This is a genomic window from Pseudomonas sp. BF-B-30 (assembly GCF_019956305.1).
Classification (GTDB): Bacteria; Pseudomonadota; Gammaproteobacteria; order Pseudomonadales; family Pseudomonadaceae; genus Aquipseudomonas; species Aquipseudomonas jessenii.
In genome coordinates this window covers 115,343-173,013 of sequence record NZ_JAHBDG010000002.1, presented here as the reverse complement: position 1 = coordinate 173,013, position 57,671 = coordinate 115,343, and the positions used below count along the sequence as shown (strand labels likewise).

46 protein-coding genes and 1 tRNA gene (2 of these 47 running past the window's edge) are annotated in these 57,671 nt (G+C 61.2%); 28 read left to right on the top strand and 19 right to left on the bottom strand.

Features of this window, described 5'->3' with window-relative positions; translation table 11 throughout:
- Together KGB29_RS01535 and KGB29_RS01530 are read right to left on the bottom strand one after the other, a co-directional pair.
- Positions 1-213: the 5' portion of an AzlD family protein gene (locus KGB29_RS01535; protein WP_150814558.1), read on the bottom strand. 84 nt of this gene lie to the left of the window's left edge; 213 of the gene's 297 nt are visible here — the first part of the coding sequence; it begins with the start codon at positions 211-213; its stop codon lies beyond the left edge, outside the window.
- Entirely contained in the window at positions 210-920 is a 711-nt protein-coding gene (locus KGB29_RS01530; RefSeq protein ID WP_150814557.1) for an AzlC family ABC transporter permease, read from the bottom strand. The genes KGB29_RS01535 and KGB29_RS01530 overlap by 4 nt, the downstream gene beginning before the upstream one ends.
- Positions 921-1,041: 121 nt before the next feature.
- Between KGB29_RS01530 and KGB29_RS01525 the strand changes: the two genes are divergently transcribed.
- Together KGB29_RS01525 and KGB29_RS01520 are read left to right on the top strand one after the other, a co-directional pair.
- On the top strand, positions 1,042-1,953 hold the full coding sequence (locus KGB29_RS01525; RefSeq protein ID WP_150814556.1) for a LysR family transcriptional regulator: 912 nt from the start codon (positions 1,042-1,044) through the stop codon (positions 1,951-1,953).
- Complete coding sequence (locus KGB29_RS01520; protein ID WP_150814555.1) at positions 1,943-2,653, top strand: alpha/beta fold hydrolase; 711 nt, start codon at positions 1,943-1,945, stop codon at positions 2,651-2,653. Before KGB29_RS01525 ends, KGB29_RS01520 begins: the two co-directional genes overlap by 11 nt.
- A 202-nt stretch (positions 2,654-2,855) precedes the next feature.
- On the opposite strand, the gene KGB29_RS01515 is transcribed toward KGB29_RS01520, so the two are convergent.
- Positions 2,856-11,819 (bottom strand): VCBS domain-containing protein, encoded by an 8,964-nt coding sequence (locus KGB29_RS01515; protein WP_223616191.1) that lies wholly within the window; start codon positions 11,817-11,819, stop codon positions 2,856-2,858.
- Positions 11,820-11,908: 89 nt separating this feature from the next.
- Positions 11,909-12,196 carry a PilZ domain-containing protein gene (locus KGB29_RS01510; protein ID WP_150814991.1) on the bottom strand — a complete coding sequence of 96 codons (288 nt, stop codon included), beginning with the start codon at positions 12,194-12,196 and terminating at the stop codon, positions 11,909-11,911.
- A gap of 204 nt (positions 12,197-12,400) precedes the next feature.
- Between KGB29_RS01510 and KGB29_RS01505 the strand changes: the two genes are divergently transcribed.
- From KGB29_RS01505 to KGB29_RS01495, 3 genes are all read left to right on the top strand, one after another.
- Positions 12,401-13,066 (top strand): LuxR C-terminal-related transcriptional regulator, encoded by a 666-nt coding sequence (locus KGB29_RS01505; RefSeq protein ID WP_150814990.1) that lies wholly within the window; start codon positions 12,401-12,403, stop codon positions 13,064-13,066.
- 170 nt (positions 13,067-13,236) lie between these two features.
- Entirely contained in the window at positions 13,237-15,045 is a 1,809-nt protein-coding gene (locus tag KGB29_RS01500) for a monovalent cation:proton antiporter-2 (CPA2) family protein (RefSeq protein ID WP_150814989.1), read from the top strand.
- A 161-nt stretch (positions 15,046-15,206) separates the two neighbouring features.
- Positions 15,207-16,304: a DNA alkylation repair protein gene (locus KGB29_RS01495; protein ID WP_150814988.1), complete on the top strand. Its 1,098-nt coding sequence runs from the start codon at positions 15,207-15,209 to the stop codon at positions 16,302-16,304.
- A 105-nt stretch (positions 16,305-16,409) separates the two neighbouring features.
- Here the strand turns inward: KGB29_RS01495 and KGB29_RS01490 are convergent, their stop codons facing one another.
- The gene (locus tag KGB29_RS01490) at positions 16,410-17,300 is read right to left on the bottom strand and encodes a LysR family transcriptional regulator (protein WP_095944100.1); all 891 of its coding nucleotides are present in this window, start codon (positions 17,298-17,300) and stop codon (positions 16,410-16,412) included.
- 132 nt (positions 17,301-17,432) lie between these two features.
- On the opposite strand from KGB29_RS01490, the gene KGB29_RS01485 reads away from it, so the two are divergent.
- Both KGB29_RS01485 and KGB29_RS01480 read left to right on the top strand, forming a co-directional pair.
- Entirely contained in the window at positions 17,433-19,079 is a 1,647-nt protein-coding gene (locus tag KGB29_RS01485) for a GMC family oxidoreductase (RefSeq protein ID WP_150814987.1), read from the top strand.
- 211 nt (positions 19,080-19,290) lie between these two features.
- The gene (locus KGB29_RS01480) at positions 19,291-20,913 is read left to right on the top strand and encodes an MFS transporter (RefSeq protein ID WP_057715232.1); all 1,623 of its coding nucleotides are present in this window, start codon (positions 19,291-19,293) and stop codon (positions 20,911-20,913) included.
- A 54-nt stretch (positions 20,914-20,967) separates the two neighbouring features.
- Here the strand turns inward: KGB29_RS01480 and KGB29_RS01475 are convergent, their stop codons facing one another.
- Positions 20,968-21,336 carry a DUF427 domain-containing protein gene (locus tag KGB29_RS01475; RefSeq protein WP_090454941.1) on the bottom strand — a complete coding sequence of 123 codons (369 nt, stop codon included), beginning with the start codon at positions 21,334-21,336 and terminating at the stop codon, positions 20,968-20,970.
- A gap of 255 nt (positions 21,337-21,591) precedes the next feature.
- Between KGB29_RS01475 and KGB29_RS01470 the strand changes: the two genes are divergently transcribed.
- From KGB29_RS01470 to KGB29_RS01460, 3 genes are all read left to right on the top strand, one after another.
- Positions 21,592-23,538, top strand: coding sequence for a DNA topoisomerase III (locus tag KGB29_RS01470; protein ID WP_150814986.1), 1,947 nt, complete (start codon positions 21,592-21,594; stop codon positions 23,536-23,538).
- Between the two features lie 72 nt (positions 23,539-23,610).
- Positions 23,611-24,114, top strand: coding sequence for a GNAT family N-acetyltransferase (locus tag KGB29_RS01465; protein ID WP_150814985.1), 504 nt, complete (start codon positions 23,611-23,613; stop codon positions 24,112-24,114).
- A gap of 523 nt (positions 24,115-24,637) precedes the next feature.
- Positions 24,638-24,967, top strand: coding sequence for a hypothetical protein (locus KGB29_RS01460; RefSeq protein ID WP_032829393.1), 330 nt, complete (start codon positions 24,638-24,640; stop codon positions 24,965-24,967).
- 125 nt (positions 24,968-25,092) lie between these two features.
- Here the strand turns inward: KGB29_RS01460 and KGB29_RS01455 are convergent, their stop codons facing one another.
- Positions 25,093-26,595, bottom strand: coding sequence for an aldehyde dehydrogenase family protein (locus tag KGB29_RS01455; RefSeq protein WP_150814984.1), 1,503 nt, complete (start codon positions 26,593-26,595; stop codon positions 25,093-25,095).
- A 389-nt stretch (positions 26,596-26,984) separates the two neighbouring features.
- Here KGB29_RS01455 and KGB29_RS01450 point away from each other — a divergent pair, with 389 nt between their 5' ends.
- Positions 26,985-27,491 (top strand): DoxX family protein, encoded by a 507-nt coding sequence (locus KGB29_RS01450; protein ID WP_150814983.1) that lies wholly within the window; start codon positions 26,985-26,987, stop codon positions 27,489-27,491.
- 69 nt (positions 27,492-27,560) lie between these two features.
- Here the strand turns inward: KGB29_RS01450 and KGB29_RS01445 are convergent, their stop codons facing one another.
- Complete coding sequence (locus tag KGB29_RS01445; RefSeq protein ID WP_150814982.1) at positions 27,561-28,535, bottom strand: nitrilase-related carbon-nitrogen hydrolase; 975 nt, start codon at positions 28,533-28,535, stop codon at positions 27,561-27,563.
- 101 nt (positions 28,536-28,636) lie between these two features.
- Positions 28,637-29,569 carry a GlxA family transcriptional regulator gene (locus KGB29_RS01440; RefSeq protein ID WP_150814981.1) on the bottom strand — a complete coding sequence of 311 codons (933 nt, stop codon included), beginning with the start codon at positions 29,567-29,569 and terminating at the stop codon, positions 28,637-28,639.
- Positions 29,570-29,727: 158 nt separating this feature from the next.
- On the opposite strand from KGB29_RS01440, the gene KGB29_RS01435 reads away from it, so the two are divergent.
- Entirely contained in the window at positions 29,728-30,390 is a 663-nt protein-coding gene (locus tag KGB29_RS01435) for a glutathione S-transferase family protein (protein ID WP_150814980.1), read from the top strand.
- A gap of 99 nt (positions 30,391-30,489) precedes the next feature.
- Here KGB29_RS01435 and KGB29_RS01430 read toward each other — a convergent pair.
- Positions 30,490-30,564: transfer RNA gene (locus KGB29_RS01430), tRNA-Gln, on the bottom strand.
- 321 nt (positions 30,565-30,885) lie between these two features.
- Here KGB29_RS01430 and KGB29_RS01425 point away from each other — a divergent pair.
- Positions 30,886-31,314, top strand: a complete 429-nt coding sequence (locus KGB29_RS01425; protein ID WP_057715243.1) for a hypothetical protein — start codon at positions 30,886-30,888, stop codon at positions 31,312-31,314.
- A gap of 104 nt (positions 31,315-31,418) precedes the next feature.
- On the opposite strand, the gene KGB29_RS01420 is transcribed toward KGB29_RS01425, so the two are convergent.
- From KGB29_RS01420 to KGB29_RS01410, 3 genes are all read right to left on the bottom strand, one after another.
- Positions 31,419-33,407 carry a peptidase U32 family protein gene (locus KGB29_RS01420; RefSeq protein ID WP_090454936.1) on the bottom strand — a complete coding sequence of 663 codons (1,989 nt, stop codon included), beginning with the start codon at positions 33,405-33,407 and terminating at the stop codon, positions 31,419-31,421.
- A gap of 228 nt (positions 33,408-33,635) precedes the next feature.
- Positions 33,636-34,016 carry a RidA family protein gene (locus KGB29_RS01415; protein WP_150814978.1) on the bottom strand — a complete coding sequence of 127 codons (381 nt, stop codon included), beginning with the start codon at positions 34,014-34,016 and terminating at the stop codon, positions 33,636-33,638.
- Positions 34,017-34,092: 76 nt separating this feature from the next.
- Positions 34,093-34,887: an AraC family transcriptional regulator gene (locus tag KGB29_RS01410; RefSeq protein ID WP_150814977.1), complete on the bottom strand. Its 795-nt coding sequence runs from the start codon at positions 34,885-34,887 to the stop codon at positions 34,093-34,095.
- A 187-nt stretch (positions 34,888-35,074) separates the two neighbouring features.
- On the opposite strand from KGB29_RS01410, the gene KGB29_RS01405 reads away from it, so the two are divergent.
- The 6 genes from KGB29_RS01405 (at position 35,075) to KGB29_RS28615 (ending at position 42,046) form a co-directional block, all read left to right on the top strand.
- Complete coding sequence (locus tag KGB29_RS01405) at positions 35,075-36,721, top strand: APC family permease (protein WP_150814976.1); 1,647 nt, start codon at positions 35,075-35,077, stop codon at positions 36,719-36,721.
- A gap of 45 nt (positions 36,722-36,766) precedes the next feature.
- The gene (locus KGB29_RS01400) at positions 36,767-37,693 is read left to right on the top strand and encodes a 4-hydroxyproline epimerase (protein WP_150814975.1); all 927 of its coding nucleotides are present in this window, start codon (positions 36,767-36,769) and stop codon (positions 37,691-37,693) included.
- 57 nt (positions 37,694-37,750) lie between these two features.
- On the top strand, positions 37,751-38,698 hold the full coding sequence (locus KGB29_RS01395; RefSeq protein ID WP_057715248.1) for a dihydrodipicolinate synthase family protein: 948 nt from the start codon (positions 37,751-37,753) through the stop codon (positions 38,696-38,698).
- 105 nt (positions 38,699-38,803) lie between these two features.
- Entirely contained in the window at positions 38,804-40,381 is a 1,578-nt protein-coding gene (locus KGB29_RS01390) for an aldehyde dehydrogenase (NADP(+)) (protein ID WP_218544088.1), read from the top strand.
- 3 nt (positions 40,382-40,384) lie between these two features.
- Positions 40,385-41,671 (top strand): FAD-dependent oxidoreductase, encoded by a 1,287-nt coding sequence (locus KGB29_RS01385; protein ID WP_150814492.1) that lies wholly within the window; start codon positions 40,385-40,387, stop codon positions 41,669-41,671.
- 249 nt (positions 41,672-41,920) lie between these two features.
- Positions 41,921-42,046, top strand: a complete 126-nt coding sequence (locus KGB29_RS28615; RefSeq protein ID WP_256356011.1) for a hypothetical protein — start codon at positions 41,921-41,923, stop codon at positions 42,044-42,046.
- A gap of 427 nt (positions 42,047-42,473) precedes the next feature.
- On the opposite strand, the gene KGB29_RS01380 is transcribed toward KGB29_RS28615, so the two are convergent.
- The 3 genes from KGB29_RS01380 to KGB29_RS01370 form a co-directional block, all read right to left on the bottom strand.
- The gene (locus tag KGB29_RS01380; RefSeq protein ID WP_150814493.1) at positions 42,474-43,127 is read right to left on the bottom strand and encodes a hypothetical protein; all 654 of its coding nucleotides are present in this window, start codon (positions 43,125-43,127) and stop codon (positions 42,474-42,476) included.
- Between the two features lie 220 nt (positions 43,128-43,347).
- The gene (locus KGB29_RS01375) at positions 43,348-44,088 is read right to left on the bottom strand and encodes a TorF family putative porin (protein WP_150814494.1); all 741 of its coding nucleotides are present in this window, start codon (positions 44,086-44,088) and stop codon (positions 43,348-43,350) included.
- Between the two features lie 85 nt (positions 44,089-44,173).
- A complete protein-coding gene (locus KGB29_RS01370; protein WP_150814495.1) occupies positions 44,174-45,913 on the bottom strand; it encodes an amidohydrolase in 1,740 nt (579 codons plus the stop codon).
- A gap of 106 nt (positions 45,914-46,019) precedes the next feature.
- Between KGB29_RS01370 and KGB29_RS01365 the strand changes: the two genes are divergently transcribed.
- Complete coding sequence (locus tag KGB29_RS01365) at positions 46,020-46,934, top strand: LysR family transcriptional regulator (protein ID WP_150814496.1); 915 nt, start codon at positions 46,020-46,022, stop codon at positions 46,932-46,934.
- 33 nt (positions 46,935-46,967) lie between these two features.
- Here KGB29_RS01365 and KGB29_RS01360 read toward each other — a convergent pair whose 3' ends face one another.
- The gene (locus KGB29_RS01360; RefSeq protein WP_150814497.1) at positions 46,968-47,591 is read right to left on the bottom strand and encodes an NIPSNAP family protein; all 624 of its coding nucleotides are present in this window, start codon (positions 47,589-47,591) and stop codon (positions 46,968-46,970) included.
- 250 nt (positions 47,592-47,841) lie between these two features.
- Between KGB29_RS01360 and leuC the strand changes: the two genes are divergently transcribed.
- On the top strand, positions 47,842-49,263 hold the full coding sequence (gene leuC / locus KGB29_RS01355) for a 3-isopropylmalate dehydratase large subunit (RefSeq protein ID WP_150814498.1): 1,422 nt from the start codon (positions 47,842-47,844) through the stop codon (positions 49,261-49,263).
- Positions 49,264-49,266: 3 nt separating this feature from the next.
- Positions 49,267-49,875 (top strand): 3-isopropylmalate dehydratase small subunit, encoded by a 609-nt coding sequence (leuD, locus tag KGB29_RS01350; protein WP_150814499.1) that lies wholly within the window; start codon positions 49,267-49,269, stop codon positions 49,873-49,875.
- Between the two features lie 123 nt (positions 49,876-49,998).
- Here leuD and KGB29_RS01345 read toward each other — a convergent pair whose 3' ends face one another.
- Positions 49,999-50,916, bottom strand: a complete 918-nt coding sequence (locus tag KGB29_RS01345) for a LysR substrate-binding domain-containing protein (RefSeq protein ID WP_057715257.1) — start codon at positions 50,914-50,916, stop codon at positions 49,999-50,001.
- A 128-nt stretch (positions 50,917-51,044) separates the two neighbouring features.
- Between KGB29_RS01345 and KGB29_RS01340 the strand changes: the two genes are divergently transcribed.
- Positions 51,045-52,391 carry a 2-hydroxycarboxylate transporter family protein gene (locus tag KGB29_RS01340; protein ID WP_150814500.1) on the top strand — a complete coding sequence of 449 codons (1,347 nt, stop codon included), beginning with the start codon at positions 51,045-51,047 and terminating at the stop codon, positions 52,389-52,391.
- A gap of 53 nt (positions 52,392-52,444) precedes the next feature.
- On the opposite strand, the gene KGB29_RS01335 is transcribed toward KGB29_RS01340, so the two are convergent.
- A complete protein-coding gene (locus tag KGB29_RS01335) occupies positions 52,445-53,218 on the bottom strand; it encodes an AraC family transcriptional regulator (protein ID WP_150814501.1) in 774 nt (257 codons plus the stop codon).
- 133 nt (positions 53,219-53,351) lie between these two features.
- On the opposite strand from KGB29_RS01335, the gene KGB29_RS01330 reads away from it, so the two are divergent.
- From KGB29_RS01330 to KGB29_RS01310, 5 genes are all read left to right on the top strand, one after another.
- Complete coding sequence (locus tag KGB29_RS01330; RefSeq protein ID WP_150814502.1) at positions 53,352-54,581, top strand: MFS transporter; 1,230 nt, start codon at positions 53,352-53,354, stop codon at positions 54,579-54,581.
- A gap of 75 nt (positions 54,582-54,656) precedes the next feature.
- Positions 54,657-55,052 carry a VOC family protein gene (locus tag KGB29_RS01325; protein WP_150814503.1) on the top strand — a complete coding sequence of 132 codons (396 nt, stop codon included), beginning with the start codon at positions 54,657-54,659 and terminating at the stop codon, positions 55,050-55,052.
- Positions 55,053-55,210: 158 nt separating this feature from the next.
- Complete coding sequence (locus KGB29_RS01320; RefSeq protein ID WP_150814504.1) at positions 55,211-56,035, top strand: response regulator transcription factor; 825 nt, start codon at positions 55,211-55,213, stop codon at positions 56,033-56,035.
- Between the two features lie 417 nt (positions 56,036-56,452).
- Complete coding sequence (locus KGB29_RS01315; protein WP_150814505.1) at positions 56,453-57,568, top strand: ABC transporter ATP-binding protein; 1,116 nt, start codon at positions 56,453-56,455, stop codon at positions 57,566-57,568.
- 39 nt (positions 57,569-57,607) lie between these two features.
- Positions 57,608-57,671: the beginning of a PotD/PotF family extracellular solute-binding protein gene (locus KGB29_RS01310; protein ID WP_150814506.1), read on the top strand. The gene runs 1,079 nt beyond the window's last position; 64 of the gene's 1,143 nt are visible here — the first part of the coding sequence; its start codon is at positions 57,608-57,610; the stop codon falls past the right edge of the window.

Below are 57,671 nucleotides of genomic sequence, written 5' to 3'. Positions count from 1 at the left end.
TGTGATGCCCAATGCGATCAACTCTTCAGGATGAGGCGAGACGAAGTGTGGAGCGATCACCGAGATCAGCACGCACCCCGGTGCTGCCTCCATTACCGCGCGGGCACGCGGCCCGAGCTTGCGTTTGCGCAGCAGCAGATAACCCGTCAGGCGTGTCGCATAGGTGGCTGACGCCATGCCCACAATCGTCAGCAAAGCTGCCATGCTGATCATGACTCCATCGCCCGCAGGTAAGTGAACAGCATCCCGGCGATGACGCCGGCGAACACGAACCAAGCGCCGGGCACCGTAAGGTAGACCAGGATCGCGACCAGCAGGCTGATCAACCAGGAACAGGCCAGCCGCGGGCCTTTCCACATCCCCCTGAGCAGCACGATGAAGACCGCCGGGAAGGCCATGGCAAAGCCGTAGGCTTCGATGTTGCCCAGTACCGGTCCGATCGCTGCGCCGATCAAGGCAAAACCGACCCAGACGGGGTAGAAAGGCAAGCAAGCGCCCCAGTAGTAAGGCCAGCTGAAGGCCGTTTGCTGCTGTGCCGAAGACCGCCGCAAGGTGTCGGCAAAGCTGATCGCCCAGCCCTCGTCCGCCATGAAGAACAAGGCCGGGATCACCTTGCGTTTGGGCAAGTGCTGGAGATAAGGCGCCAGCGCCGCGCCCATGACGATATGACGGCTGTTGATCAGCAGGGTGATGAGCACGATCGTCAACATCGGTGGCACCGAAGCCCACAGCTTGATCGCGGCGAACTCCGAACCGCCGGCGAAGTTGAGGCCGGTCATGGCACCCACTTCAACCAGTGACAGGCCGACCTGGGAGGCTTGCGTACCGAGGACCATGGCATAAGGGGCGACCGCGAACATGACCGGGAGTGCGTCCCTCGCCCCTCGCAGGATCTCGCTTCTGGTGTTTGGGTGTGTCATTGGCGGCTGCTCACTGCATCGCTATTGCTGTCGTTGTGGCGACAAGTGTGAGTGCACTGGATCACCCAGAAAAGCGAATATCTGTTATACAACGCATTCGATTATCGAATGTCTGAATACGATGATTCATTCCAAGGATTTGCAGATCGACTGGTTGCGCACGTTCCTGGCAGTCGTGGATACCGGTTCCATGACCGCGGCGGCGCGTCAGGTTGCCCGGTCCCAGTCTGCGGTGAGCATGCAGTTGAAGAAGCTGGAGGACAGCCTCGGTCGACCGCTGTTCAAACGCGAACCGAGGCAACTGACGTTGACCCCTGCCGGGTATGACCTGCTCGGCCACGCCCGCAAGCTGCTCGAAGCCCATTCGACGATGGTTGATGCGATGCACGGAGGCGCGGTCTCCGGACGCGTCACCCTGGGAGTGCCGGATGACTATGCCCTGACCTACCTGATGCCGGCCCTGCGCAGCTTCATGACCCGCTTCGGCGAGGTCGAAGTCACCTTGGTCTGCGAAGACTCCGCAAGCCTCTGGGCAAAGGTCGATCGCGGCCAGATCGACCTCGCCCTCGTCACCCGCGACGGCCCTTCACGGGGCGAACTGCTGTTCAGGGAAGCGTTGGTATGGGGCGGCGCCGAGCAACATGAAGCCTGGAAGCGCAGCCCGCTGCCGATCGCCGTGCACGGGCTCAGCGAACGTTTACGTACGGCAATACTGGCCGCTATCTCGGGGTTGGGGCGTGAGTACCGAGTGGTCTACAACAGCCCCAATGTCAGCGGCCAATTGACGGTGATGGAAAGTGGCCTGGCGGTGGCCGTGGTAACTCGTTGCAGCCTCCCGGCACATCTCAAGGTGCTGGATACTCGGCACGGTCTGCCGGAACTGCCGGTGGCGGAAGTCGTGTTGACCCGAAGCCGAGACTCGACAGGCTCACGCGCTGTAGATGCGCTGTACGTACATGTTGCCGGGGCGTTGCGCGACCCACTCTGCGATGGACCAACCCACGTCCCTGGGGGAGACAAACATGTCCTCTGAAAGTGCTCTGCCATGGGTACTGATTCCCGGCTTCATGCTCGACGAAACGCTTTGGGATGAAGTGATTGAACACCTGCCATCCACTCAGGATATTCACCTTGCCCACCTGCTTGAGGGACAGACTATCGCGCAGATCGCGCAGCACATTGCATCGTCTGCACCGCCAAGGTTTATCCTCGTAGGTTTTTCCCTCGGTGGCTATGTAGCAAGATCACTCGTGCAGCAGTTCCCTGATCGCGTGGCTGCCTTGGTCCTGATCGCCACCTCGTTACGTGCGGACTCGCCCGAGCAGCGGCGGATCAAGCAAGCCTCCATCGACGCCTCGGCACAAGGACAATTTCGTGGTTTGAGTTTCGCGACTATCGCGAAGTCGGTGCATCCGCAACGAGCTAATGACACGGCCCTGATTGGAAGAATTCGAGATATGAGCGCCCGCATGGGGCATGCGGCATTTGCCACTCAGTCCTTGCTGGATAGAGCGGATGTGCCAACGGACCAAATCCAGTGCCCGACTCTCATCATTGCAGCTGTACAGGACGGGCTGAGGCAGGCAGAAGAGGCACAGGAGTTGTGTGTGCAGATCCCGGGAGCACGGCTGGAGATGATTGAAGGATCGGGACATATGGTCCCGCTGGAGCAACCCGAAACGCTGACACGGTTGATGTCGCAGTGGCTGGCTGCAACAGTGGTAACGAAGTAGTCGTGCCAGTTTACGAGCTGCCCAGAGTGAGATGGGCATCGAAACCGGTTTGCTGACTTCGATGGGATGCCCGCTTCACGCGCTGAGGAAGTCAGTCAACCAAAATCGAGGTTCTTGAGAATACCTCGCACAGGCCCCATCGCGGATTTATCCGCGATGGGGCCTGCAACCGCGTAGCAACGTTCGGCCAGTAGCAAATGCATCATACCGCCAGGATAAAGTCCGCCTGATCGATACCTGCACTGCTGACACCGACAAGGCGAATAGAGTCCATTCCGATCCCGATCAGCGTGTCCGCCCCGTCAGCCGCAATGCTCACGTTGGCAGCGAACGTCTCGCTGCTGATCCCCAGCCCCGCGATATTGAGCAGGTCCTGCCCTCCGGCCGGATTGACGTCGAAGTCCTGGATCGAGTCGTTGCCGAAGCCTGCGGCAGCAAACGCGAAGGTATCGTTGCCGAAGCCGCCGTTGAGCGTGTCGTTGCCCAGCCCGCCGAGGAACAGATCGTCACCCGCACCGCCGACCAGAGTGTCGTTGGCCAGGCCGCCGAGCATCCTGTGGTTTGCCGCCGCTGCATCGTAGGCCAGCTCACTGCCGCTGCCCTCGGCGTTCGCCTGCAAACCCGCCGCCGCGTATTGGCCATTCAGCGCGACCTGCGCCGCATGCGCGCCGTCGTTCACGATCAGCAGGCCGCCGGTGCCTGTGTCATTCGCTGCATAAGTGATCTGCGTATTGGCGCCGAACGCAATATCGCCAAAGTTCAGCGTGTCACCCTCGGCAAAACCGCTGACGCTGCCACTGAACGCCGTCGACACATCAAGCTTTAGCGTGCCTGCCGCGCCGCTGTCAAACGTCACATGCTGATCGGAGGCAGCACCGAATTCCAGCATCGCCGAACCGCTGATAGTCGCGCTTCCCCCGCCTTGGGCATCTCCGTGGATGGTGATATTGCCATCGTTCGCCCACAGGCTGCCGCTGTTGACCAGCGCACTTTCAATCACCAATCCGCCGCTGCCGCTGGCTTGCAGCACCCCCGTGTTGGTGACGGCGCTGTTACCGGTATCGATCACCAGCGCATTGACGCCGCTGGCATGAATCAGGCCTGAGTTGACCACCATCATCTGCCCCGCTCCCAACTGACCGGCACCCGAGATGGTGTTGTCGGCATTGGTGAGCACCGTGTCGGCGCTGCCGCCGAAAATCACGTTTTGCGCATTGTCGGATAGCAGCACCTGGCCGCCACCGGTCAAGGTCGCGCCACGGAACAGAATCTCAAGGCTGGTCTCGTTGCCGGTGGAGCCGAGCTCGATGGTGCCGCTGTTATGGATGCTGCCACCGAACGGCATGATCGCGCCATCGGCAATGGTGAGGGTGCCGGCGTTGTTGGTGAGCGGATCGACATCGAACTGGAAGTTCGCTTCGCTCAAGTCCACGGCATCGACACCTTTCAGGGTGACCGTCTGGCCCGAGCTTATGCTGACCAATGCATTGCCATTGGCGTCGTTAGTGATACTCAGGTCAGCAAAGCCGGTGACGCCCGTGAAGCCGATCATGTCGATCTTGTCTGCCGTGGCATCGAAACTGTAGATCTGATTGTTGCCGATCGGCTGGGCGAAGACGAAGGTGTCGGCACCGGACGAACCGGTCAGGTTGTCGTCAGCGGACAAAGCGAAGATCGGTGCGCCCGGGGCATAGACTTCGACGTTGTTGAATACATAGGCGCTTGCGGTGCTGCCGTCGCTGTTGCTCCAGTGCATGTTGACATCGAGCACCAACGCACCGGCGAAGTCGCTTGGAGTTGTCACAGTCAATGCGCCGGGATCGCTGGTCTGCACGGTCCAGGTGCCGTCGCCGTTGTTGGTTCCTGCATTGAACGTCCATCCCGAGGGAACACCGCTGATGGCCACCGTTATTGGGCCGCTGATATCGGCCGACGGAACGTTGAGGGCTAGATTGATGGGTTCGCCAGCCACACCTGCCGGGAGATTTGAGTTAGAGGTGTACGCAACACCCGTATTACCAGCCAAGTCCGTGTAGGTGTTTGCAACGCTGGCTTTTACAGATCCATTGTCGGTTCTGGTGAAGTCCACTGTATAAGTAGTGCCGCTACCGGAGAAGTTGCTGAGGGTTCCGCGGCCTGCGGTGACACTGAAATCACTGATATCGAAGTTAATCACAGCTTCACTGAACGTGATGGTTATTGTGCCGCTGCCGGTGTTCCCTAGCTGTGTCTGTGCCCCTGACGCTGTGAGCACGGTTATGGAGGTCACCGTCGGCGCTACGGTATCAACTGGCGTCTCAACGACGTTCTGCACGTTTACCGTAATGGTCTGCGTGTCGGTTCCGCCATTGCCGTCGGCCACCTGAACGTCCACAACGTAGGCGTTGTCACCGTCGGCGCCACCGATATCCTGGGGATTCTCGTAATCGGGCGCCGAATTGAACGTCAACACCCCGTTCGAACTGATCGAGAACTTGCTGAAGTCCGTCCCGGCCGTATTCAGGATCGAGTAGCTCAGCGTTTGCGCCGGCAGATCAGCATCGGTCGCCGCCACTGTCGAGACCGCCGTGGTGTTCTCCGCCACGTTGATCGAAGCCGTCGCACCACCGCCGTTGGAGGTGATCACCGGGGAGTTATCGTTGACGCCTGTCACGGTTACCGCGATCGCCTGGTCGTCAAACAGCGTGCCGTCCGATGCTCGCACAATCACGTCATAGACGTTGTTCGCTCCCGAGTCTGTCGGCGCTTCAAAGTTGGGCGCAGAGACAAAGCTCAGTACGCCTGTGCCTGAAGCGATCGAGAACTTCGCGGCATCCGCTCCGCCGAAGATGCTGTAGCTCAGCGTTTGCGCCGGCTGATCAGCATCGGTCGCCGCCACCGTCGTGACCGCTGTGGTGTTCTCCGCCACATTGATCGAAGCCGTCGCACCACCGCCGTTGGAGGTGATCACCGGGGAGTTATCGTTGACGCCTGTCACGGTTACCGCGATCGCCTGGTCGTCAAACAGCGTGCCGTCCGATGCTCGCACAATCACGTCATAGACGTTGTTCGCTCCCGAGTCTGTCGGTGCTTCAAAGTTGGGCGCAGAGACAAAGCTCAGTACGCCTGTGCCTGAAGCGATCGAGAACTTCGCGGCATCCGCTCCGCCGAAGATGCTGTAGCTCAGCGTTTGCGCCGGAAGATCAACGTCGGTCGCCGCCACTGTCGTGACCGCCGTGGTGTTCTCCGCCACGTTGATCGAAGCCGTTGCACCGCCACCGTTGGAAGTGATCGTCGGTGAGTCGTTGCTGCCGGCGATATGCACGGTGACCGAAGTGAGGGTGCCGTCCGCACTGCTCACCGCGAAGGTGTCGGTGTAGGTGGTGCCGGCGGCGAACTCGTTGTGGGCGGAGTTGGCGACGTAGGTCCAGGCACCGCCGGTGCCGATGGAGAACTTGCCGTAGCTGCCGGCGATGTCGGTCTGCGGGACGAAGGTCGCGGCGCTGTCGACGTCGCTGATGGTCAGGGTGCCGCTGGTGGAGATGTCGGCGGCGGCATTGGTCTCGGTGAGGTTGGCGATGTCGGCGGACAGCACGGCCGCATCATTGGTGCCGAGGATATTCACGGTGACCGAAGTGAGGGTGCCATCGGCACTGCTCACCGCGAAGGTGTCGGTATAGGTGGTGCCGACGGCGAACTCGTTGTGGGCGGAACTGGCGACGTAGGTCCAGGCACCGCCGGCGCCGATGGAGAACTTGCCGTAGCTGCCGGCGATGTCGGTCTGCGGGACGAAGGTCGCGGCGCTGTCGACGTCGCTGATGGTCAGGGTGCCGCTGGTGGAGATGTCTACGGCGGCATTGGTCTCGGTCAAGTTGGCGATGTCGGCGGACAGCACGGCCGCATCATTGGTGCCGAGGATATTCACGGTGACCGAAGTGAGGGTGCCATCGGCACTGCTCACCGAAAAGGTGTCGGTGTAGGTGGTGCCGGCGGCGAACTCGTTGTGGGCGGAGTTGGCGACGTAGGTCCAGGCACCGCCGGTGCCGATGGAGAACTTGCCGTAGCTGCCGGCGATGTCGGTCTGCGGGACGAAGGTCGCGGCGCTGTCGATATCGCTAATGGTCAGGCTGCCGCCGGTGGTCAGCGGTGCATTGGTTTCGCTCAGCGTAACGCTGGCCGAGGACAGCACGGCCGCGTCGTTGCTGCCAGTGACGGTAATGGTCACCAACTGGGTGTCGACTCCACCGAGGCCATCGCTGACCTGCACGCTGAACACTTCGTTGTGACTCTCGCCAGCCTTCAGCGACTGCACCGCACTGGCAACGCCATCGGTGCCGTTGGCCAGCGTGTAGGTCCACTGGCCGCTGTTGTCGACTGCGATCGAGCCATAGGTGCCGGTATTTGACCCGGCAATACTCCAGGTGGCGGTGGCATCGTGGTCGATGTCGACCGAGCTGAACTGGCCGCTGACGCTGAGCGTGCTGTCTTCCTGCACCGCGCCCGCATCATGGCCGGTCGCGAAGCTGAGCACTGGCGCGTCATTGCTGCCGGTGACGGTGATAGTCACCAGTTGGGTGTCGACGCCGCCGAGGCCATCGCTGACCTGCACGCTGAACACTTCGTTGTGACTCTCGCCCGCCTTCAGCGACTGCACTGCACTGGCGACACCATTGGCGCCATTGGCCAGCGTGTAGGTCCACTGGCCGCTGTTGTCCACGGCGATCGAGCCGTAGGTGCCGGCATTTGACCCGGCAATACTCCAAGTGGCGGTGGCATCGTGATCGATGTCGGCCGAGCTGAACTGGCCACTGACGCTGAGTGTGGTGTCTTCCTGCACCGCGCCGGCATCATGGCCGGTCGCAAAACTGAGCACCGGCGCGTCGTTGCTGCCGGTAATGGTGACGGTCACCAGCTGGGTGTCGACGCCACCGAGGCCATCGCTGACCTGCACGCTGAACACTTCGTTGTGACTCTCGCCCACCTTCAGTGACTGCACCGCACTGGCGACACCATCGGTGCCGTTGGCCAGGGTGTAGGTCCACTGGCCGGAGTTGTCCACGGCAATCGAGCCGTAAGTGCCGGCTGGCGAGCCATTGATGCTCCAGGTCGCCGTGGCATCGTGGTCGATGTCGGCCGAACTGAACTGGCCGCTGACGCTGAGGATGCTGTCTTCCTGTACCGCGCCCGCATCATGGCCGGTCGCGAAACTGAGCACTGGCGCATCGTTGTTGCCGGTGACGGTGACGGTCACCAGTTGGGTGTCGACGCCGCCCAGGCCGTCGCTGACTTGCACGCTGAACACTTCGTTGTGACTCTCGCCCGCCTTCAGCGACTGCACCGCACTGGCGACACCATTGGTGCCGTTGGCCAGGGTGTAGGTCCACTGGCCGCTGTTGTCCACGGCGATCGAGCCAAAGGTGCCGGTGTTTGACCCGGCAATACTCCAAGTGGCGGTGGCATCGTGGTCGATGTCGACCGAGCTGAACTGGCCGCTGACGCTGAGGGTGGAGTCTTCCTGCACCGCGCCCGAATCATGGCCAGTCGCGAAGCTGAGCACTGGCGCGTCGTTGCTGCCGGTGACGGTGACGGTCACCAACTGGGTGTCGACGCCGCCGAGGCTATCGCTGACTTGCACGCTGAACACTTCGTTGTGACTCTCGCCCGCCTTCAGTGACTGCACCGCACTGGCGACACCATTGGTGCCATTGGCCAGGGTGTAGGTCCACTGGCCATTGTTGTCCACGGCGATCGAGCCGTAGGCGCCGGCTGGCGAGCCATCGATGCTCCAGGTCGCCGTGGCATCGTGGTCGATGTCGGTCGAACTGAACTGGCCGCTGACGCTGAGCGTGGTGTCTTCCTGCACCGCACCGGCATCATGGCCGGTCGCAAAACTGAGCACTGGCGCGTCATTGCTGCCGGTGACGGTGACGGTCACCAGCTGGGTGTCGACGCCACCGAGGCCATCGCTGACCTGCACGCTGAACACTTCGTTGTGACTCTCGCCCGCCTTCAGTGACTGCACCGCACTGGCGACACCATTGGTGCCATTGGCCAGGGTGTAGGTCCACTGGCCGCTGTTGTCGACGGCGATCGAGCCGTAGGTGCCGGTATTTGACCCGGCAATACTCCAGGTGGCGGTGGCATCGTGATCGATGTCGGCCGAACTGAACTGGCCATTCACGCTGAACGTGGTGTCTTCCTGCACCGCACCGGCATCATGGCCGGTCGCAAAACTGAGCACCGGCGCGTCGTTGCTGCCGGTGACGGTGATGGTCACCAGCTGGGTGTCGACGCCACCGAGGCCATCGCTGACTTGCACCGTAAACACGTCATCATGACTCTCGCCCGCCTTCAGTGACTGCACCGCACTGGCGACACCATTGGTGCCATTGGCCAGGGTGTACGTCCACTGACCGGTGCTGTCCACGGCGATCGAGCCATAGGTTCCAGTTGGCGAGCCATTGATGGTCCAGCTGCTCGTGGCATCGTGATCGATGTCGGTCGAGCTGAACTGGCCGCTGACGCTGAGCGTGGTGTCTTCCTGCACTGCGCCCGCATCATGGCCTGTCGCGAAACTGAGCACTGGCGCGTCATTGCTGCCGGTGACGGTGACGGTCACCAGCTGGGTGTCCACGCCGCCCAGGCCGTCGCTGACCTGCACCGTAAACACGTCATCATGACTCTCGCCCGCCTTCAGCAACTGCACCGCACTGGCGACACCATTGATGCCATTGGCCAGCGTGTACGTCCACTGGCCGCTGTTGTTCACGGCGATCGAGCCGTAAGTGCCGGCTGGCGAGCCATTGATGGTCCAGGTCGCCGTGGCATCGTGATCGATGTCGGTCGAGCTGAACTGGCCACTGACGCTGAGCGTGGTGTCTTCCTGCACCGCGCCGGCATCATGGCCGGTCGCGAAGCTGAGCACCGGCGCATCGTTGCTGCCGGTAATGGTGACGGTCACCAGCTGGGTGTCCACGCCGCCCAGGCCGTCGCTAACCTGCACGCTGAACACTTCGTTGTGACTCTCGCCCGCCTTCAGCGACTGCACCGCACTGGCGACACCATTGGTGCCGTTGGCCAGGGTGTAGGTCCACTGGCCGCTGTTGTCCACGGCGATCGAGCCATAGGTGCCGGTATTTGACCCGGCAATACTCCAGGTGGCGGTGGCATCGTGGTCGATGTCGACCGAGCTGAACTGGCCGCTGACGCTGAGCGTGCTGTCTTCCTGCACCGCGCCCGCATCATGGCCGGTCGCGAAGCTGAGCACTGGCGCGTCGTTGCTGCCGGTGACGGTGACGGTCACCAGCTGGGTGTCGACGCCACCGAGGCCATCGCTGACCTGCACACTGAACACTTCGTTGTGACTCTCTCCCGCCTTCAGCGACTGCACCGCACTGGCGACACCATTGGTGCCATTGGCCAGCGTGTAGGTCCACTGGCCGCTGTTGTCCACGGCGATCGAGCCATAGGTGCCGGTATTTGACCCGGCAATACTCCAGGTGGCGGTGGCATCGTGATCGATGTCGGCCGAACTGAACTGGCCACTGACGCTGAGCGTGGTGTCTTCCTGCACCGCGCCCGCATCATGGCCCGTCGCGAAACTGAGCACTGGCGCGTCATTGGTGCCGGTCAGGGTGATCGTCACCGTCTGCGCTGCCGAAGCCGCATTGCCCGTACCGCTATCGTCAGTGGCTACCACGGTGTAGGAGAAGCTGATGGTTTCGCCGGCGCTCAGGAAGTCCAGGTTCTGGTTGCTGCTGTAGCTCCAGCCGGCCTGATCCACCGAGAAACCGGCGATCAGCGCGGCGGCCTGCGCCGCGCCAAGGGTGCCGCCGCTCCAGACGAGGTCGTTGTTGGCGGTCTGGCTGACCGTCACGACGTCGTTGCTGTCCAGATCGGCGAAGCTCAGCGTTCCGCTATCGCTCAGCGTGGCCGCGCCGTTGCCTTCGTTCATCGCCCCGGTCGTGTCGTCGATGGTCAGCGTCGGCTGGTCGTTGGTGCCGGTCAGGGTGATCGTCACATCCTTGGTCACCGTCGCCCCGAAGTCATCGGTCAGCGTCACCGTGAACACTTCGGTCTTGGTCTGGCCCTCGGCCAGGTACTGCGCCGCGTTGTTGTTCAGCGTATAGGTCCAGCCCACGCTACCCGCAGCGTCGCCTGTGCTCTCGTCGCTCACATTGGCCACCAGCGTACCCAGCGCACCGGACGGCGCGCTCACGCTGGCCACATGTGCGTCATCGGCCAGGTCTACGTCGCCGAAGGCAAAGCTGCCGCTGGCCACCGTGGTGCCGTCTTCGGTCACCGCCCCGCTTTCGATTTCTGCCGCCGTCACCGTCGGCGCGTCGTTGGTGCCGGTGATAGTGATGGTCACATTCTTCGTTACCGACGAACCCTGACCATCGCTGATGGTGACCAGGTAAGTTTCGGTTACTGTCTGTCCCTGGGCCAGGTACTGCGCCGCCGCATTGTTCAGGTTGTACGTCCATTGCACCGAACCGTTGGCCGCGTTCGCTGCTTCGCTTACCGGCGAGAGCATGAACGTACCAAGATGAGTAGCGTTGCCCCCCGCCTGCGTGAACGTCGCCATGTGCGTGTCATTGAGGTCGACGTCGTTAAAGACAATCGTGCCGCTGGCCGTCAGCGAGTCGGTCGTGCTCGCAGTGGTGTCGGCGTCTTCGGTTACCGTGCCGGCCTGCTCGCCGAGGCTGATCGTCACACCATCATTCACGCCCGAAAACTGCACCGTCGCGGTGGCCCAACTTAGCGTTCCGTTGCCGAGGCGCATCGCATAGGTAAAGCTGTCCGTCAGGAGCTCGCCAACAGCAAGCGCCTGGAGTTGTGCCTTGAAAGCAGAGGAGAAAGTAGCGGCGTCGTAGCCGACCTTACCGTCCGAGGTGATCCAGATCTTTGCACCATTCGAACTGGTGTCAGAACTCGTCGCCTCAGCCCTCGCCGTATCCTGGGTCAGGAGGTCGGCCGGAGCATAAGCCTTGGTGGCAGTAGAAAGACTGTCCGCGTTGTCGAGTGACCAGAGTGTCTTCGCGTTACCGCCGAGGTCATTGGACATGACGTCCCAATACACGACCCCCAGCAGATTTTCAGTGGTGGTATAGACGTCATCCTTCGCCTGCGGTGTGTTGGAAAACGAGGTAACGGTTCCGCCGCTGGTAGTTGTAGTGCTAGCCATATCTTTCTCCCTAGAATGTCACTCTGAGCAAAAAACCGCTGTGGGCCACCAACAGCCGCAAGCCGATTCTTCCTCAACCCACGAACACTTCACTCCACCGGTACCAGCCGGCTGGCCAGTAGCTTCACGCCCACCCCGGCCCTGCCGCCCAGCGGTTCAATGCGCACGATTTGACCTTGCGCCTTGAACTTCATGGGGCCGCCGGGCGTGTCGAGTTCGATCTCGAAGTCAATCAAGCCACCCACCTGCTGCTCGCTATCGGTTTCGAAATACAAACCGGAGGCGCTGATGTCACGGATGACACCCTTGCCCCCGCCGATCAGTTGCAGCGACAGGGTGACTTGTTCACGGGGCTCAATTCGGTGTGCGTCTCTCATGACTGCAGTCTAAAAACGGCCGCTGTTTATTACATGAGTGCGCTATCCCTTTTTTTCTGGGAGTCAATCACCCATGAAAACAGTGTTTTATGGGACAAATGTCATGGGAGGGGGGGACTGAAGCGCTATAGAAAAAAGCTACAGGCTGCAACGATTGCTATCATGATCAGCTAACACAACCCGCCTAAAGAGGCAGCGACCCGAATGCCAATTCAAGTCCTGTTAGTAGCTCTACCGCTCGTGGCCTGGGGCCTTGAGCGTCTGGTGGAAAGCGCTCAACCAAGGTTGGCGCTGGCGGGTTCGGTGGCGTCGGTGGCGCAATACCTGCTTTCGCTGCACCAATACGCGCCGGATGTGGTGGTGCTGGACCTGGACAGCGAGGACTGTATCGAGTCGCTGGCCGACTTGCACAGACAGACCAAAGCCAAGATTCTGGTCGTGACAGGGTCGAGCGACGTGACGCTGCATGACAGTGCGGTGCTGGCGGGCGCACGTGGCGTGGTGGATAAGCGGGAGTCGACATCCGCATCAACATTGCTCAAAGCCATAGAAAAAGTGCATGACGGCGAGCTCTGGATTGACCGCAATGCGACCAGCCGTATCTTCCTTGAACTGGCGCGCAAGAAAGTCGAGCGCGATATAGACCCGGAGCAACAAAAAATCGCCAAGCTAACGCGCCGCGAGCAGCAAACCATTGCATCGCTGGCCCGCGACCCCTCTGCCCCTGGCAAGTTGGTGGCCGAGAAACTGCACATCAGCGAGCACACGCTGCGCAACCATTTGACATCGATCTACAGCAAGCTGGGCCTGACGAATCGCGTAGATCTGTACGCCTACGCACACAAGCATGGGCTTTCCACCGGCGACTGAGCCGATTCCTTCCAGATTGATCGAAAACCCGATCTACCCCACCCATCTCCTGCGAGGCCGGCAAGATTCGCCATCAATCTGCGTAACAGACCACTGCCGCAGTGGATCTTCACGGAACCCAGCCTTTATCCTTGACGCCCCCCGCTGTCCCGAGTCCTGGAGTTTCGCCCATGCCCCATGAAGGCAACCTGCTACAAGCCGCTGTCGTGTTTCTGATGGCGGCCGTACTCATCGTTCCATTAGCCAAGCGCCTGCAACTGGGGGCGGTTCTGGGTTATCTGTTTGCCGGGGTGATCATCGGCCCGTCGGTGCTGGGTCTGATCGACAACCCGCAAAGCGTCGCGAACATTTCCGAACTCGGCGTGGTATTGCTGCTGTTCATCATCGGCCTGGAACTGTCACCGCGACGCTTGTGGGTGATGCGCAAATCAGTGTTCGGCGTGGGCTTGGCCCAAGTGCTGCTGACGGGTTCGGTGATCGGCGTGGTGGCGCTGTGGCTGTTTGGCCAGCCATTGAACACCGCGATCGTCCTGGGCCTGGGCCTGGCGCTGTCGTCCACGGCGTTCGGCCTGCAAAGCCTGGCTGAACGCAAGGAACTGACCAGCCCCCACGGGCGGCTGGCGTTCGCGATTCTGTTGTTTCAGGACATCGCCGCGATCCCCTTGATCGCCATGGTGCCGTTGCTGGCCGGCGGCGATCACAGCACCACCGTCAGCGAAAACCTGAACCACGGCCTGCAAGTGCTGGCCAGCATCGCCGTCGTGGTGATCGGCGGGCGCTATCTGCTGCGACCGGTGTTTCGCGTGGTGACCAAAACCGCGTTGCCAGAGGTCTCCACCGCCACGGCGTTGCTGGTGGTGATTGGCACAGCATGGCTGATGGAACTGGTCGGGATTTCCATGGCCCTGGGCGCCTTCCTCGCCGGCCTGTTGCTGGCGGACTCCGAGTATCGCCATGAACTGGAAGCCCAGATCGAACCGTTCAAGGGCCTGTTACTCGGGCTGTTTTTCATCAGTGTCGGCATGGGTGCGAACCTGAGTCTGCTGCTGAGCATGCCGGTGGCGGTGCTGGGCCTGACCCTGTTGCTGATCGCGATCAAACTGCCGCTGCTGTTTATTGTCGGTCGATTGGCCGGTGGCTTGAAGAACGTCAGCGCGATCCGCCTGGGTATCGTGCTGGCGGCCGGTGGTGAATTTGCCTTTGTGGTATTCAAGATCGGGCGAGATCACGGGCTGTTCGCGGCAGAACTGTATGACTTGCTGGTGCTGACCATCACCCTGTCCATGGCCGTGACACCCTTGTTGCTGCTGCTCTGCGCACGGTTGGTCAGCCCGAAAGTGCAACCGGTGGAAGTGCCGGAGAAGTTCCGCGAAATCGACGCCGACGCGCCACGGGTGGTGATCGCCGGCATGGGTCGCATGGGCCAGATCGTTGCGCGGATTCTGCGCGCGCAGAACATCAAGTTCGTGGCCCTCGACACCTCGGTGGAAACCATCGAACTGTCCCGCAGTTTTGGTGGCGTGCCGGTGTTCTACGGCGACCCGATGCGCCCGGAAATCCTCAACGCGGCCAAGGTCGGGGAAGCCGAGTACTTCGTGATCGCCACCGACGACCCGGACACCAATATCAAGACCGCCGAGCTGGTGCGCAAGCTCTATCCACATATGAAAATCATCGCCCGCGCCCGTAACCGTCAGCATGTGCACCGGCTGATGGACGTCGGCGCACACGCCGTGCGCGAAACCTTTTATTCGAGCCTGGAAATGAGCCGGCAAACCCTGATCGGGCTGGGATTGACCCAGGCTCAGGCGGATGCGCGGATCAAGCGCTTCAAGCAGCACGACGAAGTGGTGCTCGAAGCCCAGCATGCGGTGTATGACGACGCGGTGAAAGTGATGCAGACGGCGCAGGAAGCGCGAATCGAACTGGCGAAGTTGTTTGAGTCGGATCAGCTGCAGGAGCAGGTGGGCACAAAATGAGGTGGATTTAAGGTCCCCTTCGCGAGCAAGCCCGCTCCCACATTGGATCTTGGGTGTTCAAAAATATTGAGCCTGACAGAGCCCCCTTGTGGGAGCGGGCTTGCTCGCGAAGAACGATAACGCGGTGCATTGGATAAACAATCATTTCAAAGGAATCCACCATGACTGACCAACCTGCCCCCGCCCTCAAGGAAATCTTCAACACCGAGCGCCTCAGTCACATCGCCTCCGAGATGACCGCGGTCTATCCGGCATTCGAAGCCAAGCGCTTTCTGAAGCTTGCCCAAACCGGCCTGGCAGACCTCAGCGTCATGCAACGCATGGCCCGGGTCAGCGAATGCCTGCACGCGGTGTTGCCGCTGGACTATGAAGCGTCGCTGCAGGTACTGCGCGCCCTCGCCCCGCGCCTGAACAGCGGCTTCGTCAGCATGTGCCTGCCGCACTTTGTCGCCAGCTACGGCGCCCATGCGTTCGATCAATCGATGGACGCACTGAAGTACTTCACCGCTTTTGGCTCTTCGGAGTTCGCAATCCGTCACTTTCTACGCAATGACCTCGAACGCTCGCTCAAGCTGATGCACGCCTGGTCGCTGGATGACAACGAGCATGTGCGGCGCCTGGCCAGCGAAGGATGCCGGCCACGCCTGCCCTGGTCATTCCGGCTGGAGCCCATTCAGGCCGACCCGACACTGGCCGCGAACATCCTCGACAACCTCAAGGCCGACACGAGCCTGTACGTACGCAAATCCGTGGCCAACCACCTCAACGACATCACCAAGGATCATCCCGACTGGGTGCTGGACCTGATCGAAGGCTGGTCGCTGGACAACCGGCACACCGCATGGATCGCCAAACACGCCCTGCGCAGCCTGATCAAACAGGGCAACCGGCGGGCACTGGCGATCATCGGCGCGGGCGGCAAGCCTGAAGTCGAGATCGTTGATGTAAAAGTCGAACCGCCGGTGATTGGCCTCGGAGAAAAAATCACCCTGTCGTTTGCCGTCAAATCCACCGTTCAAAGCAGCCAGCGCCTGGTGATCGACTACGCCATCGATTACGTCAAGGCCAACGGCAACACCTCGGCGAAGGTGTTCAAGCTCAAGGCGCTGACGCTGCCGGGCAACGCCGTCGAAGCCGTCAGCCGTGGCCAGCAGATCAAGGAACTCACCACCCGCCGGCATTATGCGGGGCGCCATGCGGTGCACATCATGGTCAATGGTGAACGGCTGGCCAGCACGGCGTTCGAGATTCTCGGTTAAACCATAAGATCAATTCTGTATGTGCCACCGCCTTCGCGAGCAAGCCCGCTCCCACATTGGAATGCGCCCCCCTGTGGGAGCGGGCTTGCTCGCGAAGACGCCAGTTCAGGCACCGCCCAACAACAACCCCTGCTCCCGCTCACACATCTGCACCACATAATCCCACAACACCCGCAGCCGCACCGATTTGTGCAGCTCCCGGCGGGTGCTGATCCAGTAGCTGCGCTGGATGCTTTCGTCCGGCAGCAGCGGCACCAGACCGGGATCAGCGCTGGCCATATAGCACGGCAGCACGGCGATCCCCAGGCCTGAGCGCGCCGCCTGTTGCTGGGCGATCACGCTGGTGCTGTGAAACACCACCCGAGGGTTGCGGCAGAAGCTGTTGAGGAACATCAGTTCCTGGCTGAACAGCAAATCATCGACATAGCCAATCCACGCATGACGCCCCAGGTCCTCCCGACTGCGCAACGGCGGTGATCGATCGAGATAGTCCTGGCTGGCATACAACGCCAGGCGATAGTCGGTGAGTTTGCGGGTGACCAGCATGTCGGCGGCCGGGCGCTCAAGGTGGATGCTGATTTCCGCCTCGCGGTTGAGGATGCTGACAAAGCGCGGCACCGCCACCAGTTCCACCTCCAGCCCCGGATAGCGTTCGAACAAGCCGTTCATGCGACTGGCCAGGAACATGATGCCCAACCCCTCCGTCACGCCGACGCGGATCTTGCCCAGCGGCGCGGTGGATTGGGTGATTTCCTCCTGGGCCAGCAGCGCCACGTTCTCCATCGCCTCGGCGTGTTTAAGCAACGCCTCGCCGGCCGGGGTCATCTCGTAACCCTGGGCATGCTGGACGAACAACGCCGTACCGAGGCTTTTTTCGATGGCCTCGATGTGCCGCGCCACGGTGGCATGGGTGGTGTTCAAACGACGGGCTGCCGTGAGCAAACGCCCGCTGCGCTGCAATTCGAGAAAAAACCGCAGGTCATTCCAGTCGAACATGAATCGTCCTTGTTCGTTGCCGTTCGGGATGCTGTTTAAAAACGCACAGCAGCTGCGCAAAAACTAACATTCTTTTGACGAAAGCTAACAACTAGGATGACAGACAACAAGAACAACAACACGAGGTCAGGGATGCAGGCTTCCCTAGATGAATTCGATTACATCGTGGTCGGGGCCGGGCCGGCCGGGTGTCTGCTGGCCAATCGACTGTCGGCCGATGCGCAACATCGCGTGTTGCTGCTCGAGGCCGGCGGCCGCGACAACTATGCGTGGATTCACATCCCCGTGGGTTACCTGTTCTGCATCGGCAATCCGCGCACCGACTGGTGCTTCAAGACCGAAGCGCAACCGGGCCTGCAAGGTCGCGCCCTGAGCTACCCGCGCGGCAAGGTGCTGGGGGGCTGCTCCTCGATCAACGGCATGATCTACATGCGCGGCCAGGCCGGCGATTACGACGGCTGGGCCGCCGACGGCAATCCTGGCTGGAGCTGGCGAGACGTATTGCCACTGTTCAAGCAGAGTGAAAATCACTTTGCCGGCGCCGCCGAGTTTCACGGCGCCACGGGCGAATGGCGGGTCGAACGCCAGCGCCTGTCGTGGCCGATTCTCGATGCGTTCCGCAGTGCCGCCGAGCAAAGCGGCATCGCCAGCATCGATGACTTCAACCAGGGCGATAACGAAGGTTGCGGTTATTTCCAGGTCAATCAGAAGGCCGGCATCCGCTGGAACGCGTCCAAGGCCTTTCTCAAACCCATTGGCCAACGCCCCAATCTCACCGTACTGACCGGTGTCGAAGTCGACCGCGTGTTGCTGGACAATGGCCGCGCCTCGGCGGTCAGCGCCCGCTGGCAAGGCCAGGCAAAAACCTTCAAGGCGCGCAAGGAGATCGTCCTGTGTGCCGGCTCGGTCGGTTCGCCCAGCATCCTGCAACGCTCCGGCATCGGCCCGCGTCCACTGCTTGAGCGGCTGGGCATTGGCGTCGCCCATGAGTTACCCGGCGTCGGTGGCAACCTGCAAGATCACCTGCAACTGCGGCTGATCTACAAGCTGGAAAATGCCCGCACCCTGAACCAGATCGCCGGCAGCCTGTGGGGCAAGCTGGGCATGGGTCTGCGCTACCTGTATGACCGCAGCGGCCCGCTGTCCATGGCGCCGAGCCAGTTGGGCGCCTTTGCCCGCTCGGGGCCGGAGCAGACTTCAGCCAACCTCGAATACCACGTGCAGCCGCTGTCGCTGGAGCGCTTTGGCGAACCGCTGCATGCCTTCCCGGCGTTCACCGCGTCGGTCTGCGATCTACGTCCGCAAAGCCGAGGCCGGGTGGACATCCGCTCGGCCGATCCGCAAGAAGCTCCGCTGATCCAACCCAATTACCTGAGCCACCCGCAAGACCTGCGGGTCGCCGCCGACGCCATTCGCCTGACCCGGCGCATCGTCGCCGCCCCGGCCCTGCGTGCCTTCAATCCGGTGGAGTACCTGCCCGGCGACAGCCTGCAAAGCGAAGAGCAGCTGCACGAAGCCGCCGCGCGGATCGGCACCACGATTTTCCATCCGGTGGGCACCTGCCGCATGGGCAATGACGCCGACGCCGTGGTCGATGCGCAACTCAAGGTCCATGGCATCCCCGGCCTGCGCATTGCCGATGCCTCGATCATGCCGCGCATCACCTCGGGCAACACCTGCTCGCCAACGCTGATGATTGCCGAGAAGGCTGCACAATTGATCCTCAACCCCGCCACAAGGAGCATCACACCGACAATGGAACTGATCGCACACCCCTGAATCCTGTGCGCCCCCCTGTAGGAGCTCGCTCGCGATGAACCTGAGAGCGCACGTGGGTGTCAGGTTTGCAGCGTTATCGTTGACGACCATCGCGAGCAAGCTCGCTCCTACAAGTAGCGGATACACCCGATACATCGCAGTAGCGGCACCCGCCCACAAGGCCGGTGCCGGCAGTGGAACAACAAAAACAATCACTGTGAGGGATACCGGTATGTCAGAGAACGTTCAAACCCTGGAAGCCGTGCGTAGCGCGGGCACCAGTCAGGAAACCCAGAAAGTCATCTTTGCCTCGTCCCTCGGGACAGTCTTCGAGTGGTACGACTTTTTCCTCTATGGCGCCCTCGCGGCGGTGATCAGCAAGCAGTTTTTCGCCGGGGTCAACGACACAACGGCGTTTATCTTTGCGCTGATGGCCTTCGCCGCCGGCTTCATCGTGCGGCCGTTCGGCGCGCTGGTGTTCGGTCGGTTGGGGGACATGATCGGGCGCAAGTACACCTTCCTCGCCACCATCGTCCTCATGGGCCTGGCGACGTTCTGTGTCGGGCTGCTGCCGACCTACGCCAGCATCGGCATCGCCGCGCCGATCATCCTGGTGGTGCTGCGCATGCTCCAGGGCCTGGCCTTGGGCGGTGAATACGGCGGCGCCGCGACCTACGTCGCCGAGCACGCGCCCATCGGCAAGCGCGGCTTCCACACCAGCTGGATTCAATCCACCGCGACCCTGGGCCTGCTGCTGTCGCTGCTGGTGGTGCTGGGCTGCCGTTACTTCACCGGCGATCAGTTCGAAGTCTGGGGCTGGCGCATTCCGTTCCTGTTTTCCATCGTGCTGCTGGGCATCTCGACCTGGATTCGCCTGAGCCTGCATGAATCGCCGGCCTTCGTGAAAATGAAAGAAGAAGGCAAGCTGTGCAAACAGCCGATTCGCGACTCCTTCGGCAAGTGGGAAAACCTCAAGGTGGTGTTGATCGCCCTGTTCAGCATCAATGCCGGGCAAGCGGTGACCTTCTATGCCGCGCAATTCTATGTGCTGTTCTTCCTCACCCAGTTCCTGAAAATGGACCCGGCCGTGGCCAACGGTTTGCTGATCGTCAGCGTGACCATCGGCGCCCCCTTCTTCATTTTCTTTGGCTGGCTGTCGGACAAGGTCGGGCGTAAACCGGTGCTGATGATCGGCCTGCTGCTGGCCACCGCCCTGTACTTCCCGATCTTCAAGACCCTGGCCCACTACGCCAACCCGGCCATCGACCAGGCCAGCCGCCAGGCACCGATCACCGTGATGGCCGACCCGGCCACCTGCACCTTCCAGTTCGACCCGGTGGGCAAGGCGAAATTCGACAGCCCGTGCGACAAGGTCAAGACCTTCCTGGTCAAGCAGGGCCTGCCGTACCAGAGTGCTGTCGCACCGGCCGGCAGTGACGTGCAGGTGAGCGTCGGTGACGTGAAGATCGACGGGTTCGACGAAGCCGCCCTGCGCGGTGCCGTGACCCTCGCCGGTTACCCGCAACAGGCGGACATGCAGCAGATCAACAAGCCGATGATCGTGGCGCTGATCGTCGCGCTGATCATCATCTCCGCGATGTGCTACGGCCCGCTGGCGGCGTTGATGGTCGAACTGTTCCCGACCCGCATCCGCTACACCTCGATGTCCCTGCCCTACCACATCGGCAACGGCTGGTTCGGCGGCTTCCTGCCGACCGTGTCGTTCGCGTTGGTGGTGTACACCGGGGATATCTTCTACGGGCTGTGGTATCCGGTGGTGATCACCGGGGTGAGCCTGGTGGTGGGGATGATTTGCCTGCGTGAGACGCGCAACGTCGATCTCGACAAGAACTGAGGTCATTGCTCGCGACGAGGGAGCTGGCTCCCTCGTCGCGGCGATCAAACCCGATCAAACTTCGGCGTCAAGCAACTCGAACTTCACTTGATCCGGGTAGAACGCCACGTACTCTCGAATCTGTTCGACAGATATCTTGGGGTTTTCGTAACTCCACACCGCGTTGGCGCTTTCATGCCCTGGCACCTGCAGGCTGAAATAGCTGGCATCGCCCTTGTAGGGGCAATAACTGGTGTGGTCGGTGCGGGCGAAATACTTCTCGTCGATGTCCTCTCGCGGCACGTAGTACACCGGCGGGTAGTTGGCCTCCAGCAACACCAGGGCCCGCGCCGAGGCGGCCACTTGAATGCCGTGAAATTTTACCAACAGACAGCCAGGCTGCTCGGCGATGGTGATGACAGGGCTAGGACCGGAGCTTTTCATGGAAAACGTTCCTCATGACGGTAATGGACCTGCAAATCGATGTGGCAGCGTGGCTTGCCCGCGATGGGCTGCGCAGCAGCCCCAAAACCTGAAACCACGACTTATCAGGTATAACCCAAGTTTTACCCTCGCGACTGCTTCGCAGCCGAACGGGAGCGACACACAAACCTGTACATCCATACAGATAAAGATTGCTCCATCGTTCATCAAGCGCCATTCTGTGCACCTCTCGCACATAAATCGACGATGGTGGTTATGCGGCTGTACCTCTGTGAAAAACCTTCCCAGGCCAAAGACATTGCAGCAGTCCTCGGCGCCCGGCGCCGGGGCGATGGCTGTTGGCTGGGAACGGACGTCACGGTGACCTGGTGCATCGGCCACTTGCTGGAAACCGCACCGCCGGATGCCTACGACGCACGCTACAAGCGCTGGGTGCTGGCCGACCTGCCGATCATTCCCGAAAAATGGAAAATGACCGTCAAGCCGCGCACCGCCAGCCAGTACAAGGCGGTCAAGCGCCTGCTCGGTGAAGCGTCCGAACTGATCATTGCCACGGACGCCGACCGCGAGGGCGAGATGATCGCCCGGGAACTGGTGGAGCATTGCCGCTATCGCGGGCCGATCCGCCGGCTCTGGTTGTCGGCGCTGGACGATGCGTCCATCCGCAAGGCCCTCGCGGCCCTCAAACCGGGGAACGAGACCTTCAGCCTCTATCACTCGGCCCTGGGGCGTTCCCGGGCCGACTGGCTGATCGGCATGAACATGAGTCGGCTGTTCACCCTGCTGGGGCGCCAGTCTGGCTATCAAGGCGTGCTGCCGGTCGGCCGGGTGCAAACGCCGACCTTGCGCCTGGTGGTGGATCGCGATCGCAGCATCGCCGACTTTGTGCCCGTCCCCTATTGGGCCATCGACGTGCAACTGCTGCACAACGGCACCGCGTTCACGGCGCAATGGCGCGCGGCATCCGAGCTTTGCGACGACCAGGACCGCTGTCTGAATCAGGCATTGGCGCAACAAGCTGCGGCCGCCATGAGCGGCGCGGCCAGTGCACGGGTGATCAAACTGCGCACCGAACGGATGCGCGAAGTGGCCCCACTGCCGTTCGACCTGGGTACCCTGCAGGAGGTCTGCTCAAAGAAACTCGGCCTCGGCGCCCAGGAAACCCTCGACATTGCCCAGGCGCTGTACGAGACCCACAAAGTCATTACCTATCCGCGCAGTGATTGCGGCTACTTGCCCCTGAGTCAGCACAGCGAGGCGCCGGCCATTCTGGCGGCGTTGCGCCAGGCCGATCCGGCGTTGAACGCCTTGCACGATCATCTTGATCCACAACGGCGCTCACGGGCCTGGAACGATGCCAAGGTCAGCGCGCACCACGGCATCATCCCCACGGCTGCGGCGAAGAACCTCGAACGTCTGGCGGGCAAACAGCGCGCGGTCTATACCCTGATCCGCGCCCGATACCTGGCGCAGTTCCTGCCCAATCACGAATACGACCGCACCCAAGCCGACTTCGACTGCGCCGGCGAGGCCTTGCGCGCTGTCGGCAAGCAGATCATCGAGCTGGGCTGGAAACGCGCCCTGCCCGAAGCACTGGCTCCGGCCAAGGGGCGCGAAGCCCCGACACCGCAGACTCTGCCCAACCTGGCCGAAGGCATCGACTGCGCAGTGGCCGGCGTGCAATTCAAGGACCTCTGGACGCAACCGCCAAAGCCGTTTACGGAGGGCGACCTGATCAAGGCCATGAAGAATGTCGCCAAACTGGTGCAAGACCCGCTGCTCAAGCAAAAGCTCAAGGACACCACCGGCATCGGCACCGAAGCGACGCGTGCGTCGATCATTCAGGGCCTGCTCGACCGTGGTTATCTGGTCAAGAACGGCAAGGCCCTGGCAGCCACGCCGGCCGCGTTCAGCCTGATCGACGCCGTACCCCGGGCCATCGCCGATCCGGGCACCACGGCGATCTGGGAGCAGGCGCTGGACATGGTGCAAAGCGGGGAAATGAGCCTGGAGGAGTTCGTCACCAAACAGGCGGCGTGGATGAGCAAGCAGGTCAGTCGCTGTGCCGGCCTGAGCCTGACCATCAGCGGTCCACCGCCCGGCGGGCGCGCCGCAACTCCATGGAAGAAAAAGCGCAAGAGCGCCCCGCGCAAACCATCGAGTGGCACCAGGCGCGGGGCAAAGCCGGCAAGCAAAACCTGAACCCGACACCAAACCTTGTGGCCAACCATAATCAAGGGTGTACCTGCCCCGGCGTAACTGGAGCCAACCCGTATGCCTTCGATAGAACTGCACGCCGCCCAACGCGATGAACTGGAAACCATCGAGAACCTGATGCAGTTCTATACCTACGACTTCAGCGAATGGTTACCGCTGAAACTCGGCGAATACGGTTTCTTCAACATCCTGCCCATGCCCGACTACTGGCGAAACCCGGCTACCCGACCCTTCCTGATCGAGGTCGACGGTGAATTGGCCGGCTTCGTGACCGTGGATAACCAGGTCCTTCTACCCGGCGCCAACTACAACATCGGCTATCTGTTTGTCAGTCGACGCTTCCGTGGCCAGGGTGTCGCGCGATTTGTCGTTTCCACCCTCTTGAGTCAATTCCCCGGTCAATGGCAGATTTTCCACATCGAGGCGAATCAGCCGGCGCGCCTGTTCTGGGCCGCCGTGATGCCGGGGCTCAACGTTGCCGGGCTCACCTTGCATCAGCAGGTGGTTGACCGCTATCCCTGCACTTTTTACCGCTTTGAGTGTCCGCCTTTGTCGTCCTGACCGACACACCTTCGACTCCACCCGCTAATTCCCAACAGCTTTGTCCGACAATATGTAGTGACTAAAAATATTCACTACAAAACCGTTGACGCCTCCGATTTGCCCTTGCATGATGCAGACGTCTCCCCGATCGGGAGTACAGGCAACACGTTTGAGCAAGCTCGTCTGACCGCCGAGCTGTTTTTCCCGGATACACGCTGCCCACAAGGCAGATTGAAGAAGCTGACCTGGCCTGAACGTCCAGTACAAGGGCGAGAAGTCTTGGCGAGCAATCCTCATGAAGCTTGTGGCCGACCCTGAAAATGTCGGCAGTGGCCTTAAGGTTTTCGCCGCTTCTCTTCGTTGTGACGCTATTGCGTAGCAGTTATTCAACACGACTACATGCAACAGACGCAGGACCCCGCCCGATAAGGCGGTCGAACGCTGACGTCCTGGTTTCGGTGCCAGGGATCAACTAACCGATGGGCTACCTGTATTAGCGAATCAACTTTGAAAGATCACCAATTGGTCAAGGGGCTTTATGATGAATCTGAACAATCAACCAACTATCGATGAACTGGCTCGTATCTTCGCTGCAAAGAAAGACAGCCACGACAACCATATTCTCTGGATCAGCAAGTGTGGCCAGGTTCATATCGACTGCCTGTCGCCGCACGCCCATGAAGCAGAGTTCGACCAGAACAACCAGAACCTGCTCGCCCGACTGAAGATGTACCGTCGCGGCCAGGGCTATGTCGGCAAGAAGGCCGCGGCCGACAAGGACTTCATCGGTAATGTTCTGCAAACCCTGAAACAGGCCTGGGCCTCGATGCAGAACCAGAACGAAGTTCGGGTGATTGACCGGTTCTACTGATTAGGATGAGTCATTACTGACTTATTGATAAACAAGGCCTGCTCCCGATAAGGAGCAGGCTTTTTTATGCTGGAGTAAAAATCAACTGTGGGAGCGGGCTTGCAGCGGTCACAAGTTCCGCCATCTCAGCGTTTGACGCCCAGATCGACCTGGGTCATGCGACTACGAATGGTGAACACGCCATCACCCGAGAGAATCGCACTGCGAGCAAACAGGCGCCCGCTCTCCCAGTTCGAAAGCCCCAGTTCCGGCTTGTTCAACGCGTACTGGCCGTCGACCCAACGGGTGATGCCATTGCCGACAAAAGGCGCGTTGACCGCGTTGTAGAAACGCTCCTGAGCCTCGGCACTTTCACTGATCAATGACACGGTGAATTGCGGGCTGTAGCGATTGAACAAGGCAATGGCATCGTCCAGGTTGTCGACGATCTTCAGGCTGACTTCCGGGGTTTCTTCCCACTCCCATTCACGGCCCAATTGGTCTTCCGGCAACGGCTCGGCCTGCGCCTCGCTCTGATAGCCTTCGGCACGGTATACCTGGACCGTTGCAGCCAGCCAGTCTTGCGGCAGGTGCGACTCGCTGCCTTCAACGATATGCAGCTTGCAGCCCTGGCCCCGTGCGGTGCCGGCCTGCTTGAGTGCGTCGAGGAACAGCGGCACCAGTTCAGCGGCGCGGTCGCGGTGAATCAGGCAGACGTTCAGGGTGTTGCAGACCTTGCGGTCCAGGGAGTTGCGCACCACGGCGGCAAAGCGCGGGGCGTCGGCATCGGCGTTGGCGATCAACCAGGCGCCACCGGTGCCGTGCAGGCTGACCGCCGTGCCAGCCTGCTGCGCGATGCTGCCCAACTGGCTGACGGCGCGACCCGAACCACGGGCCACTGCCAATGACAGGCGCCGGTCAGCGAACATCGCCCAACCGGCGGCGTGGTTGACACTTTCTACCAGCGACACGGCACCGGCCGGCAAACCGGCGTCGCTCAGCGCAGGGTTCAGTGCATGGGTGACGATCGCCTGGGCGGTGCCCAACGCATCACTGCCGATGCGCAGCACGGCGGTGTTGCCGGTACGCAATACACCGGCCGCGTCGGCAAACACATTCGGCCGGCCTTCGAAGACGAACGCGACGATGCCCAGCGGCGAGACCACTTGCTCGACTTTCCAGCCATCGTGTTCGACGCAACTGATCACCTTGCCACGACTGGCCGGTGCATCGCGCCAGGCGCGCAGGCCGGCGATCATGTCGCGACGCATGCGCTCATCGGCCAGCAACCGGGTGGTCGAGCGACCGCGCGCCTTGGCCCGTTCGATGTCGGCCAGGTTGGCGGCTTCGATCAAGGCCCAGCATTGCGCGGTTTCCAGGCGTTGGGCAAACAGGTCGAAGAAGGCGCTGATGGCTTGATCGGACACTGCCGACAGCGCGGTGAATGCCGCCTGGGCGCGCTCGATCGCGACGTTGGCCGCGTGCTGGTCCGCCACGGGGATCAGCAGCAACTCGCCGCTGACCTGCTCCACCAGCAGGTGGTCACCGGGCTGGAAGCGTTGCGCCAGTTCGGGGCTGACGACAGTGACACGATTACCGGCGAAAGGGATTGGCGTGCCAGCGACTAGACGTTCGAGCGCAAGAGACATGAAGCGGTTTCACCATGCAGGGGGCGGCCAGAAAATGTATAGCAATTTCCCCGGAGCGTCACGCTTCGCACCGGCGATCCCCTGTGGGAGCGGGCTTGCTCGCGAATGCGGTGTGTCAGCCACATTGATGGCTGCTGACACACCGTATTCGCGAGCAAGCCCGCTCCCACCCTGGTTGTGCATTGGATGAAAAACCCCATGGTTACGTATCTCAGTGTATACAGCCCCACCCCAGACACACCCCGCACTCAAAACCCCGCCACAACGACACACCGCAGATACACCCCTTTGATGAAATACGCCTGTCGATTGGCCAAGCCGATCAAAGCGCTCAACTCTCGGGGGTATGCCGTTGCCCCGCCGCCCTGACCTGAAAGAGAACTACGCCCATGAACACCTCCGTTTCTTCGGCCGTGAAAGGCCTGCACCTGAACCTCGACCGTGCCGGCGACTGGGTTGCCCCCCTGGCACTGCGGGTGTTCCTCGCCTGGGAATTCTTCGAGTCCGGCCTGGAAAAATTCAACGGCCAGAACTGGTTCGCCGATATCCAGGAGCGCTTCCCGTTTCCGTTCGACCACCTTCCAGCGACGCTGAACTGGGAACTGTCGATGTGGGCCGAACTGATCTTCGCCCTGACCTTGCTGGTGGGCCTGGGCACACGTTTTTCGGCGCTGAGCCTGATGGTGGTGACCCTCGTCGCAACCGCCGCCGTCCATTGGCCCGCCGACTGGCACACTCTCAGTGAACTCGCCCAAGGCTATGCCATCAGCAACAAAGGTTACGGCAACTTCAAGCTGCCTTTGATCTATCTTGTGGCCCTCACGCCGCTGTTGCTGTCGGGTGGCGGCAAGCTCGGCATCGATGCGCTGCTGGCGCGTTACTTCTGGCGACGCTGAAACGACAGCTGCAACGCCGACAAACAAAAAGGGGACTTCCATGAAGTCCCCTGTTTTTTTTCCCCGGAACTAACCCATCACCTCTTCCAGCCCGGTCTGTTCGGTCAGTTTCGGATGCGCGCTGCGCTCATGCACATGGGATTGCGGCGTGCGGTCAATCAGCAGGCTCAGCAGTTCCGGGCGGCTGTAGTGGCCTCGGGAATCCATCATGCGTTTACGCTTGTCAATCAGGCCCATGTCGAGGTCGGCGATCACCTCGCCCTCACCTTCCTGCAACGAACCCAGGACCGTGCCATCCGGGCTGATGATCGCGGTATAGCAACCGCCGGAGATCGGGCCGATGGCGCAACCGGTGTCGGCCATGATCTGCGCCTGTTGCTCGGGGTACAGCCACGCCGTGGAGTTGACCACAAAGCACGCGGCCTCCAGAGCATGCTGACGAACGCTGACTTCCATTTGCGAGGCGAACAGCGGACCTGCAAACGACCCCGGGTACATGGCCGCATGGATCTGTTCGCCATCGGCCATCAAGGCATAACGGGCCAGCGGGTTGAAATGCTCCCAGCAGGCCAGTTGCCCGATGCGCCCTACCGCGCTGTCGACGGCCCGCAGGCCGGAGCCGTCGCCCATGCCCCAGATCATGCGCTCGTGGTAGGTCGGGGAAATCTTGCGGCGACGCTGGATCAGCGAGCCGTCGGCATCGAACAGCAGCTGCGTGTTGTACAACGTGCCGCCATCGCGCTCGTTGACGCCGATGGACACGACCATCCCCGCTTGCCTGGCCGCAGCGCCGATGGCATCGGTGGCGTGCGAAGGCACGGTGACTGCCTGGTCCAGCAGCTTGAGGTGTTCGGCGGCCATTTCGAATGGCGACTGCACGTAGGAAAAGTACGGGTAGTACGGCACCACGGTTTCCGGGAATACGGCGAATTGCACACCCTGCTCGCCGAGTTCGAGAATCTTCTGCACCACTTTGTCGACGGTGCCTTCTCGGCTGTAAAGAACAGGGCTGATTTGTACGGCGGCGGCTTTGACGAGGGTCATGGCGGTGATCTCATTGAGGGAAAGGTTTCAACGAGATAAATATTACGCAAATAATATTAAGACCTGAATGTCGTATACACCACCTTTCAGGACATCACGATTCAGCCCCGACTGGCACGCTGAATCACCTGCGGCGGCTGCCCGAACGCACGAATAAAAGCGCGGCGCATCCGTTCCCGGTCACCAAAGCCGGTGTCCGTCGCTACCGCATCGATAGAGTGCCGTCCGGTTTCCATCATCAACCGGGCCGACTCCACCCGCAGGTTTTCGATGGCCTTGGCCGGAGACTGGCCGGTTTCGGCATGAAACACCCGGCTGAATTGCCGAGGGCTGAGATTGGCCGCACTGGCCAGCTCCTCGACCGACAGCGCGGACTTGAGATTCTGCCTGGCGTAATTCAGCGCGGCCTGTATGCGATCGGTCTTGGGGGCCAGCTCCAGCATCACCGAAAACTGCGACTGTCCGCCGGAGCGCCGGTGATACACCACCAATTGTCGCGCTACCTTGCGTGCAACGTCGACGCCCAGATCGTTCTCCACCAGGGCCAGCGCCAGATCGACGCAAGCGCTCATGCCGGCAGCCGTCCAGACGTTGCCGTCGTTGATGAAGATCCGGTCTTCCTCGACCTTCACGTTCGGGTACGCCTTGCGAAAGGCCGGCACATGCGCCCAGTGGGTGGTCGCCCGCCGACCATCAAGCAAACCGGCCTGGGCCAAGGCAATCGCCCCCGTGCAAATCGAGCCCAGACGCCGGGTGCCGTGGCTGGCGCGACGCAGAAACTCCAACATGCCCGGCGTGGTCGGGCGGATCAGGTTGTCGCCCAGGACCAGCAGCGTATCGAACGTGCGCTGGTCGAACGCTTCGGTCTGCACTGCAAAACCGGCGGACGTTTGCACCAGGCCACCCGGCTCGGACAGCAATGCAATGCGGTACAACGGCTCGTCGCCGGCGCTATTGGCCAACTCGAAGGCGGCACACATGGCCAGGCCCAGAACCTGGAAGCCGGGGTAAACAATGAGTCCGATCTGGTGCATGGCGATATGACCCTAAACGTGGCATGCCTGATGTTCAGGCCAGAAGGCTTGTACTCTAACCCGAACAGCAGGCGCCGAGCATCAGGGCGGAGCACCTCGCGCATCGGCCGATAGCGACGGATAATCAGGTGGTTTTCATCCCACCGAGGAATTGCAGGATGTCACTGACTCTTTATTTCCATCCGCTCTCGTCGTTCTGCCACAAAGCGCTGATCGCTCTCTATGAACTGGGAATCGAGTTTGAAAAAAGGGTCATAGACCTGGGCAACGAGGCTGACCGGGCCGAGCTTCAAGCGCTGTGGCCGATCGGCAAGTTTCCGGTGCTGCGCGATCACGCCCGGCAAAAGGATGTGCCGGAGTCGAGTGTGATCATTGAGTATCTGGACCGGCTTCATCCTGGCCTGGTGCATCTGGTTCCGGACGACTGGGAAACCGCGCTGGAGGTGCGTCTGTGGGATCGTTTTTTCGACCTGCACATCCAGGTGCCGATGCAGAAGATCGTCGCTGACAGAATCAATGCCGCAAACGGCGACCTGACCCGCGAACGCACCGCGCTAATGACGGCGTACGGCATGCTTGAACGTCAACTGACGGCAAGAACCTGGGTCGCCAGCCCCGCTTTCAGCATGGCCGACTGTGCCGCCGCCCCGGCACTGTTCTACGCCAGCACCCTCGTACCCTTTCCCGGTGATCACCGCCACTTGAGTGCTTATTTCGACAGGTTGACCCAAAGGTCCTCGGTCAAGCGGGTCATCGACGAGGCAAGGCCGTATTTTTCCTGGTACCCGTTTGCCGAGGCCATTCCGGAGCGCTTTCGGTAGTGGCGCCAGTGCGACCGGGGAACGGGAGGCAAAAAACCAACGAATCGACGAATAATAACCGTCGGTCGAGTGTTTTCTGATTATGCAGGAATAAAAAAATGGCAGGGGCGGCTGGATTCGAACCAACGCATGGCAGGATCAAAACCTGCTGCCTTACCGCTTGGCGACGCCCCTGTATCTGTTGCGATGAGTGCCTGGCACTCGCTTTCTTGAGTGGCAACAAGACCTGTTGCCTGCTCTCGCGACTGGTTCCCTGAGGGCCGCTGCAAGAGTGGGCGCAAATTTACCAACTTTTTCCTCGTATGGGAAGCCCAAACAAAAAAAATTGTTCATTAAAACAGTCGCTTAGTGTTGAGCCGGATCTCGGGGATTTATCGGCGCACATTCAGCCCGAACAGCTCTGCTACGCTTTTCTTTACTCGAATTGAATCGGGAATCGTTTATGCAACACCCTTCCCTTGCCATTTGAGGGCGCCAAAAGTGAAAGGCAAATTAATGGGGGCCGCTGCAACCCTTCTGGTACTCGGGACCGCGGTTTATGGGTTGAACACCTGGGAACACATCCAGAACCAGCGACAGGAAGCGGTCTGCAAGGCCGCCCGGGAGCACCTGAATGACCTGGAAACCCAAGCGCGAGCCTTGGCCTCCGGGTTGACGGTCGAAGCCTATGCCGAAGCCGAAAAAGCCGAGGCCGGCCAGTTGGTCCTGGCACTCGATACCGCCAGGAATGAAGCCGAGGTCGATGCCGTCATCGACAAGCACGCCGCTGCCATCGAGGCGCAGATAACGGCCGAGGAGGCTGAGGTCCAGTCCCGAGGCGAACAACCCTTCCTCGGTCAGGAACTGAAAAGGCAACGCATCCCGACCGACGTCAAACAGGAATTCAAACGAGCTGAAAAGGCCGTCGCCGATACCTGTAAATAGTGTCGACCGCCAGCTCCAGGTTTATCGTCAGCGTCTGGAATTCAGCAAAAGAGGTTTCAGGCTGGAACAGGTGAGCGCGCCGTTGCGGCGCACTCACCGGTCACTCAGTGCGGTGCGCGCGGGATGGTCTTGAGCAGGTCTTCGGGGCTGATGTGCCCCACCACGCTGCCCGGTTGCGGCAGGTTGAGGATGTGGCCTTTCATCTTGCCGATGATGTGCATTTCACAAGGCTTGCAGTCGAACTTCAACGTCAGCACTTCATCGCCGTGTATCAGCTGCATCGGTGCAACCTTGGTGCGCACGCCAGTCACGCCCTTGGCCTGTTTCGGGCACAGGTTGAAGGAGAAACGCAGGCAGTGCTTGGTGATCATCACCGGTACCTCGCCGGTTTCCTCGTGGGCCTCGTAGGCCGCGTCGATCAGCTTGACGCCGTGGCGGTGATAGAAGTCGCGGGCCTTCTGGTTGTAGACGTTGGCCAGGAAGGACAGGTGCGACTCCGGGTACACCGGCGGCGGCGTGGTCTCGGCCTTACGGCTGCCACGCGGGTGGGCGGCGATCCGCGCTTCGGTCAAGGCGTCGATCACTTCACGGCGCAGGGCCTTGAGCTGCGAGTTGGGGATGAAGTACGCCTGCGGCGCGTCCAGCTTGATGTCGATGGCGTGGTACTGCGTGGTACCCAGTTGGCCGAGCAGATCCTGCAATTGCTCCAGCGCCTGTTCCGGCTTGTTGGCGGCACCGAACGGGCCGGCCAGGGTGACGCTGGCGCTGATGCCCTCTTCGCTGGTAGCGGTCAGTTCCAGCTGCTCTTCACGCAGGCAAGCGACCCAGTTCAGGGCAATGCGACGCTCGGCGGAGGTCTTTTGCAGCGCCTGTTGCCAGTTGTGATCAAGGTTGCGATTCAGCGGATGGTTGGGGCGCAGCTTGTACATCCCCTCCGGCATCTCGTTGGGCTCGACGCGATAGCGATAACGCTTCTCGCCGTCCTCCTCGAATTCGCCTTTGGGTTCGGCGATGTTGGCGCGGAAACCCACCACTTCCCGCTTGACCAGCACGTTGAGGCCGTCGCCGTTGGACAGCGGCTCGTGCGTCACGACCTGCATGTCACGCTTGGCGACTTTCTCGACCACACCCACCGGCAGACCGGTGAAGGTCGGCGAATCAAAGGCGCCAATGTCGATCTTGCGGTCAGTGACGAAATAATCGGTGCTGCCACGGTGGAAGGTTTTTTCCGGGTCGGGCAGGAAGAAGTGCGCGGTGCGGCCGCTGGAGGCACGGGCCAGGTCCGGGCGGTCTTCGAGCACGGCGTCGAGGCGCTGACGATAGTAGGCGGTGATGTTTTTCACATAGCCCATGTCCTTGTAGCGGCCTTCAATCTTGAACGAGCGCACGCCGGCCTCGACCAGGGCGCGGATGTTGGCGCTCTGGTTGTTGTCCTTCATCGACAGCAGGTGCTTTTCGTAGGCGATCACCCCACCCTTTTCGTCCTTGAGGGTGTACGGCAGACGGCAGGCCTGGGAGCAGTCGCCACGGTTGGCGCTGCGCCCGGTTTGCGCGTGGGAAATGTTGCACTGGCCGGAAAACGCCACGCACAACGCACCATGGATAAAGAACTCGATGGCTGCGTCGGTTTCGTCGGCGATGGCGCGGATCTCCTGGAGATTCAGCTCGCGGGCCAGCACCAGTTGCGAGAAACCGGCCTGATCGAGAAACTTCGCTCGCTCCAGGGTGCGGATGTCAGTCTGGGTACTGGCGTGCAGCTCGATCGGCGGAATGTCCAGCTCCATCACCCCCAGGTCCTGGACGATCAGCGCATCGACGCCGGCGTCGTACAACTGATGGATCAGCTTGCGGGCCGGTTCCAGTTCGTTGTCGTGCAGGATGGTATTGATGGTGGTGAACACCCGGGCGTGGTAGCGACGGGCGAACTCCACCAATTGGGCGATATCACTCACTTCGTTGCAGGCATTGTGGCGGGCGCCGAAGCTCGGGCCACCGATGTAGATGGCATCGGCGCCATGCAGGATGGCCTCGCGGGCGATGGCGACATCGCGGGCAGGGCTGAGCAATTCCAGGTGATGTTTGGGCAAAGACATAGTTTTTTTAGTCAGGCTTGTCACGGTCGAGGCGTGCATTGTAGCGGCGAAACACCTGACCGGCACCCGTGCGCTGCCAGGTGGTGCTTCGAGCTGGCCTCAATCCCTGTAGGAGCGAGCTTGCTCGCGATGGACGTTAACGATGACGCGGGCATTCTGTATGCACGCGTCGCCCTTATGTTCATCGCGAGCAAGCTCGCTCCTACAGGGTTGTGTGTGTTGTAGCGGTCAGGCCTTGGCCGCCATCGCGGTCACTTCCACGCGCATGCCTTCAACCGCCAACGAGGCAACCCCGACAGCAGCGCGCACCGGCCAGGGTTTGGCGAAGTAGCGCTTGTAGACCTCGTTGAACGCGGCGCGGTCGGCCATGTCGGTGAGGTAGATGGTCAGGTGCATCACGCGATCCATGGAACTGCCGGCTCGCTCCAGCGCGACCTTCAGCGCTTGCAGGGTGCATTCGCTTTGCAGGGTGATGTCGCCCAGTTCCAGGCTGCCGTCGGCGCGGGTGGGGATCTGGGTGGAGACCAGCACACCGCCGAAACCGACAACGTCGGAGGAAATCGAATCCGCATCAGGATCAGGGGTGAAGGTCAGGTCTTGGTTTGCCATGAGGACTCTCTTGCTTGAGGTGGTGAGGCAGGCGCCTTTTGCGCGGCCAGTTTACAGGGCCATTGGCGGCGCGTCGCTAATCCAGACCGGACGGCTGCTGGTGACCGGTGGCCTGCCGGTACTGGCGCGGGGTGAAACCGGTCAATGCCTTGAACTGCCGGGTGAACGCACTGTGGTCGGTATAGCCGCATTGCAGGGCGACCTCGGTGATCGGAATATCGGTGTGGAGCAGTCGATGCGCGTGTTCCAGGCGAACCTTCTGGATCATCTGCCGTGGCGTCAGGTGAAACACGCGCTTGCAGTAGCGTTCCAGTTGCGCCACGGAAATACCGGCGATGCGCGTCAACTCGCCGAGGGTGACGCGACGGTTGAAATGCGCGCGAATGTGCTCGTCCACTGCCGCCAGGCGCTGGTACGCCGGGTGCGTGTCACTGGCCGATTGCAGGTCGACCGAGATGCCCGCCAGACCGATGATTTCATTGCGGCGGTTATACAAGGGGCGCTTATGGGTCAGGCACCAACCGGGTTCCCGGCTGCCGTACAGATGCAACTCCAACTGGTCTTCCAGCACCAGCCCCTGCTCCAGCACCCGCCGGTCCTGCTCGGTGTAACCAGGCCCCAGTTGCTCCGGGAACACCTCGGCGCTGGTTTTTCCCAATAGCGGCTGGAGCTGCTTCAAGCCACAGCGTTGCACCAGCGTGCGGTTGGCCATGACATAGCGCGCCTGGACATCCTTGATAAAGATCGCCGCATTCGGAATGACATCCAGCATGGGCAGCAAAAGCGCAATGCCTGCCAGCAGTTGCTCGATGGATTCGGGGCGGTTCGAGTCGTCGCCCTGGCACAACAGCGCAAACGCATCCTGAGTCATGAACCTGTTTCTCCCAATGATCGGCATCTGCCCATTGTGCTGATTTCGTCATCGACACCCAAGGAAAACATCAATCGCGGGCACGCCGCCAAGTTCACTCTATGGCCACCGCCCTCCTCGGCAAAACCGACCGGGGCGTCTTGAAGTGCACACCTGCCTATCCAATAACTCACAAGAAGGCGATGCCATGTCAGGCCAAGGCAAGTTCAAAAAACAACTTTCGTTGATAGACCTTACGTTTATCGGACTGGGGGCCATCTTCGGTTCCGGCTGGTTGTTCGCAGCCAGTCACGTGTCCGCCATCGCGGGGCCGGCGGGGATCTTTTCCTGGCTGCTGGGCGGTTTTGCGGTGCTGCTGCTGGGCATCGTCTACTGCGAACTCGGCGCTGCGCTGCCCCGTGCCGGCGGTGTGGTTCGCTACCCGGTTTACTCCCACGGCCCGTTGCTGGGTTACCTGATGGGCTTCATTACGCTGATCGCGTTTTCCAGCCTGGTGGCCATCGAGGTGGTCGCCGCGCGCCAGTATGCCGCTGCGTGGTTTCCCGCATTGACCCAGGCCGGTTCCAGCAATCCAACGGCGATTGGCTGGCTGGTTCAATTCGGCCTGCTGTGCCTGTTCTTCATGCTCAACTACTACAGCGTGAAAACGTTCGCCAAGGCCAACAACTTGATCAGCATGTTCAAGTTCATCGTGCCGCTGCTGGTGATCGGCGTGCTGTTCACCTTCTTCAAACCAGAGAACTTCCAGTCCCAGGGCTTCATGCCGTTCGGGCTGTCAGGTGTCGAGATGGCGGTGTCCGCCGGCGGCATTATCTTCGCCTACCTGGGGCTGACACCGATCATCTCGGTGGCCAGCGAAGTGAAGAATCCACAACGCACCATCCCGATTGCACTGATCCTCTCCGTACTGCTGTCCACCGCCATCTATGTATTGTTGCAAGTGGCGTTCCTCGGCGGCGTGCCCACCGAAATGCTCGCCAACGGTTGGGCCGGCGTGGCCAAGGAACTGGCCCTGCCCTACCGCGACATCGCCCTGGCATTGGGTGTGGGCTGGTTGGCTTATCTGGTGGTGGCCGACGCGGTGATCTCTCCCAGCGGTTGCGGCAACATCTACATGAACGCGACACCGCGAGTGATCTACGGCTGGGCGCAGACCGGCACCTTCTTCAAGGTCTTCACCCGCATTGACGAAAAGTCCGGCATCCCGCGTCCGGCGCTGTGGCTGACCTTCGCCCTGTCGGTGTTCTGGACCCTGCCCTTCCCCTCCTGGGAAGCGCTGATCAATGTGGTCTCCGCCGCGCTGGTACTGAGCTATGCCGTCGCCCCGGTGTCGGTGGCCGCCCTGCGCCGCAATGCGCCGGACATGCCGCGGCCGTTCAAGGTCAAGCGCATGGGCGTCCTGGGCCCGGTGTCATTCATCATCGCCGCGCTGATCGTCTACTGGTCGGGCTGGAGCACCGTGTCCTGGCTACTCGGCCTGCAGATCCTGATGTTTGTGATCTACCTCCTGTGCGGTCGTTTCGTGCCGACCCAACACCTGAGCCTGGCCCAACAAGTGCGCTCTTCGGCATGGCTGATCGGCTTCTACGCCGTGACTATCGTGCTGTCCTGGCTCGGCAGCTTCGGCGGCATGGGCGTACTCACCCATCCCTTCGACACCGTGGTCGTGGCGGCCTGCGCCATGGGCATCTACTACTGGGGCGCGGCCACCGGGGTGCCGGCGCATCTGGTTCGCCTGGAAGACGAGGACGGTGAAAGCCAAGCCGATCCTGTTCACACCGGCACGACCACAGGCCAGCGTCCGATCGGTGTATCCGCCCAGACCTCTCGCTGAAATTCAGGCCAGCAAAGCCTGCGTGTTCCTCAAATGGAAAGGTTTATGAAAAAAGTACATGTCATTGATTCCCACACCGGCGGCGAGCCGACTCGCCTGGTGATGTCGGGCCTGCCCCAGTTGCCCGGCCGGACCATGGCCGAGCAGCGCGATGCCCTGCGCGAGCAGCATGACCAATGGCGTCGCGCCTGCCTGCTGGAGCCCCGTGGCAACGATGTGCTGGTGGGGGCGCTGTACTGCGAACCGGTGTCGCCGGATGCCACTTGCGGCGTGATCTTCTTCAACAACGCCGGCTACCTCGGCATGTGCGGTCACGGCACCATCGGCCTGGTCAACTCGCTGCATTACCTGGGGCATATCCAGCCCGGCGAGCACAAGATCGATACGCCGGTCGGCCCGGTCAGCGCCACGCTGCATGAGGACGGCAACGTCACCCTGCGCAATGTGCCCGCCTACCGCTACCGCCAACAGGTGCCGGTCGAAGTGCCGGGGCATGGCCGCGTGTACGGCGACATCGCCTGGGGCGGCAACTGGTTTTTCCTGGTGTCCGATCACGGTCAGGCCTTGCAGATCGACAACGTCGAGTTCCTCACCGAGTACACCTGGGCAATGCTCAAGGCCCTCGAGGCCCAGGGCATCCACGGTGAAGACGGCGCGCTGATCGACCACATCGAACTGTTTGCCGACGACGATCACGCCGACAGCCGCAACTTCGTCATGTGCCCGGGCAAGGCCTACGACCGCTCGCCCTGCGGGACCGGTACCAGCGCAAAACTGGCGTGCCTGGCGGCCGACGGGAAACTGGTCGCCGGTGAACCCTGGGTCCAGGCCAGCATCACCGCCAGCCAATTTGTCGGCAGCTACGAATGGGAAAGCGAACACATCATCCCTTTCATCACCGGCCGCGCCTACATGACCGCCGACAGCACCTTGCTGATCGACGAACAGGACCCCTTTGCGTGGGGCATTTGAGCCCCACGCCTTTTCCCTAACCAAATCTGAATGAACGCCTCAAGGAGTGACAACACAATGAGCGACAACATTTTCACTGGCTGCATCCCTGCACTGATGACCCCATGCACCGCCGAGCGCAAGCCGGACTTCGACGCGCTGGTGGCCAAGGGTCGCGAGCTGATCGACATTGGCATGAGCGCCGTGGTGTATTGCGGTTCCATGGGCGACTGGCCGCTGCTGACCGAAGCCGAGCGTCAGGAAGGCGTGGCGCGCCTGGTGGCCGCCGGTGTTCCGACCATCGTCGGCACCGGTGCCGTCAACAGCCGCGAAGCGGTGTCCCATGCGGCACACGCGGCCAAAGTCGGTGCCCATGGCTTGATGGTCATCCCTCGCGTGCTGTCTCGCGGCGCTTCGGCCACCGCGCAAAAAGCCCACTTCGCCGCGATCCTAAAAGCCGCTCCAGGCCTGCCGGCGGTGATCTACAACAGCCCTTACTACGGCTTCGCCACCCGCGCCGACCTGTTCTTCGAACTGCGCCGCGAGTACCCGAACCTGATCGGCTTCAAGGAGTTTGGCGGTGCCGCCGACCTGCGCTACGCCGCCGAACACATCACCTCCAAGGATGATGACGTGACCCTGATGGTCGGTGTCGACACCCAGGTGGTCCATGGCTTCGTCAACTGCAACGCCACCGGCGCCATCACCGGCATCGGCAACGCGCTGCCACGCGAAGTGTTGCGCCTGGTGGCCTTGAGCAAACAAGCGGCCAAGGGCGATGCCAAGGCGCGTCGTCAGGCGCGGGAACTGGAATCGGCACTGGCGGTGCTGTCGTCCTTCGATGAGGGGTGCGACCTGGTGCTCTACTACAAGCACCTGATGGTGCTCAATGGCGACAAGGAATACACCCTGCACTTCAACGAGACCGATGCGCTCAGCGATGCCCAGCGTCGTTATGCCGAGAACCAGTACGCGCTGTTCCGCCAGTGGTACGAGCAGTGGTCGGCCGAGCAGAACTTCGCCTGACATTCAGCCTGTACAGCGGCGTGCCAAGGTGCGCCGCCTTTATTTTCGCCCACGGCGGTACGGCGTTTTTTTCGCAACGCCCCCCTCTTTGTTTCAGGAAAGACCATGACTCTGACAGGCAACATGTTGATCGGCCAGCAGGCCATCGCCGGCAACCGCGAAGCGATCCGCGGCATCGATCCCGCCACGGATCTACCTCTTGAACCGGCCTATCACGGTGGCAGCGGCGAACACGTCGAACAGGCCTGCGCCCTGGCGTGGAGTGCTCTGGACAGCTACCGCGCGACGTCCCTGGAGGCCCGCGCCGAATTCCTCGAAACCATCGCCAGCGAAATCGAAGCCCTGGGCGATGAGTTGATCGACCGCGCCGTGGCCGAGACCGGCCTGCCACGCCCGCGCATCCAGGGTGAACGGGGCCGCACTTGCCAGCAGTTGCGAACCTTTGCCCGCACCGTGCGTGCCGGTGAGTGGCTGGATGTACGGGTCGACTCCGCGCTGCCGGAGCGTCAGCCCCTGCCCCGCCCGGACCTGCGTCAGCGTCAGGTGCCGCTCGGCCCGGTGGCGGTGTTCGGCGCCAGCAACTTCCCCCTGGCCTTCTCCGTCGCCGGCGGTGACACCGCGTCGGCGCTGGCCGCCGGTTGCCCGGTGATCGTCAAGGCCCATGGCGCGCACCCCGGCACCAGCGAGCTGGTGGGCCGAGCCCTGGCCCGTGCGGTCAAACTGTGCGGGCTGCACGAAGGCGTGTTTTCGCTGTTGTTCGGCTCCGGCCGCGAAGTGGGCATCGCCCTGGTCACCGATCCGCGCATCAAGGCCGTGGGTTTCACCGGCTCGCGCGGCGGTGGCATCGCCTTGTGCAACGCGGCCCAGGCGCGTCCCGAGCCGATCCCGGTGTATGCGGAAATGAGCTCGATCAACCCGGTCTTGCTGTTCCCGGCAGCCCTGCAATCGCGAGCCGAAGCTCTGGCGCAAGGCTTCGTCGCGTCCCTCACCCAAGGCGCCGGCCAGTTCTGCACCAACCCAGGTCTGGTGATTGCCCGCCAGGGCCCGGACCTAGAGCGCTTCATCCAGTCGGCTGCGCAACTGCTACAGCGCAGCCCGGCGCAGACCATGCTCACCCCCGGTATTTTCAAGGCCTACGAGGCCGGTATCAGTGCGCTGGCCGAGCATGCCCACGCTGACACAGTGGCCGTCGGCTTGAAGGGCGAAACCCCGAACCAGTGCCAGGCCCACCTGTTCGTCACCCGGGCCAGTGAATTTCTCGCCGACCCGGCGTTGCAGGCAGAAATGTTCGGCGCCGCGTCGCTGATCGTGCAATGCGCCAACGACGAGCAAATCCGCCAGGTCATCGAAAACCTGGAAGGCCAGTTGACCGCCACCCTGCACCTGGACGATGCCGACGTGGAGAGCGCCAAGGCATTGCTGCCGACTCTGGAGCGCAAGGCCGGACGCCTGTTGGTCAATGGCTGGCCGACCGGGGTCGAGGTGTGCGATGCCATGGTCCATGGCGGCCCGTTCCCGGCGACGTCCGATGCGCGCACCACCTCGGTCGGCACCGCCGCCATTCTGCGTTTCCTGCGTCCGGTCTGCTATCAGGACTTCCCGGACGCCTTGTTGCCGGCCGCGCTCAAGCACAGCAACCCATTGCAGTTGCGTCGCCTGCTCGACGGCCAGAGAGAAGCCTAGGCCATGTCCAACGACTCCCTTTTCAACAGCCCCAATGCAGTGTCGGACGTTGCCGTGATCGGCGCCGGGATCATCGGCGTCGCCTGCGCCCTGCGCCTGGCGCGCCAGGGCCGGCGGGTGGTGGTCATCGATCAGCAGGAGCCCGGTCGTGGCGCCTCGTTCGGCAACGCCGGGCACCTGGCCACCGAGCAGGTGTTCCCCATCGCCGACCTGTCGATCCTCAAACGCCTGCCCGCCATGCTCATGGACCCGATGGGCCCGCTGCGCCTGGACTGGAAATACATGCCCCGGGCCCTGCCCTGGTTCGCACGCCTGTTGCTCAACCTGCGACCGGCGCCGTTCCAACGCACCGTGGCCGGCATCCGCGCGCTCAATGAAAGCAGCCTGGGGGCCTGGCACCGGTTGCTGGAGACTATCGACCGCCCCGGGTTGCTCAAGGAAGATGGCTCGTTGCTGGTGTTCGAGCGCGCCGACTCGCAACAGGCCATCGAAGCGCTACAGGCGCGCATGCGCCAGCAACAAGTGCCGGTGGATTTCTGGCGGGCCAAGGCGGTACGCGATGCGGCGCCGCAACTCAGCGAGCAGCTCCGGGGCGGATTGTTCTTCCCGCGCACCGGGCATTTTCTCGATCCCTTCCAGGTGGTCGGCGAACTGGTGCACGCGGCCAAAAGCAGCGGCGTGCAGTTCCTCAAGCAGCGGGTCGAGGGTGGGCAATTGAATGAAAGCGGCGTGTCGTTGATCACCGATCAAGGACGCGTCAGCAGTCGACACGTGCTGGTGGCCTGTGGCGCCCATTCCGCCAAACTCACCGCTGCATTGACCGGCAAGAAGGTGCCGCTGGACACCGAGCGTGGCTATCACCTGATGCTGCCCCACGAACACGGGCGCTTGCCGTTCGCCGTCACCTCGCTGGAGCGCAAGTTCATCATGACGCCGATGGCTGACGGGCTGCGCCTGGCCGGCACCGTCGAGTTCGCCGGCCTCGACTGCCCACCGACCATGGAACGCGCCTGGCAGTTGCACCGCCTGAGCAAAGGCCTGTTCAAACGCGACCTGAGTGCTGAAGCCGCCACGCCGTGGATGGGTTTCCGGCCGTCCTTGTCCGACTCCCTGCCGATCATCGACCGGGTGTGCGACGGCAGGGTCCTGCTCGCTTTCGGTCATCAGCATCTGGGGTTGACCCAGGCGGCGGTCACGGCGGAAATGATCGCGCAAATGGCCTCGCCCTTGACTGGCACCCAGCCCCACAGCCTGCCGGCGACTGCGCCGTACAGGCTGGATCGTTTCTGAAGAAAGCCGCGACTCACACTTACATACCCGGCTGTATTCGCTGATGCCACGCGCGAAAAATCCTGACCTTGAGGTGCGATAAATAAGGTTGGAGTTTTTTGCGTGTGGTGCAAGGGAATTACTGAATTGGGTGGGTCGTGGGCTTTCGTGGTGGTTCGCTCGTTCGCACCTGCCAACACGGTTCTGCCTTGACCAGTAAAACGAAAACGGACTTGATCTGCTTCCCGCTCGACAGTCAGGACGTTAGGAGTGGATCAATTAAAAAGGCGGCACTGGAAGGCTCGAGTGAGTGCTCACCCTAAGAAATGGGCGCTGGAGCGCTGGCTGTTGATGTATTTACATGAGCAGCAAAATGCCGATGAGGCCATCGCCTGAATAGTACTGTTTACCAGCAACGTCAGAATTGGCTCTCGCTGAATTTGCCGCACATGCTGCCAAATAGTATTTGGGAAGAGTTGAAGCACTATAAGGATACGAGTGGTGTTTTGGACTGGGATACGGAGATTATTCGGCTAGGTGTCCGACGCTTTTTGTCTTGGCGGGTATTACCGCTTTGGCACGATATCCCAAATGCGCCACCACCTGACAATGTAGATTTAAGTCATCGCAACACCCCATATCTTCCCATGGTTGTGGTCACTATCCGCAGTGTTGAGCAGGTCCAGCGTAACGATTGATAAAAACCAAAGCCGCTTACTAGTGGCTTTTTACCAATGGAGAAGTATTCACAGAAACTGGTAGCACAGGGGCGCGATCTGGCCCGTCAGCTTTTGCCAAGGCCACCGGTTACGTTAGAAACATTTCACTGCGTAAACTTTGCATTTAGTCTTCGCAAAAAACTCACGGACGATTTGTCGTAATGCTCAATCAATTTCCAGGCTGTCTGTACTGTGTCGCGCTGAGAACCCATGGTGTCAAATAGATCATCTGTGTTTTTTTCTTTGATTTTGTCGTTGATGATGTCTTGCTGTAGCGTTGCAAATCGCGCGTAGCACTCTGTCTGAAGTGCGAGCTTGGCGATATCAAAATCATTTTCGCTACCTGCCGGTGTGCAGGGATTGGGTGATTGAAGATTATCTACGGGATGCCTATCGATCTCATCGATGTGAATGAGGTCGTTTGCCATGTCCTTTCCGTAATATCGGGATAGTTTGAAATGCTGCGCGATCAGCTGCTGACGCCAGCGACGGTGGAACTCCATGTAGTCATCAGCTGGCCCCTTGGAAAACTCGCGCCATCCCTTTTGATCCATCCCCTTGAGTAGTTGTGCGAGGGCGTTATAGCCCTCATCCAATAAACGACTGGTTTCCTGGGCGGTCACTTGGGCGCCGTCGAGAAACTTTTCCCGGTCGGCCCGCTCGTCCAGATGAGCCTGTTGGCAGCTTGTACCTGCGAGAGTTAAAGCTGCGGTTAGGAGTGAAGCCGCAGCCGTTTGTAACCATGTCGATTCAGCCATTGATAGCCATCCGAAATTGAGGTTTTACAACTAACATCGGCTGACATTTTAGCTTCATGAGGCTGCTCCACATGTACGACACTAGACGCTGGTACTGTAACTTTAAGTTTGGCCTAAGTTCTTGCGATACCTAGCCACTGATCCTGCCCACCGACGCGGAAGATGTTGGCCAGATAATCCAACAGCGATGGCATGCACGGGCGTGCCTGCCGGGACCGGATCAGAAGTTCTTGCTGGCGCTGACCACAACGGTGGCGGTGCACACGTTGCCATAGCCGTAGTAGCTCGCGCACTCGTGCGCGGAAAGATCGGTATCGATGTAAGCCACCGCCCAGTCGACGCCCACGGCGCTATGGGTCAACCGGGCCTCCCACTCGTGATAGTCGCCGCGGGCATCGCCGTTACCGGCAATGAACACGTCATCCTTGAAATCGAATCGGCCATAGCGCACCTCCAGCCCCGTGTCCGCCGGTAGCGCGTAGCTGTAGCCCAACCAGGTGTAGAGGGTGTCCTGGTCCTTGCCCACGAAAGTCTGCAAATCGTTGGAGTAGTAACTGGCGAACTTGAAACCATAGGCTTTGACGATGGCGTAGACCTCGCTCTGATTGAAGTCCGACTGCCTGGCGTAGGTGTACTTGAGGTAGCCAAGGTCGAGGCTGACGTCATCGGTGATCTGCTTGAAGAAGCCCGCGTAGAAATCCTGCTCCAACCGGGTTTTATAGTTCAGGCCGAAATCGACATTGGAGGTCCAGACCCCGGCGTAGGCACCACTGCTGTGCAGCAGTGTGGCGTCCAGTTGCGCAGCCGGGTCGCCCAGAGTCAGCGACAAGCCACGGCTGCGGTAGTCGCTGACCACCGCCGGTTTGAGCATCAGCTGAAAGTCATCGTTCAGCGTAATGGCGTGGGCAGCCAACGGCAAAAAAGTGCAGGCGACAAACAGGGTCAATGCAGGGCGATGCATGTTTCAGGTCCTTTCTTATTATTAAGTTGGCAAGGCTTCGCCCTCCCCTTGCCGGCAGGGCAAAGGGTGGGCGAACAGGGGGGGGTTACGGGCGGCTGTAGACTTCGCGGCCGGCGAAGTAAGTCTTGAGCACTTGGGTGTCGGCCAGTTGCGTTTCCGGCGCGCTGAACACATCGCGATCGACAACGATCATGTCGGCTTGCTTGCCAGGGGTCAGCGTACCGATCTGCTGCTCCAGGCCAATGGTTTTCGCGGCGTTGCGGGTGTAGGCGTTGAACATGGTTTCGCGGTCGATGGCTTCTGCCTGGTTCAGCACCCCCTTGGGGCCTCTACGGCTGATGGCTTGCCCGATCGCTTTCCACGGATCCGGTGTCGACACCGGCCAGTCGCTGGCCCCGGAAATGGTCGCGCCGTTCTTGAGCAACGAACGCGCCGGGTACATGAACTGAAATTGCATGGCATTGATGTAAGGCTGCAGCAAATCGATACTCAGCTCGTCTGCCGATGCCCAGTAAAGCTGCATCGATGCGATGACGTTGAGCGGCTTGAACCGGGTGAATTCCTTGGGGTTGACCATCTGCAAGTGGGTGACGGAGTGGGCCACGTTGTTGTGCCCTTCGCGACGCGCCTGCTCGATGCCATTGAGGGATTCACGCACCGCACGATCACCGATGGCATGCACATGCACCAGCCAGCCGCGGGCATCGGCAGCGCCCACCAATTCGCCGAAGTGCGCCGGGTCGATCAGCAATTCGCCGCCCTTGAGCGAGTTCTTGTAGGGCGACAGCAACGAGGCGGTTTGTGCCGGAAACTCGGCCACACCATCGGCAAACACCTTGATGCCCGGCAGGCTGAGATTGTCGACGTCGGCGAACTGTTGGCGGACCTGCTCCATGACCTCAAGGTCGGCGGGTTTGCTCTTGGGGTTGACGACCATCAAGGCCGCCACGTGCATACGAAGTTCGCCCTTGTCCGCCAACGCCTTGTAGGCCGGCAGCACCCCGACATTTTTCACCGTGGGCTTGAAGTCGAACAACGCATCCCCGGGCACCGCGTTGGCCGCCGGGTCCATCAGGGCCGTCACGCCCAGGCTGAGGTAAAGATCGCGGGCAGCTTGCGCCGCGCCGATCAATTGCTCAAGACTGGCGGGCGGCAGCTGCGACATCACCGCCGACAGACCGGCATCGGCGACGAAACCATTGGGGGTGTTGTCGTCATGGTGGCCGATGGTCGCCACCGCTTCGCCAGCGAGTGCCTTGACCCGCTCGGCATCGATACCGGCGCGTTTGAGCAGGGCCTTGTTGGCCCAACCGGTGTGATAATCCCAACCGACGAACAATATCGGCGTGCCTGCCCACTCGCCCTGGTTGAAGCGCTTTTCAATCTCCGCCACCTGGCTCCAGTAGGTCGAGGGTGTTCCACCGACGACCAGGATGTCGCCATGCCGTGCCTTGCCGTTGTCGCGCCACTCGCGCAAGCGCTGCTCCAGTTCGTCGAACGGCAGCATTTGTGTCTCAAGGTCGGCGGACTTGAGCTTCATCCCACCAAACACCGCGTGGCTGTGGGTGTCAATAAGGCCGGGCATCAACACCTTGCCCTGCAAGTCGATGACTTGCGTGCCGGGGTCCTTGAGGGCCAGCACCTCGGCGTCGCTGCCGACCTTGACGACTTTTCCGTCCTCCACTGCCACTGCCTGTTGCAGGGCCTTGCCTTGCTCGGCGGTAAAGACTTTGCCGTTATGCAAAATCAGATCGGCGGCCGCCATGCTTTCCATAGAGGAAAGACCAATTGCCATGGCCAATGCCGACTGGAGTATTCGCTTCATCGTCCCGCACCTTTTTCTTGTAAGAATGCCGAGAGACTAGCGAACCGGGCGGCAGTAAAGAATACTCGGCCCACGCAACACATACTTTCCAAACAGGAAACACTGCATGGACCAACTCAGCGCCATCGCGATGTTTGTCGAAACCGCCGACCAGGGCAGTTTCACCCGCGCCGCCTCGCAATTGGGCAAGACCACCTCGGCCCTGACCCGGGCCATCACCCACCTGGAGGAGGAATTGGGCACGCGCCTGTTCGAGCGTTCCACGCGACGCATCGCGCTGACCGAGGCCGGGGAGATTTTCCTCGCCAGTTCGCGGCAAGTGCTCACGCAATTGGAGCAAGCCCGGGAAGACATCGATCAATTGCAGCGGGAAATGTATGGCCTGCTGCGCGTGACCGCTCCACCCTCGTTCGCGCCGGCCTTTCTCAATGCGGTCTGCTGTCGCTTTCTCGAGCGCTACCCGCAGATGCACCTGGACGTGGTGCTGAGCGATGAGTTCGTCGACCTGGTCGAAGGCCGGTTCGACCTGGCGGTGCGAGACGGCCCGGTGGAACTGCCCGACCTGATCACCCGCCCACTGACCGCCAACCGCATCCTCTTGTGCGCCAGCCCCCGCTACTTGCAACGCAACCCGCTGGAGGTTCAACCCCACACGTTCAATCAACATGATTGGCTCCTGTTTCGTCATCCCGCCCTGAACCCGCATTACTGGTGGTTGGAGCACGAAGGCGAACGCAAACGAATCCCCCAGCCGATACCCCGGCTGAGCAGCGACAACTATGACTTCCTGTTCGGCGCCCTGCTGGCCGGCCGGGGTTTGCAGTTCTGCCCGCAGTGGAGCGCCGCGCCCTACCTCAGGCGCGGCGAACTGGTGCAACTGCTACCGGACGCCGACCTCGACCCTGAGCAGTTCGGCCGGAAAATCCATGTGATTTACCCGGCGCACCGACGCCACACGCGCAAACATCAGGCGTTCATCGAGTGCCTGAACGAGTACCTGGACGAGCAGGCGCTGCATTGAGGCGGGCATCCGGCCAGTCAAACCGTGCTTTGGTCATTGCAAGGGCGAGAACTTCGCGGGCAGGTAGATCGTCGAGCGCATGTCACGCAGTTGCGGGCCGGAGTTTTCCGGCGGCCAGACGCCGTCGGCGACCGCTTGGGTGCGTACTTGCAGGCGCTGTTCCAAAGTGGTCCACGGCCAGATGTGCAGATAACGCGGCAGCGAACCGTCAGTGGCATAAAACGCCGCGTACACCGGCGAATACTGTTCGGCAGTTCGCGCTTCGATGGCTTTGCTCCAGCCGTCGAGGGTGGGTTGCAATCCGCTGCTGACCAGGTCGTAGACGCGCAGTTCATAGAACGGACCGTGCTGGCCTGCGCTCAAGGGTTCGAGGAAGGGAAACAGCGTGTAGTTTTCGATGCGCAGATCGCAGATGAACTCGTTGATGCCAAACGCCCCGCCCCCCAGCAGGAAACGCTCGCGCTCGGCTTGCCTCAGGTGTTCGTCGGCGTAGCCACGCAGCACGGCGATCTGGTTCAACTGGCCGATCTCCGAGGCCCAGCAGCCTATCAACGTGCCGCCGACTTTCGGGTCGTCCAGCGCCGCCTCGATCTGCGCCAACGCTTGCGCAACCGTGCGCACCCGCACGGTAAAAGTGATCAGTTCAAATAAACGCATAACAACTCCGCCCACCGGTTTGCCAAAAGCACACAGCCTAGGGCAGCCCCCACCAGCGGGATATTGAGACGAACCCCATTGGTAACGGCATTTGCCGCAGTGTTCTAGGTAGTTTCTTTACGTTGAGCAGCGCGCTGTAATTCACATATCGTGTTCAATGCCTTCACTTAATGGCGCTTGATGCAGGAATGGCGACGAATATGCTGTGGGTACGTTTCCGTGATCTCGCATGACAACAAGAGCCCACTCCATGCACAGCCCCAGAACGCTCTACCAAAAACACATCGACAGCCACACCGTATGCGCCCTCGACGATCAGGGCCACGTGCTGCTGTACATCGACCGCCAAGTCGCCAACGAGTACACCAGCCCGCAAGCCTTCAGTGGCATGCGCGAAGCCGGTCGCAAAGCCTGGCGCCCGGGCGCAACCCTGGCGGTCGTCGACCACGTCAATCCCACGGCGCCGACACGCACTGCCGCCATGCCGGACGCTGGCGGCGCTCGTCAGGTGTCTTACTTCGAAGAAAACTGCCGCGACTTCGGTATCGAACTGTTCGACGTGCTGGACAAGCGCCAGGGCATCGAGCACGTCGTGGCCCCCGAACAAGGCTTTATCCTGCCCGGCATGGTCGTTGCCGCCGGCGACAGCCACACCACCACCTACGGTGCCCTCGGTGCCTTCGGTTTCGGCATTGGCACTTCGGAAATCGAACACCTGCTGGCCTCGCAAACCCTGGTCTACAAGCGCCTGAAGACAATGCGCGTGACGGTTAACGGTGTACTCGGTACGGGCGTGACGTCCAAGGACATCATCATGGCCCTGATCGAAAAAATCGGCGCTTCCGGTGCCACCGGCTATGCCATCGAGTTCGCCGGCCCGGCGATCAGCGACCTCAGCGTCGAAGCGCGCATGACCATCTGCAACATGGCCGTCGAAGCGGGCGCCCGAGGCGCGTTCATGGGACCGGATGACAAGGTCTTTGCTTATCTGCAACACAAACCCCGCGCCCCCCAAGGCCAACTGTGGGAACAGGCCGTCGCAAAATGGCGCGGCCTGCACAGCGACGAAGGTGCGGTGTTCGATCGCGAAGTCACGCTGGATGTCGCGGCTCTCGAACCCATGGTCACCTGGGGCACCAGCCCCGATCAGGCCGCATCGGTGGGCGGGCATGTGCCGGACCCGGCCGCGCAACCTGACTTGATCCTGCGTCAGGGCATGCAACGCGCCCTGAACTACATGGGCCTGACACCGGGCATGCCGCTCAGCGACGTGGTGATCAGCCACGCCTTCATCGGCTCATGCACCAACGCGCGCATCGAAGACTTGCGCGATGTCGCCCGCGTCGTGCGCGGCAAACGGGTGGCAGCCCACGTGCGGGCCATGATTGTTCCCGGTTCGACCCTGGTGCGTGATCAGGCCGAAGACGAAGGGCTGGCGCAGATCTTCCTCGACGCCGGGTTTGAATGGCGCCAGTCGGGCTGTTCGATGTGCCTGGCGATGAATGACGACGTGCTCGCCCCCGGTGATCGCTGCGCCTCAAGCACCAACCGCAACTTCGAAGGCCGCCAAGGCGCCGGTGCGCGCACCCATTTGATGAGCCCGGCCATGGTCGCCGCCGCAGCGATTACCGGGCACCTGACCGACGTGCGCACCTTCGCGCTGGAGGCTTGAACCATGCAACCTTTCGATTTCGTCAGCGGCAGCGCCGCCCCGCTCCTGGCCTCCAACATCGACACCGACGTGATCATGCCCAAGCAGTTCCTCAAAGGGATTGATCGCAAGGGGCTGGACAAGGGTCTGTTCTTTGACTTGAGGTTCCTTGGGTCCGGCGAACCCGATCCCGGGTTCATCCTCAACCAGCCGGCCTGGAGCGACGCTGCGTTCCTGGTGGTGGGTCCCAATTTCGGCTGTGGTTCGAGCCGCGAACATGCGGTCTGGGGACTGAAACAGGTCGGCATACGCGCCCTGATCGGCACCAGCTTCGCCGGTATTTTCTACGACAATTGCCAACGCAATGGCGTGTTGGCGATCCAGCTGAGCGAGGTTCAACTCAATCAGATTGCCGCGTTGACCAGCAACCCGGCAACGGCTCGAATCAGCGTCAATCTGCCGGAACAAACCATCGAACTGTCAGACGGCAACGTGATCCCGTTCGAGATCGATGAACTGCGCAAGCAATCATTGCTGCTGGGGCTGGATGCCATTGGAACCACGTTGCAACGCGCCGAACAGATTCGCCGTTTCGAGGCCCGGCATCTGGCGGATAATCCCTGGTTGGGCTGATGAGAACTTTGTAGGAGCGAGCTTGCTCGCGATGGTCGTCAACGATAACGCGTGTTTACTGGCTATACGCGGCGCTCTTGAATCCATCGCGAGCAGGCTCGCTCCTACAGAGATGCCGGTGGTTCATTCAACCGAAAGATGACGAAAGTATTCCTCGAGAAACTCCACGCAAACCCGCAGCTTGGCCGACTGGCTCAACCGCGTCGGGTACACCGCCCAGACGTTGGCGCTCTGGGTGTAATCGTGCAGCACCTGCACCAGTCGCCCCTGCTCCAGCATCGGCTTCACATCCCACATCGAGCGCAACAGGATCCCGCCGCCACTCAGGGCCCACTGCAACACGATCTCACCGTTGTTGGACGATAACGGCCCGCTGACGCGTACCGATTCTTCCTGCCCGTCCTTCGTCAGGCTCCACACGCCGAACGCGTTGTTGCGTTCCTTGAGCACCAGGCAATCGTGGTCTTTCAAGTCCGCCAGCGATTGCGGCACACCCCTGCGCTCCAGGTATTCGGGCGTCGCACACAGCACCCGCCGGTTGCTCACCAGTTTGCGTCCCAGGTGCTGGCCCGGCAGGTCATCACCCACGCGGATTTCCAGATCGAAGCCCTCGCCGACGATGTCGACCACGCGATCAAACACGTCCAGGCGCAATTCAAGCCTGGGATAGGTTTGCGACAGCTCGCAGATCGCCGGTGCCACATGGTTGCGCCCGAAACCGAAGCTGCTGCAGATGTGCAGCGAACCCATCGGCTGTTGCCGCGCCTGTGATATTTCGCCGACGAAGTCATCGAAGTCACCGAGCAACTTCTCCGCCCACACCCGCACCCGCTCGCCGTCGTCAGTCAGCGCGATGCGCCGTGTGGTGCGGTGCAGCAGCCGAGTCGAGAGCGTGGTTTCCAGCACGGAGATGCGTTTGCTGATGTACGCCGGGGAATACCCCAGCTCCTCGGCAGCGCTGGCGAAGCCGTTTTTTCGAACGACGGTGAGGAACACCTTGAGGTCTTCAGGCAAGGGAAATTGATCACGATTCGTGTTCATACGCCTCATACTTTCGCTGTTTATTGCGTTATTAGCGAAGGATACCATCGATCTACCGAGTGGCAATCCATCCCCGGCCAACCGTGGTTTCTGAATCCTCGATAAAAACAACATGAGGAAAGCGCGACATGAACAAGCCCTATGAACAATCCCTGAAAATCGAAACCGCCTCCGACGGCGGATTTGTGCAACGCCTGCGCAGCCTGTGCGCCTACGAAATCGGCGTCATCCCGCTGCCGATCTTTCTCGGCATCGCGGTCATCGTTTATCTCTCGGCCCATCTGGGCTTCCTGCCCAAGAACATGATCGGCGGGCTCGCCGTCATCATGACCATGGGCGTGTTTTTCGGCCAAATGGGCTCGCGCCTGCCGATCCTCAAGGAAATCGGCGGCGGTGCCATCCTGTGCCTGATGCTGCCATCGTTCCTGGTGTTCTACGGCTTCTTCGGACCGGCGACGATCGACGCCACCAAAATGCTGATGAAAGAAGCCAACTTCCTTTACTTCGTGATCGCCAGCCTGGTGGTCGGCAGCATTCTGGGCATGAGCCGTTTCATTCTGGTTCAGGGCATGCTGCGGATGTTCATTCCCTTGCTCGTCGGCACCCTGGCCGCCGTTGCCAGCGGGTTGATCGTTGGCAAGTTGGTCGGCTACAGCTTCCACCACACGTTCTTTTTCATCATCGTGCCAATCATTGGCGGCGGGATCGGCGAAGGGATACTGCCCCTGTCGCTGGCCTACTCGGCAATCCTCGGCGGCACGCCGGATATCTACGTGGCTCAACTGGCGCCCGCCGCCGTGGTCGGCAACATCGTGGCGATCATCTGTGCCGGTTACCTGGCGCGCCTGGCCCTCAAGCGCCCGACCATCAATGGCGAAGGCTCGCTGATTCGCGCCAAGGACGAGAATGACCAATTCCTGGTCAAGGAAGACACAGGCACTATTGTCGACTTCCGCGTCATGGGTGCAGGGGTGCTGGTAATCTGTGCGTTCTTCGTCCTCGGCGGCCTGCTGGAAAAAGTCGTGGGCATTCCCGGCCCGGTGATGATGATCCTCGCGGCGGTGCTGTTTAAGTACCTTCGGGTGCTGCCGGAAAAACTCGAGAAAGGCGCCAACAGCTTTTACAAACTGGTGTCATCGGCGTTCATCTGGCCGGTGATGATCGGCCTGGGCATGCTCTACGTGCCGCTGGACAGTGTGGTGAAAGTGTTCTCGGTCGGCTACGTGCTGGTATGCGTCTCGGTGGTGGTGTCGATGACCGTAGCCGGCTTCTTCATCGGCAACCTGATGAAGATGTACCCCATCGAATCGGCCATCGTGACCTGCTGCCACAGCGGCCTGGGCGGCACCGGAGACGTGGCGATCCTCTCGGCTTCCAACCGCATGTCGCTGATGCCGTTCGCGCAAATCTCCACGCGCATTGGCGGTGCCTCGACGGTGATTCTGGCGACGATACTGTTGCGGCTTTTTGTTTGACGCGGTGCCGGTGACCCAAGGGTGTTCTCTTGTGCAAGAGAACACCCTTTCCATCACTTGAAAAAATCGCTCGGCGTCTTGCCGAACTGCTTCTTGAACATGGTCGTGAATGCGCTTGGACTGTCGTATCCCAGCTCCCCGGCGATGTCTATGATCTTCTCCCCGACGGCTATCCGTTCCAGCGCCAACAGCAGTCGCGCTTGCTGGCGCCATTGGCCGAAAGTCATGCCGGTTTCCTTGCGAAACCTGCGCTGGATGGTTTTGGCGTCGAGGCTCAACCGGGCGCTCCAGTCCGACAACGTCGAGCCATCCCCAGGGTCACGCTGCAACGCGCTACAGATCAGGTTGATACGTTGATCGGCGGGCTGCGGCAGGTTCAACGGCAAGGTCGGCAGGATCGTCAGTTCATCCAGGATCAGCCGCAGCACCCGGGCTTCCCGCGAGTCCGGATTGCAGGCGAAGTCGAAATCGACCGAGACCTTGATCAGCTCGCTCAGCAACGCGGAAACACTCACCGCCCGGGTTTCGGCGGGCAGATCCAGGCTCGGGTCGGGGCGCACGAAAACGCTGCGCATCTTGATCGCCCCCACACAGCGAATCGAATGCACTTCACCACTCGGCATCCAGATGCCACGGCTCGGCGGCACCGTCCATTGGCTGGTGGCGGCGTGCACCACCATCACGCCTTCGATGGCATAGATCAGTTGATGCTTTTCATGCGAGTGCGGCGGGATGAACCAGTTTTCCGGGTAGTCGGTCGCACTGCTGCGTACGCTCCAGCCGCCCTGGTCGATCTCCGCGAGAAATGTCTGCAATGGTTTGATCATGACGCCCTTTTTGCGATGGTCCATGCCCGAGTTGCGCGAGACGGGCGCCGTTGAGGCCCCTAGGATAACGCCGAACCCTGAAATTGGCTGCGCCTTGCGTTCGCAGTTCGCGTTTTTATCCGGAAACTCGCCTATGTCGACCACTACCCTGAGCTCACCCTCACACACCGCTTCGGTGGCCAGCCAGGCCAGCCCGCTGGTCATGCGTGTCATTGGTGCCTGTGCCCTGGCGCACCTGATCAACGACCTGATCCAGGCCGTGCTGCCGTCGATCTACCCGATGCTCAAGGCCAGTTATGGCCTGAGCTTCACCCAGGTCGGTCTGATCACCCTGACCTTCCAGCTCACCGCCTCGCTGCTGCAACCGTGGATCGGTTTCTACACCGACCGTCATCCCAAACCGTGGCTGTTGCCGGCCGGCATGGTCTGCACCCTGATCGGTATTCTGATGCTGTCGATGGTCGGCAGCTTCCCGGCCATTCTCGTGGCCTCGGCACTGGTGGGGGTTGGTTCGTCGACCTTTCACCCGGAGACCTCGCGGGTGGCGCGCCTGGCTTCGGGCGGTCGCTACGGCCTGGCGCAGTCGACCTTCCAGGTCGGTGGCAACGCCGGTAGCGCCTTCGGCCCATTGCTGGCCGCCGCGATCATCATTCCCTATGGCCAGGGCAACGTCGCCTGGTTCGGCCTGTTCGCGGTGTTTGCCATCCTCGTGCAATACGGCCTGAGCCGCTGGTACCGCAATCACCTGAACCTGTTCAAGCTCAAGCAAGGCAGCAAGGCCACCCACGGCCTGTCGAAACGGCGGGTGACGTTCGCCCTGGTGGTGCTGGCGCTGCTGGTGTTCTCCAAATACTTCTACATGGCCAGCTTCACCAGTTACTTCACCTTCTACCTGATCGAGAAGTTCGACCTGTCGGTGGCCAGTTCACAGCTGTACCTGTTCCTGTTTCTTGGCGCCGTCGCGGCGGGCACGTTCTTTGGTGGCCCGATCGGCGACCGGATCGGCCGCAAGCAGGTGATCTGGTTTTCCATCCTCGGCGCCGCGCCCTTCACCCTCGCCCTGCCCTACGTCGACCTGTTCTGGACGGGTGTGCTGAGCATGATCATCGGCTTCATCCTCGCCTCGGCGTTCTCGGCCATCGTGGTCTTCGCCCAGGAACTGGTGCCCGGCAACGTCGGCATGATCGCCGGGGTATTCTTCGGCCTGATGTTCGGTTTCGGCGGGATCGGTGCCGCGCTGCTGGGGCACCTGGCGGATATCCATGGCATCGAGTACGTGTACACGCTGTGTTCGTTCCTGCCGTTGCTGGGGATTCTGACCATACTGCTGCCGTCTACTGGACAACGTTCATCGCGAGCGTAAATAGCCAAGTGGTGTTCTCCTGAAAAGCAGAGCACCCTTTCGGTCTTGCGATTCGGCCATCAGGAGGAAAAACCCATGAAAATCGTAGTCACCAGCGTGCTCGTCGATGATCAGGCCAAGGCACTTGCCTTCTACCGGGATGTGCTCGGTTTTGAACTCAAGCACGATATCCCCATGGGTGAACATCGCTGGCTGACGCTGACCTCTCCCGGCGACCCTGATGGCGTCGAGCTGCTGCTGGAGCCCAATGCCCACAGCGCGGCAAAGACGTTCCAGAGCGCGATCAAGCAGGACGGCATTCCCTGCACGTTTTTCGGCGTTGAAGACGTGCAAGCCGAATATGCCCGGCTCAGCGCCGCCGGCGTTCAATTCACCCGCCCGCCGACGGTGATGGGACCGGTCACCCTCGCGGTACTGGACGACACCTGCGGCAATCTCATCCAGATCGTCCAACATAACTCAACCACCTGATCATTTCTGCTACCAGCCCTGTAGCACTCGGTAACACCCGGCCCCAATGCGGTGCGTCTTTTAAACGCCCTGCCGTCCGCCACCCCGCTCTACACGGGGTCGCCCGCCATGGCGTACTTTGTGCATCCAAAGGCCATCCTCTTCTGCCTGTAGCCGCCATGCGCCCCAAGGAACTGAAACTCTGGACCACCGGTGTCGCCCACCTGCTCGACCTGCCTGCCGGGCATGGGCGGTTGTCGGGGTTGAGCCATTGGCTTCGGCAAATCTGCCCGGTCGATCATTTCGTGTTGTTTGTCTACGAAGGCAATCACCGGCCACTGGCGTTGTTCGATACGTTCTCGGCGGACAAGCGGGCGGTGTATGTCGACGACTATCAGTGCGGGCCTTACCTGCTGGATCCCTTCTACCTGGCTTGTACCCGTGGGCAGGCGCCGGGGCTGTGGCGTCTGCGCCAGTTCGCCCCCGACCACTTCTACCTCGGCGAGTACTTCCTGACCTATTACCAGCAAACCGGACTGGCCGAGGAAGTGGCGTTCTTCGTCGACCTCGGCGGTGGCGCCATGGCGGTGTTGTCGCTGATGCGATCCAGCGCCAGCTGTGCATTCAGCCGGGACGAAATGCAACTGGTCGAGTGCGCGCAAGCGGTGGTCGAGCAGGTCATCAATGAGGCCTGGCGCTTGCGTCAGGCTCAGGAACCGCGACCGGCGCAGGACCTGGACTTCAAGATCCGCGAAGCCTTCGACCACTTCGGCGCGCACATCCTCACCGGACGCGAGCAGGAAATCGTTCAACTGTTGCTGCGCGGCCACTCCAGCGCCTCAGTGGCCGAACAACTGAACATCAGCCCCGGCACGGTGAAGATTCACCGCAAGAACATCTATGCCAAGCTGGGCATTGGCAGCCAGTCGGAGTTGCTGGGGTTGTTTATTCGGGAGCTGACGGAGGATCCGTTGCAGGCCCCCGGCCTCAAGCTGCAAGCCTGATACCTGTCAGTCAACAGCCCCCCTGTGGGAGCGGGCTTGCTCGCGAAAGTGGTTTTTTAGCCGACACCTATGTTGCCTGACACACCGCCTTCGCGAGCAAGCCCGCTCCCACAGGTCTATCGGTGATCCGGAGATTGTGGTCAGGGCGGATCAAGCTGATCCAACGCCCCTGGGCTCGGTTTGCAGGTTGATACCTGTCGGTTGGCAATAATCCCTTGTAGGAGCGAGCCCGCTCGCGATGGTCGTTAACGATTACGCGTGATGACTGGCTCAACGCAGTGCTCTTGAGCCCATCGCGAGCGAGCTCGCTTCTACAACAATCCGCTTCTATCCCCCAAGGGATATATACACCGCAAAACCCCGATTGCTAGTTTGGCCCCCGACGCACTGATTCATCACTGCAAGGGAGCCCGTCTCGTGAACAACACCCCGCCAAGCGATATCGAATTCTGCAATGTGGTCAAACGCTATGGCGAGGTGCAGGCCGTCGGCGGTCTGAATTTCGCGGTGCGGCGTGGCTCGTTTCATTCCTTTCTCGGCGGCTCGGGTTGTGGCAAGACCACCACCCTGCGCATGATCGCCGGCTTCGAACAGCCCACCAGCGGCGAGGTTCGTCTGGCCGGCAAGAGCGTTGCCGGCGTGCCGGCCTTCGAGCGGCCGGTGAACATGGTGTTCCAGCATTACGCGCTGTTCCCGCACCTGACCGTGGCACAGAACATTGCCTATGGCCTGCGCTATCGCACCCCGCGCCCTGACAAAAAACAGCAACTGCGCATGGCCGATGAAGCGCTGGAGATGGTACGCCTGAGCGGCTTCGGTCAGCGCAAGCCGAGCGAACTGTCCGGCGGCCAGCAACAGCGTGTCGCCCTCGCCCGTGCGCTGGTGAACAAGCCGACGGTGTTGCTGCTCGACGAGCCGCTGGCCGCACTGGACCGCAAGCTGCGCAAGGAGATGCAATCGGAACTGCTGCGCTTGCAACGCGAGGTCGGCATCACCTTCGTGCTGGTCACCCACGACCAGGAAGAAGCCCTGTCGATGAGTGACAGCATCAGCGTGATGCACAACGGTTCGATCATCCAGACCGCCACTCCGGAACAACTCTATGAAGCCCCGGCCAGCCGCTATGTGGCCGACTTTATCGGTGAGTCCAATCTGTTCGACGGCACCGTGCGCCAGCTCAACGGCAACTCCGTGGTGCTGCGCACCGAGCAAGGGCTGGAACTGACCAGCCCCCTCACCCCCACCGGCAAAGCCCTGAGCGCCAACACCGCCGGTTGCATTGCGGTGCGGCCGGAGCTGATCAGCATCGCCGGGGCCAACGCCGAGATGACCCGGGAAGTGAAGCTGCCGGGCTGCGTTGAAGATCGCATTTATCTGGGCAATTCCACCGAGTACCGCGTGCGCACCCAGGCCTTTGGCGTGGTTTGCGTGCGGGTGCCGCGCCAGCAGGATCACGGCGCCAATGCATTCGAACACGGCGCGGCAGTGCGCGTCGGCTGGGATCACGCCAATGGCCTGGCCATGGCGTTGTAAATCATCGATTCGTTTCATCAACCGGATGTGGAGCGTGCTATGGACCAGAAGACTTTTATAAAAACCCTGCGCCGCTGGCAGAACGGCTCGATCAGCCGCCGTG

Coding starts and splice junctions, on each gene's coding strand:
- KGB29_RS01335 (WP_150814501.1), bottom strand. CDS start 53,218: ATGATCAAACCATTGCAGACATTTCTCGCGGAGATCGACCAGGGCGGC.
- KGB29_RS01475 (WP_090454941.1), bottom strand. CDS start 21,336: ATGAAAAGCTCCGGTCCTAGCCCTGTCATCACCATCGCCGAGCAGCCT.
- leuC (WP_150814498.1), top strand. CDS start 47,842: ATGCACAGCCCCAGAACGCTCTACCAAAAACACATCGACAGCCACACC.
- KGB29_RS01360 (WP_150814497.1), bottom strand. CDS start 47,591: ATGCGTTTATTTGAACTGATCACTTTTACCGTGCGGGTGCGCACGGTT.
- KGB29_RS01480 (WP_057715232.1), top strand. CDS start 19,291: ATGTCAGAGAACGTTCAAACCCTGGAAGCCGTGCGTAGCGCGGGCACC.
- KGB29_RS01530 (WP_150814557.1), bottom strand. CDS start 920: ATGACACACCCAAACACCAGAAGCGAGATCCTGCGAGGGGCGAGGGAC.
- KGB29_RS01415 (WP_150814978.1), bottom strand. CDS start 34,016: ATGGCAAACCAAGACCTGACCTTCACCCCTGATCCTGATGCGGATTCG.
- KGB29_RS01490 (WP_095944100.1), bottom strand. CDS start 17,300: ATGTTCGACTGGAATGACCTGCGGTTTTTTCTCGAATTGCAGCGCAGC.
- KGB29_RS01325 (WP_150814503.1), top strand. CDS start 54,657: ATGAAAATCGTAGTCACCAGCGTGCTCGTCGATGATCAGGCCAAGGCA.
- KGB29_RS01525 (WP_150814556.1), top strand. CDS start 1,042: ATGATTCATTCCAAGGATTTGCAGATCGACTGGTTGCGCACGTTCCTG.
- KGB29_RS01410 (WP_150814977.1), bottom strand. CDS start 34,887: ATGACTCAGGATGCGTTTGCGCTGTTGTGCCAGGGCGACGACTCGAAC.
- KGB29_RS01505 (WP_150814990.1), top strand. CDS start 12,401: ATGCCAATTCAAGTCCTGTTAGTAGCTCTACCGCTCGTGGCCTGGGGC.
- KGB29_RS01455 (WP_150814984.1), bottom strand. CDS start 26,595: ATGTCTCTTGCGCTCGAACGTCTAGTCGCTGGCACGCCAATCCCTTTC.
- KGB29_RS01365 (WP_150814496.1), top strand. CDS start 46,020: ATGGACCAACTCAGCGCCATCGCGATGTTTGTCGAAACCGCCGACCAG.
- KGB29_RS01375 (WP_150814494.1), bottom strand. CDS start 44,088: ATGCATCGCCCTGCATTGACCCTGTTTGTCGCCTGCACTTTTTTGCCG.
- KGB29_RS01425 (WP_057715243.1), top strand. CDS start 30,886: ATGGGGGCCGCTGCAACCCTTCTGGTACTCGGGACCGCGGTTTATGGG.
- KGB29_RS01385 (WP_150814492.1), top strand. CDS start 40,385: ATGTCCAACGACTCCCTTTTCAACAGCCCCAATGCAGTGTCGGACGTT.
- KGB29_RS01405 (WP_150814976.1), top strand. CDS start 35,075: ATGTCAGGCCAAGGCAAGTTCAAAAAACAACTTTCGTTGATAGACCTT.
- KGB29_RS01380 (WP_150814493.1), bottom strand. CDS start 43,127: ATGGCTGAATCGACATGGTTACAAACGGCTGCGGCTTCACTCCTAACC.
- KGB29_RS01395 (WP_057715248.1), top strand. CDS start 37,751: ATGAGCGACAACATTTTCACTGGCTGCATCCCTGCACTGATGACCCCA.
- KGB29_RS01390 (WP_218544088.1), top strand. CDS start 38,804: ATGACTCTGACAGGCAACATGTTGATCGGCCAGCAGGCCATCGCCGGC.
- KGB29_RS01485 (WP_150814987.1), top strand. CDS start 17,433: ATGCAGGCTTCCCTAGATGAATTCGATTACATCGTGGTCGGGGCCGGG.
- leuD (WP_150814499.1), top strand. CDS start 49,267: ATGCAACCTTTCGATTTCGTCAGCGGCAGCGCCGCCCCGCTCCTGGCC.
- KGB29_RS01500 (WP_150814989.1), top strand. CDS start 13,237: ATGCCCCATGAAGGCAACCTGCTACAAGCCGCTGTCGTGTTTCTGATG.
- KGB29_RS01330 (WP_150814502.1), top strand. CDS start 53,352: ATGTCGACCACTACCCTGAGCTCACCCTCACACACCGCTTCGGTGGCC.
- KGB29_RS01495 (WP_150814988.1), top strand. CDS start 15,207: ATGACTGACCAACCTGCCCCCGCCCTCAAGGAAATCTTCAACACCGAG.
- KGB29_RS01510 (WP_150814991.1), bottom strand. CDS start 12,196: ATGAGAGACGCACACCGAATTGAGCCCCGTGAACAAGTCACCCTGTCG.
- KGB29_RS01460 (WP_032829393.1), top strand. CDS start 24,638: ATGAATCTGAACAATCAACCAACTATCGATGAACTGGCTCGTATCTTC.
- KGB29_RS01515 (WP_223616191.1), bottom strand. CDS start 11,819: ATGGCTAGCACTACAACTACCAGCGGCGGAACCGTTACCTCGTTTTCC.
- KGB29_RS01450 (WP_150814983.1), top strand. CDS start 26,985: ATGAACACCTCCGTTTCTTCGGCCGTGAAAGGCCTGCACCTGAACCTC.
- KGB29_RS01445 (WP_150814982.1), bottom strand. CDS start 28,535: ATGACCCTCGTCAAAGCCGCCGCCGTACAAATCAGCCCTGTTCTTTAC.
- KGB29_RS01470 (WP_150814986.1), top strand. CDS start 21,592: ATGCGGCTGTACCTCTGTGAAAAACCTTCCCAGGCCAAAGACATTGCA.
- KGB29_RS01435 (WP_150814980.1), top strand. CDS start 29,728: ATGTCACTGACTCTTTATTTCCATCCGCTCTCGTCGTTCTGCCACAAA.
- KGB29_RS01370 (WP_150814495.1), bottom strand. CDS start 45,913: ATGAAGCGAATACTCCAGTCGGCATTGGCCATGGCAATTGGTCTTTCC.
- KGB29_RS01345 (WP_057715257.1), bottom strand. CDS start 50,916: ATGAACACGAATCGTGATCAATTTCCCTTGCCTGAAGACCTCAAGGTG.
- KGB29_RS01400 (WP_150814975.1), top strand. CDS start 36,767: ATGAAAAAAGTACATGTCATTGATTCCCACACCGGCGGCGAGCCGACT.
- KGB29_RS01320 (WP_150814504.1), top strand. CDS start 55,211: ATGCGCCCCAAGGAACTGAAACTCTGGACCACCGGTGTCGCCCACCTG.
- KGB29_RS01420 (WP_090454936.1), bottom strand. CDS start 33,407: ATGTCTTTGCCCAAACATCACCTGGAATTGCTCAGCCCTGCCCGCGAT.
- KGB29_RS01340 (WP_150814500.1), top strand. CDS start 51,045: ATGAACAAGCCCTATGAACAATCCCTGAAAATCGAAACCGCCTCCGAC.
- KGB29_RS01465 (WP_150814985.1), top strand. CDS start 23,611: ATGCCTTCGATAGAACTGCACGCCGCCCAACGCGATGAACTGGAAACC.
- KGB29_RS01520 (WP_150814555.1), top strand. CDS start 1,943: ATGTCCTCTGAAAGTGCTCTGCCATGGGTACTGATTCCCGGCTTCATG.
- KGB29_RS01440 (WP_150814981.1), bottom strand. CDS start 29,569: ATGCACCAGATCGGACTCATTGTTTACCCCGGCTTCCAGGTTCTGGGC.